Below are 56504 nucleotides of genomic sequence, written 5' to 3' on the forward strand. Positions count from 1 at the left end.
ACGGTGATGGTCCTCGAATCCATGAAAATGGAAACCGAGGTCCACTCTCCGTATTCCGGAACCATCAACAGCATCCTGGTTCAGGAAGGGGCTAACGTACAAACCGGCGACGAACTCATTCTGATATCTTAAATGGACTTCACATTTCAGGACGCTATAAACCGGATTCTCCATTCCACCGGGTTCGCCGCGATCGAAGGAGGCCAGATCATTATGATCCTGGTCTCTCTCGTCCTGTTGTACCTGGCGATCTGGAAAAAATTTGAACCCCTGCTTCTGCTTCCCATCGGCTTCGGTTGCCTGCTGGCCAACCTGCCGCTCAGCAACATGGCCAACACCAACGACGGCGGCCTGCTGAACATTTTTTACTCCGGGGTCAAGCACGAGGTACTGCCGCCGTTGATCTTTCTCGGCGTCGGCGCACTGACGGACTTCGGTCCCCTGCTCGCCTATCCCGCGACCCTTATGCTGGGCGCGGCGGCGCAGGTGGGCGTGTACACCACGCTGATCGGCGCGGTCGCTCTCGGGTTCAACCTGCAGGAAGCCAGCGCCATCGGCATCATCGGCGGAGCGGACGGACCGACATCCATTTTCCTGGCGGCCAAGCTGGCTCCCCATTTATTGGGACCGATCGCCGTCGCCGCGTATTCTTACATGTCGCTCGTCCCGCTCATTCAACCGCCCATCATGCGCGCGCTGACCACGGAAAAAGAACGCAAGGTGAAAATGGAGCAGTTGAAACCGATCTCGCAGACGGTGAAGATTCTGTTCCCCATCATCTCCACCCTGGTCTGCATATTGATGCTTCCCGGCGTGGCGCCGCTCCTTGGTATGTTCATGCTGGGCAACCTGTTCCGCGAGTCCGGCGTCACCGGACGCCTGCATGACACGGCGCAGACGCACCTCATCAACTTCGTCACCATCCTGCTGGCCCTGGCCGTGGGATCGTCCATGACCGCAGAATCGTTCCTCACGCTGGACACGATCAAGATCATCGTGCTGGGCCTGCTGGCGTTTGCATTCGCAACGGCGGGAGGTGTGCTGTTTGGAAAGCTGATGTACATTTTGTCGGGAGGACGGGTTAATCCGCTGATCGGCTCGGCGGGCGTGTCGGCCGTGCCCATGGCAGCGCGCGTGTCCCAGAAGGTGGGTCAGGAGGAGGACAAATCCAACTTCCTGCTCATGCACGCGATGGGACCCAACGTCGCCGGGGTCATCGGCAGTGCCGTGGCGGCAGGTGTGTTTCTATCTCTGTTCGGCGACATCGGACCCGCCAGCGAAGGCGCGTCTCATGCGGCAGTGCAGACCATCGAACTGTTCGCCGCCAATACGGGAGCCGGAAACTGATATGAGCCCACTTATTCTTACTTCCATCAAGGTTTCGTTTCTGGCGCTGGGCGTCATCTTTCTCGTACTGGGGATTCTGATCGCGGCCATCAAGGTCATGACTTCGCTCATACCCTACCGGGCGCCCGCACCGGTTCCGGCCAAAACCAAACCCACCGCCGCCGCTCCTGCGCCGGCCGCTTCGCAGGAAGATGAACACATCGCCGCCATTCAGGCGGTGATGGCACACCGCTTAAGCGGACAGCAGAATCTGCAAATCACCCAGATCTCTTCCAAGTAACCGGGTTTCCTTTTACACCGCATCAAGTGGCGGAACCTTTGTGCTCGTGAATTTTCCTCAGATTGGCCTGGGCCGAAACATGGCCGGGCCGGAGGTGCAGGGCCTTTTTTAATTGCTGCTCCGCCTTGTCCAGGTACCCCGCCGCCATGAGTGCCTCCGCGAAAGCGTTGTGCATATCCGCATTGTCCGGGCTTAAAAAAACGGAGATCGAAAATTCCACAATGGCGGCGTCAAACTGCTTCCGTTTTTTATAAAGGTTCCCCAGGTTGGCGTGCGCCTCGGACAGATCGAAATTGGTTTCGATGGCCTTTTTATAGAATCGCTCGGCCTCTTCGGGCTGCTTCATCTTCTCGAACAGCAAACCGAGATTGTTATACGGTTGGGCGAAGTCGGGGTTGGTGGCCACCGCCTTGCGAAACCAGGTTTCCGCTCGTTCATGATCCCCTTTTTGCATGTACAACAATCCCAGGTTGTTCTCGACCATCGCGTCCTGTTTCACCGCCAGCGCATCGTGAAACATTTTTTCCGCCTGTTCCCATTGCCCCCGGTTCTGGTAGGCCAACGCCAGCAGGTTGTACGGGGGTTCATAATCTTCCTTGATGCGGATGGCTTGCCGAAACATGTCCATCGCGCCGTCTTCATTGCCCTGTTTATTGTAATAGATGCCCAGGTTGGTGTGCGCCCGGGCCAACTTGTCGGGAAAATGCGCGATCACCCACTCCCAGAACACACCGGTATTCTTCCACACGGGAATCTGCTTGATGGTCCACACGCTGGTCACTCCGATAACCACAATGGCGAAATACCCGATGATCACGCTGGCCAGCACCTCGCGCCGCCGCTCGGCGAAAAATCTCCACAAACGGATGACCCCAAGGGCCAGCAGCACATAAAATCCGAGTGTGGGAATGTAGGTGAACCGGTCGGCGGCAGCCTGACCGCCGACTTGAATGATTCCGATCACCGGCGACAGCGTCACCAGGTATATCAGCCAAACTGCCATCCAGTAGCGGCGGCCTTCATTCCACTTGACGATACAGAACCAGCAGATAACAAAAAACGTCGCCACCTCCAGCCACATTCTCACATCCCAGTCGGGAAAGGGATACAACGGCACCAGGGGTTGCGGCCACAGGGTTTTTTCAATGTAAAAAACCGTACTTCTCAGTGCGTTCACGATACGGACGGTGAAACTCAACTCGTCGATCGCGACCACCGCACCCTGGATTTTCTGCGCGATGAACGTAATGACCGCCGTGGCGAAACTCATCACAAAATGCGGGATCTTTTCAGTAAAACACTTCCAGGCATCGGTCCGGCTGGATATCCGGTTCAAGGGGTACAGGTCCAATATCAGAACGACAACGGGAAACGTGACAGCCATGGGTTTGGACATCAAAGCCAGCAGGAACAGGAACAGTACCCACTTGTACCATCTTTGGCGTTCCGCCTTTTCGGTGGCATCCGCATACCACAGGTAAACCAGAAGCGCACTGAACATGAACAGCGCGCACAGCAGGTCCTTTCTTTCCGCCGCCCAGACCACCGACTCCACACGAAGAGGGTGCACGGCAAACACGAGCGCCGCCCAGGCGCAGGCCAGAAGCACCCCGCTCCGTCCCCTCAGCCCAGGGTACGCCCGGTTGGCAAAATGAAAAATCAAAAGGAAAACCAGAAATGCATTGATACCGTGCAGGACGATGCTCACAAAATGATGGCCCGCAGGCTCCAGCCCAAACAGACGATAATCGATGGCATGGGACAACCACGTCATCGGCTGCCAGTAAAACGGCTGCAGACTGATCAGCATATGCAGGATGTTTTCCGGAGCCAGGGACCGGATCATCGTGTTGCCCAGGATGTAACCGTTGTCATCCCAGTCCACAAAACCATTGTCCAATGCGGCCCAGAAAACAATCAGAACGAAAAAAACAGGGCAAGAAAAACCAGCGGCAATGCCGATTTGGATGAATCTGGGAATTTGAGTCGGATCATGTAGCAGGTGCGGGATCGGGTTGTTAATTCTGTCCTGTTTGTTCCTTGTCTCCGGAAAGGATGTACTGCGGCGTTCTCAGTATGGCGCCGAACATGCCCACCACTTTTTTACCCACAGAGGTAATGGGTACCGTTTTGACCTCAGGATTTTCAAACGGTCCCCGAACCTGGTAATAACTTTTAAATACGCTTTCCTCTTCTCCAGCGGTGATGATTTTACCGACCAGTGGGATCTTTTTGAAGAACGAATCCACCGCACGCCACGGTGCCACCCCAACCGTAGTATCCATGTTGCGCTCGTTCAAATCAAATGAACCGACGAGGGTCATCAGTTGTTTTGGGTTTTCAAAAATGAAATTTTCGGTGACCGCCACTCCATCCTTGAGAGAAAAGTCCCCCTTGATCACCTTGTAATCTGTGAAAGGACCGCTTCTGCGCTTGGCAGCTTTATCCGGGTCCAGCGAGTACCCGAACAATTGAATGGTACCGTTCAGCAGGCGCCCGGTCTGGATCCTCCCGTTTCGGACACGAAGCACCAGCGTGCCGTTCAGCGCGCGGGTGAGTTCTGGTAAACTCTTGCCGCGCGCAGACACGCGGGCCTCCAGCCGCTCCAGCGTTCCGGTCAGGCAGTTTTCAAACAGACCTCCAAACACATTAAAAAACCCTTCCGCCCGTGTTCCGGTCGAAACGATATGTGCCGAGAGCTCCGGGGGCTGCTCCGGCATCAACTTCAGAACCGCCCGGACGTCAAATCGATCGCGTCCCTTTCGACCCCATCTCAGGGTGTCCGTGGACACGGTTCCTCTTTCAAATTGGAACGTTCCCTGAAAATCGTGAAAGTGCGCGCGAGGGACCATCAACTTGGCCAGGTTGATTTTCAAGGACCCCGATCCATGCTGGAACCAGGGCTCCGCCGTCCATCCTGCGGCCATCACCCCGGCGGGTTCGGAGGAATCCGGTTCGCCTTCTTTTTTGAACTGGGTCGTGTCCAGCACCTTTCCACTGACACTCAAATCCCATTCAGGCTGTTCCTTGGCAACGAGTTTGCCTTCGATGGTCAAGGGCATTTTGCCGAGAGTCACCCTGCCCTTCGTCACCTTCACCACACGGTTGGCGAAGAACAGTTCCCCATTCACCCACACCGGCATGGGCACCTGCTCGGGAGCAAGCCGGACCTCGCTCAATTCGATCCGGCCCTGGTAATTTGCCGATTCCGGCTGGTCCAGCAACCCCTTTCCTGAAATGTCGAAGTTCAGCACTCCGGCGCGGGCACCGCGCAGGGGTTTGATGTAGGGAGAAAGAGAGGCTACCTGGAAACCGCTGGCTCCCAGCTTGAACTCAAACCGGGTGGGGTCTTCCAGAACCAGGGTGGCGGTGCCGGAAAACCGGTTTCCGTTCAACCCGACCGCCAGTGTTTTGAAGTCGATTCCTTCCTTGTCGGTAAACACCATCACCGTTTCGATGGTGTTGGGCACCGCTTCCGGTTTGGCAAGCAGGTCCCGGTATGAATACGAAGCTCCCGTGAGATCGATGGAGCTCTTCAATGTGACCGAGCGCTTCGTCCAGTGCAGAACGGACTCCACCTGAACCACCCCTTCGTACGAAAGTGTTTCCAGGAAGGGAACGTCGATGAAATCCTGTCTTTGAAAATCGGAAGCCGTCGCCTTGAGAACCAGTTCCGCCTTGGGTTTTCCGGGATTAAAGAACGTTCCCTGCAACCGGATACTGGAATCCCCGTAACGCGCTTCGCTGGTCTCAAACGAAACTTTTTTCCCGTCAAAGGCAAGCGATCCGGTCACCTTCTGTAAAGGCCGAAACAGGTCACGGTAGAGAATCGATACGTTGTCGAAACGCACTGTGCCGGTCATTTTGGTTTGTTTTTTCGGGTCGGCAAACCGCTCCTCGCTATACTCGATGTTCAATGTTCCGTCCGATACTTCCATTTTGCTGAGGAAGCGGCCGAAACTTCCGGAAACCGCCGTCGCAGGAATGAACTGTTTCGACTGCAACGCCCCGAGGTCCACCTGCGCCGTGATCTCGGTCTTCACTTCACCACCGGAAAGATGCGTGATCCCGGAAACATCATGAAAACGGTGATTGCGGCATTCCGCCGAAAATTCCGCAAACCGCAATGTCCACCGGGTTGCCTGGCTTTCAGGGCCCAATGCATTCTGGAATGCGACCGTTCCCTCAATTTTCTGAAAGGGAGACATCATGCTTCCGGCCTGGAACGAAGCTTCCCGCACCCGGGTCTCACCCTGGACCGCCCATTGAGCCGGTGACAACAGGGGACCCGACAGGGTCAACTGCGTTTCGCTTTCCCCGCTGGCCTGCTGGATCGACTGCAACGCTTTTTCCACGCTCCCTGCCCCCTCCAGTGTACGGGCCAACGCAGCCAGGTCGTCGATTTTCACATGCGCTTCCAATTGGGTTTTCATTTGCGGTTCGGTGGTGAGGTCGCGGATCGTGCTGTCGATGTTGGCAAGTGTCACCTTTTTCCACCGGGCCCGCTCCAATTTCGCCGTGACACGGCCTTCATGGTATTCCAACCTCCCCGTCACCGCCTTGAAAGGGGCAAGTTCGCCATCGCCATTCACGTTGTCCAGGTTCACGACCACCGATAGTTTACCGGAAAGGGTACCGGCCAGGATTTCCTGCAACTCGTTCCATCCCCCACGAAACGCCGCCGATTCCACTTCAATCTGCCCGGATTTCCAGTAACGAAGCGCAGACGAACGCACCTCCTGCGGGATGAGGTGAAACGGAAACGTTTCGTCCAGTTGAGCCGGAGACAAGGCGGAAGCGCGCATCCGAAAGGCCATCCCGGGATCCGGCGCGGGAAACGGGGTGAGGGCTCCCTGCACCTGAAACCGGAAATCACCCATGGTGTAGCCGGCCTGGCGTACTTCCAGCGCTCCCGGCGTCCACACCACGTCGAATTCAAACCCTCCGGCAGGGGGTGTGTCCGCCGTTGTCAGTGAGGGCGTTTCATTCCCCGGGTCGAACTGATGTTCCAGCGTGCCCGATGCTTCCAGAATCGTTCCCCAGGTGCCCGAAAAGTTGGATCGCAGGCGCAGAATGGCGGGGCGCATTTCGAATTTCAGAACCTTCTCCCAATAGTGCCGCAGCCGCTCACTTCGCAACCGGTCGGTTTGCAAACGGCCGGAATAATGCAATGCCCCCAGGTTATCGAAACCCCCGGCGAAATCGACTTCCCCTTCCAGCGCGAGATCCGGTTCATTCAATTTGCGCGGGGCCCAGGCCGCTTCCATTTTCAACTTCACCTTCGCCGCCAAAAGAGGCCGGGATAAAGCCAGGTTTACAGAATGCAAAGTGATTTTGGACGGCGATCCCTCGCTGTCCGGAACCGAATGATCGATCCAGCGCAGTGTGCTCTGTTCCATTTCGATGCTGCGGATCGTACTCATCCACAACATGGATGTGGCTGCGTTCTGTCCCTGGGTGGAGGCGGAGGAAACCGGTTTCGAAAACGGCAGGCGCCCTCTCCGGTCACGCACCAGTTGAATGTCCGCACCCTCGACCTCGACGCTGTGAATGGACACCTGCTGCTTGGAAAGGAAAGGAAGGATACGGAAACCGATCCATACTGACCGGGCGGAAAAATCTATCTGCGGTTGCCCCCCGCTTTCGGGAGCGTCGGTGTGAAGCAGGCTCAACCGGTTGAGGCGCAGGCCCAGGCCTTCCTCTTCGAAATCCACTTCCACCGATTCCAGCGTCACCGGCTGGCCCACCAGGTGCTCCAGTTCGGAGATGAACATGCCCTTCACCGTCTCTTCATCGCTGAGGCGGAGATAAAGCAATGCCCCCACTCCAACGCACAGAAGCAGCACCGCAACCAGCAATCGAAGAAAGAGTTTCTTTTTGGAAAAGGGCATGGTAAGAATACGTGGATGACCGCTTGTTTTTAAACGACTATCCAGTCAGGTGGAGACCGGTCCCCGAACCTCAGTGTAACGCATTCGGAGACGGTGCGCCTCCAAGATTGCAACCCTGCGCATCCCCGGGGTAGGGAAGACGCCGCGCCGCCTGCCAACGCTCCCATGTCCGATCAAACCAGTCAGGAATGCGTGTACGGCGTGCATCCGGTGCGCCAGGCGCTGGAAACGGGTGCCCGGCACTGCTATAAAATCGTCCTTGAAAAGGACAAAAACCCGGCCCGCCTGCGCGACATACAATCTCTCGCCAAAAGCCGTAAAATCCGAATCGAATCTCTGCCGCGAGACGCCTTCCGCAAACGCTTTGGGGAGCAGGGACAGCAGGGGGTGGTGGGATTTTTCGCACCGGTGCCAACTCTGGGGTTGCGCGAATTGATGGAACGCGCGCTCAAGGCGACAGAGCGACCGGTGGTGGTTCTGCTCGACGGCATTCAGGACCCACAAAATTTGGGTGCGCTGATCCGCTCGGCCTACGTGCTCGGCATGCAGGGAATAGTGGTGCCACGACACCGTGCGGTGCCGTTGAATGAAACCGTGGCCCGGTGCTCCGCCGGTGCCATTGAACACCTCCCGGTGAGCGTGGTGACCAACCTGAACAACGGCATCGCGGCGCTCAAGGATGCGGGGTTCTGGATCGTCGGGGTGGACATGGAGGGCAACCGCACCTGCGACCGGTTCGAGTTCGACATGCCCGTTGCACTGGTGATCGGCGGCGAGGGCAAGGGCCTGCGCCTGTCCACGCGCAAGGCCTGCGATTTCATCGTCGCCATTCCCATGGACGGCCAGCTGGGATCGTTGAACGCTTCGGCGGCGGGAGCCATCCTGTTTTACGAAATCCTGCGGCAACGACGTGCCGCACCCCCTTCCAAACAGAAAAAGGACTGATACCGGAAGTATCAGCCCTTTTTAAATCTATCGTAACCCCGATCGAAGGATCAGGAATAACCTCTTCGTTGTGCGGATTTGCGCTTTTTCTTTGCTTCTTTCTGTTTGCGCTTTTTCTTGACTGAGGGTTTTTCGTAAAACCGGCGCCTCTTCAGTTCTTTCAGCAAACCTTCCTTGGTCATTTGGCGCTTCAAGGCTTTTAATGCTTTATCGACCTGATTCTGATGGACAACGACTTCCAGCAAAAAAACCGACCTCCCAGAATAAGTGGAATTTATACGTAGGGGTATTTATTTTGAAAGATGTAATTATCAAAAAATGCCGTAGGGAAGTCAAGTGCTATTGGTTGAAATCTTCCGTTTTCAAGACCTTTTGGACTTGTTTTTGAGGCGCCGGGTCTGGTAATTCTGGAAGCGGGAAAACCACCAACAAGGCAGGAGAGGCTCATGTCGACCCATTCACGCACGCTCATAATCGCTTTGTTTTTTTTGATATTAGGGCTCCCCGGCCGGGGGCTCGCCGTGGAGTTCGCCGTTCCAAACAACGGGTCCCCCTACCGCAACCTGGGCGAGCTGGAAACCGGCCAGATCCTGCATCTGCCCACCGGGGTCGTGGTCACCCCGGACCAGATGATGCACACCATTTCGAACTCACGTGTCATCTACGTCGGCGAAACCCACGACAACCTGGAAGCCCACCGCGTGCAGTTGGAAGTCATCCGTGACCTGCACCGGCGTTATCCCGGAAAAGTGGTCGTCGGCATGGAAATGTTTCGCCGCTCGGCACAAGGTCAACTCGACCTATGGCATGAGGGAAAACTCACCCCACGCCAGTTCCGCAAACTGTTTCGTGAAAACTGGGGAATGGGAATTCAACTCTACAAGCCGATCTTCGACTTTCTGGAAGCCAACCGTATCCCCCTGATCGGTTTGAAATCAAGCGAGGTTACGGAACAACGCCTGCGTGAAGGCGGCCTGCACAAACCCGGCCTGCCGGACATCGATGAGAGCGATCCCTACCACCGAGCCTATTCCATGGCGCTGTTCGGCGGTCACGATTCGCATTCCACCGAGGGGTTCCATCCCTACCAGATGCTCTTGCTGTGGGAAGAAAGCATGGCAGAGACGGTGGCCGAGTTTCTGGGCGACGACCGCTACCCGGACCACAAGATGGTGGTGCTGGCCGGGGGCTTTCATGTGCAGTACGGTTACGGCATCCCCAAGCGGGCCTTTCGCCGTGTCCCGCACTCCTACTCCATCGTGTTGCCCACGGTGACGGACATTCCGGACAACCTCAAGAACCGCGAAATGAAGTTTGAATCGGTGGGAATTCCGCTCTACAGCGGCGACTTTGCGTGGAAGCTGGATTACGTGGTGCCACCGCCCATGCGTATTCGCCTCGGGGTGTACCTGGAAGACCGCGACGATGGCCTGCATGTGATCCGCGTCATGCCCAACTCCAACGCCGAGCGCATGGGCATCCGGAAGGACGACCTCATCCAGAAACTGAACGGATCACGTGTGGTGGATACGGAGGAACTGTCATCACGCCTGCAGAAACACGACTTCGGTGAAACCGTGCGCGTTCACCTGATGCGCAACCAACGGGAGGTTGAGGTGGAAGGGGTCCTGCAAAAACCGCCGGAATCGCCGCACGAATGATCACGCCGCCGGGTGTTCCATGGAAACACCGAGCCGCTCCAAATTGGTATCCCCGGTGAGTTCCAGAAAAATGTCTTCCAGCTCCAGGTGTTCCTGATCCTTCTTCGCCATGCGGCGGAGTTCTTCCATCGACCCGAGGGCGATGACCTCCCCTTTTTGAATGATGCCGATGCGGTGGCACATGGCCTGCGCGATGCCAAGCGAGTGCGTGGACATGAACACCGCCGCCCCCCGTCGGCACAGGTCGGTGAACAACTGCTTCACCTGGCGGGCGCCCTTGGGATCGAGGCCCACCATCGGTTCGTCCACGATGAGCACCTTGGGCTCGTGCAACAACGCTGCGGAGATGATGAGCTTCTGTTTCATCCCGTGAGAATAACCCTCGATGAGCGCGTTCTCCGCATCCATGAGATCGAAGAACGATAAAAACTCGTCGGCACGTTCCTCAGCGACCTTCATGTCCACACCGTACAGCTTGGCTATGAACATCAGGTACTCGCGGCCGGTGAGTTTTTCGTAGATGAACGGTCGGTCCGGAATGTAGCCGAAAATGGACTTGGCGCGGAGGGGTTCTTTGGATACATCGTAGCCGCCGATGACCACCGAACCGCTGGTGGGTTTCAACAGGCCGACCAGCATTTTAATGGTGGTGGTTTTGCCCGCACCGTTGGGGCCAAGGAAACCGAAGAACTCGCCCGGAGGCACCTTCAGGTTGATCCCTTTCACGGCATGGACGTCGCGGTAGGTTTTGACGAGGTCTTTGAGTTCGATCACGGCAGGATTCAGCGGATGGTGAACGATGTCATGCCTTCGGCGGAAACCCACTCCACGTCAACATGCTTGACGTCCGCCATGGCAGGGCCCTTGCGGCACCAGTCGAGCAGGCTTTCGAGGCGGTCGCGGCCGCCTTCGGCATGTATTTCAACCGAGCCGTCGTCGAGGTTGCGAACCCACCCGGTGACGCCCAGTTCCTTCGCCACCTTCTCCGTGGTGGCGCGGAAAAACACGCCCTGCACGCGACCCTCGACTTTCAAATGAACGGCGGCGTCCTCCATGGTTCGCTCAGCTTCCGCGGTTCCCCTGATCATAAAGATGCTGGATTTCCCGGTAAATGCCGAACTTGGAGCCGTCGCCGATTTTCTCGCCGAATTTGCCGAGATCGCGCATGATGCGCTGAAACTCGGACAAACCGCCGGTGAAATTTTCGATCAATGGGCTGAAATAGGCCTGCTCATCAGGATCCAGCCGGCCATTGATTTCCCGCAATCGTTCTTTAAGGGGTTCGAAATTCTTTTCCATGATTCATATGGTAGCGTTCCGAATTTGCCATTGCAACGGTTTTAAAAGTTTCTTCCAACAGGCTTCACCGTCTCCTCCCACCCCGCGAACAAGAGCAAAGCACCGGTTGACACTACGATATGTTTTATGATACATAACGAACCGGGCCACACGGAAATTTCTTCAACAACTCGAAAGGGACGGCTCGCATGTCGAAGTGGACAACTGTGTTGGGCGTGATGGCGGTGTTCGGGTTCCCCGCCCTGTCTTGCGCGGAAACGGTGACCGTTGCGGTGGCATCCAATTTTCTGGGCCCGCTCAAACAGATTGCCCGTCAATTCGAGGCCGAGACGGGGCACGCGGCGCGCATCGTGTCGGGAAGCACTGGCAAGCTGTATGCGCAAATCAAAAACGGGGCACCGTTTCACGTATTTCTGGCGGCGGACTCCAAACGCCCTCGCCTGCTGGAGGAAGAACAGCTCGCCTCACCGGGATGGCGCTTCACGTATGCGCGGGGAAAACTTGTGTTGTGGAGCGCAGATCCGGAATCCATCAACGAAGATGGCGCCGGGGTACTGAAAACCGGAAAGTTCCGCCACCTGGCTGTTGCCAACCCGAAGACCGCACCCTACGGCCGGGCGACGCAATCCACCCTGCAGAAACTCGGCCTGTGGGAAGCGTTGCAGCAACGCATCGTGCGCGGTGAGAACGTGGTGCAGACGTTTCAGTTTGCAGCGAGCGGCAACGCGGAATTTGGTTTCGTCGCCCTGTCACAGGTGCTGGCACTCCCCCCCGGAAAACAGGGAAGCCGCTGGGACGTACCGCAGTCCTTTCACCCTCCCATCGACCAGGACGCGGTTCTTTTGGCAAAAGGAATCCACAACGCCGCCGCGAAAGCGTTGCTCGAGTTTTTGAAATCCCCGGCCACGAAAAGACAGATCGGGGCCTTCGGTTACGATACGGATTGAATTGAAAGGAATTCAAATAATGGAAAGCGCCCTCGACTGGCAACCCATTATTCTCACCCTCCAGCTGGCCGGCATGACCGTACTGTTGCTGTTACTCGCAGGCACGCCCGTGGCCTGGTGGTTGTCGCAAACCAAGTCGCGCTGGAAGGTGTGGATTGAGGCGGTGGTCGCCCTTCCACTCGTGTTGCCGCCGACGGTGCTGGGTTTTTACCTGTTGATCGCGCTGGGCGCAAACGGAATCATTGGCGGCCCCCTCCAGGAGTGGACCGGCGCCTCCCTGGCCTTCACCTTTCCGGGTCTGGTCCTCGCGTCCACCCTGTACTCCCTGCCCTTTGTCGTGCAACCATTGCAGGGCGCGTTTGAATCGATTGGCAGACCCTATCTCGAAGCGGCGTGGGCGCTTCGCGCCTCCAGGTGGGACGCGTTTTTCACCGTGGCTTCGCCTCTGGCCCTTCGGGGTTACATCACCGCCATCGTGCTGGGGTTCGCGCACACCCTAGGCGAGTTCGGCGTGGTGCTGATGGTGGGAGGCAACATTCCGGGCAAAACGAAAGTCCTTTCGATCGCCATTTACGATCACGTGGAAGTGCTCGAATACACCCAGGCTCACCTGCTGTCGGGCGGTCTCCTAGTATTTTCCTTTGCGGTGCTGTTGATCGTCTACACCTTCAACCGCCGCCTTCCTTTGCACGTTTCATGACCCGCCTCACCGCACACTTTCAGGTTCCGTACCCCGGGTTCACCCTCGATGCCGAATTGGACGTGCCGGCACGCGGTGTGACCGTGATCTTCGGCCGGTCGGGAAGCGGCAAGACCACGCTTCTCCGTTGCATGGCGGGACTCACAAGGTCGCCTTCCGGTTTTTTTTCGGTGGGCGATGATGTGTGGCAGGACGAATCCCAGGGTCTCTTCCGCCCGGTGCATCAGCGTGCCATCGGCCTGGTTTTTCAGGACGCGCGGCTGTTTCCGCACCTGAGCGTTCAATCCAACCTGCAATACGGTTACCGACGAATAGCGGAAAAGGAACGTAAGGTCGACTTCGACCATATAGTTTCCCTGTTGGAGATCGGGCCCCTGCTGGACCGCCGGCCCGCGAACCTTTCCGGTGGTGAACAGCAACGCGTCGCCATTGGCCGCGCCCTGCTGACCAGTCCGCAGCTCCTGCTCATGGATGAACCGCTGGCCAACCTGGACACCGCGCGCAAAATGGAAATCCTCCCCTATCTTTTGAAACTGCGCGCGGAACTAGGCCTGCCCATTGTGTACGTCAGCCATTCGCTGGAAGAAATTATGCAGTTGGTGGATACCCTGGTGTTGTTGAAAGAGGGACGGGTGGTCGCCTGCGATGCGGCGAACCGGGTGCTGCAGACCCTGCCTGCGGAAGAACGCATCGATCCCGGTCTGGCGGGAACGCTGCTGGACACAACGGTTGTGGACCATGACGATGCCTTCGTATTGACGCGCGTCCGTTACGGGGACCAGCACCTGTACCTCCCACGACAGAACGTGACCCCGGGACGCCCCCTCCGCCTGCACGTGCTGGCCCGCGACATCAGCATCGTGGTCAGCCCGGCGACTATCCAGACCAGCGTGCTCAATATCCTGGAAGCGACGGTGCTGGAAATCCTGGAAGGCGGGGGTGCGGCACATGCGGTGGATATCCGGCTGGATGTCGGTCAACCCGTGCTCGCCACCATCACGAAAAAATCCCTGGCGCGTCTGAACCTGAAACCCGGACAAAAGGTGTACGCGCACATCAAGGCCGTGCAGATGGTGCACGAGATTCCGGAATTTTGAAGGGAGGGGAAAGATGAAATGGGAGACAGGATCGAGGAATCAGATCATGCCCATTTTGTTTTCGATGTCGGGATCGAGTTTGATGGCTTTCTGGTAGTGGCGTTGCGCCACGTCTTCGTTGCCGACCAGCTCGTTGAGCGTGCACAGGAAGAAATGCGCTTCCGCGTATTTCGGGTTGGCACGCACCGCCTTGTTGAAAGCGTCGAGCGCTTCCTGGTAATGGTCCAGCCGGTATTGCGTGTTGCCCAACTGGTAACAGATCTGTGCATCGCGCGGGTTCAGCCGAACCGCTTGCGTGAGCGGCTCCACCGCTTCCTGATACCGTTTGCGATCTGAATATAGTTTGCCCAATTGAGCGTGCAGTTTTGGATCGCGGGGTTTCTGCTTGATCATCTGTTTTAAACGTTCGATCTCGCGCTCATCCTGCCCCCCGCCGGATGCGGCCGCAGCGGGGCGTCCCGGAGGCGGACTCGCAGGGCGCGCCGGAGCCGACTGTTTTTGCGGCGGAGGCGCAGCGGCGGGTTCCGAAGATACCGCCGCGGCGGCGCTGATCTGCGACTGGATCGCCCGCACCTCCGCTTCCGCCTTGGCCCGGGCTTCGGACTCCATCTGTATTCCCGCCCGCAGGTGTTGCAGGTCGTCCTGATACTTGCGCAACTGGCCTTCCAGGTTTTCGGTCTGCTTCTTGTGCAACTCCTCGCTCTTTTTGGCCTGCTCGAGTTCTTTTTTGAGCGCTTCCAGTTCTTTCGTGTCGGTCGCCTTTTGCTCCACTTCCTTGATCTTCGCCTTGGCGGCGTTGAGCAGTTTTTCCAGTTCCGCCTTTTCCTGCCGTAACTGTTCCTTGCCCTCGCGCAGTTGCGCCAGTTCCTGCTCCAGCGATTCCGATTTGCCGGAGCCCGCCGCCGCCTGCTTCAACGCCTGATCGACCTTCGCATACGCATCCTTCAACTGTTGTTCGAGGGAAGTTTTTTCGGCAGTGAGTGCCTGCTCCGTCTCCTTGAGTGCGGCGACTTCCTGTTTCAAGGCATCGCTTTCCCCGCTGGACTGGTTGGCCTGTTCCAGGCTGGCCTGCAATTCCTTCAGCTGCCCGGCCAGGTAATCCTTTTCCGTTTTGAGAAGCTCTTCGGCTTTTTTGGTGAGCTCGATTTCTTTTTGCAGGGATTCCACCTCTTCCGAGCCCTGGGTGGACTGACGCTTTGCGTTCTCCAGTTGGGATTCGAGATCGCTGATCTGAGTTTGAAGATTGATCGACTCGTTCTGGAGGGCGAGCTTTTCATCCTGCAGAGCCTGTTCGCTGTCACGGAGCGCCTGTTCGGATTCGCGGAGAGATTCCAGTTCTGACTTGGCGGCCTGGAGTTCCTGCTTGAGTATATCGGATTCGCCGGTATCCGCAGGACGCTGAAGTGCTTCCTGAAGTTTGGCCTCGGTCTGTTGGAGTTTGGTCTCGAGGTTGGCTTTTTCCATTTTTGCCAATTCCTCGGACTTCTTCACAAGATCCAGTTCGCGTTGCAGCGCATCTGAGCTTGGGGCGGAAGAGGCGGCCTTCTGCGCCTCCTCGAGACGGGTTTGAAGATCCTTGACCTGCGCTTCCAGGCCTTCGCGTTTTTGCACTTCCAGTTGGTACTGCGATTCCGGAATCCCGCCTGAGGAAGCGGCGGGGGCATTCTGCAAGGCGGTCTCGGCTTTCTGACGCAGGGCCTGCTCATCCAGGACCTTCTGTTTCAAGTCGAGCACTTCCTGTGTTTTGCTCAGCAGTTCCTGTTCGGCCCGGGTGCGCTTTTCGATTTCCTGGTTGAGTTCGGCTCCGCTGGAAATCCCGGCTGCGGCGCCTTCAGACACTTTTTTCTCAAGCTCGACGGCCTTCTGGTTGGCATCCTCCAGGGCTTTTTCCAGTTTGAGGCGTTTGTCTTTTTCCGCTTCCAAGAGAGGAGTGAGGTCCTCTGTCGCCCCACCTTTTTGGAGTTCGGCGATCTTCTTTTTCGCCGCGTTCAGTTGGGCGGTTTTTTCCTTCAATTGAGTCTGAAGGTTGTTCAGTACTTCCTGGAGCGTTTGGGCAACGCCTTTACTGGCCATTCACAGTTCCTTTCCTGTATCTGATCCCAAGGAAGGCCGGGGGATCCCGTCCTGAGGCTCCCTTGCTTGAAGACAGTCCCTGCAGGCAAAGATTCCCCGTCAGGTGGAATCACGTCATGGAAAGCATTCCAACCAAGAGATTCATACGGAGTCGATTCAATTTAGATTTTATTAAAAATAATAGGACTGTCAACAATCAAACCTATAAAAAAAAGAGTTTACACTCTCACCGTCCAATCCATCCCACCTTTGACCAAGCCTACTGGAAAAATACCTTCCCCTTCAGGGAAACAACGGCTCCCCGTCATTCAAAATCTGAATTTCAATTTGGAATTCTTTTTTGGTTTTTGGGTGCCGATTTTATGGCAAACCAGGGCTGTGGTGATCATATTGAATAGTGTGGACCATATTGATTTTAAATGCGAAATCAATCTAATCGTGGAGCCGGTTCCGGCCCGCTCACTCCGTAAACCACTTGGAGGTTCGAAACCTGTAAGACATCGACTCCGGGCACCTCTCACCCCATACAGGGTGCAACTAAAAATGAAATGCCCGCCCCGCGTTCAACCACTCCAACGGAAAGGGGTCCTGTATGAGCACTCAATACGTGGACAATTTCGCCGACGACATCGGTCCCATTAAAATCCTTCACATTTATAAACCCAAGTCCCAACTCCGCGGCATCGTGGTGGTCGACAACCTGGCCATGGGGCCGGCCGCCATTGGGGGATGCCGCATGGCACCCGACGTCTCCACCCGCGAGGTGTTCCGTCTGGCGCGGGCCATGACGTTGAAGAACGCCGTCAACGGCCTGCCGTACGGCGGAGGCAAGTCCGCGATCGTCGGCGACCCAAAAAGTGACCTGAAAGAAACCTGGATGCGTGAATTCGCACGCGCCATCCGTGACCTGAAAGAATACATTCCCGGCCCGGACATGGGCACCGACGAGCAATGCATGGCCTGGGTTCACGAGGAAGCCGGGCGCGCCGTGGGCCTGCCTTATTCGAAAGGCGGCCTGCCGCTGGATGAATTGGGCGCGACGGGCTTTGGTGTGGCCGTGGCGTCGGATGCGGCCAGCGAATGGATGCAGTTGCCACTGGAAAACGCGCGCGTGGTCATTCAGGGGTTTGGCAATGTCGGCCGGGCGGCGGCGACCTGCCTGCTGGAACGCGGGGTGCACGTCATCGCGGTCAACGATTCGGATGGCGGGTTGCACAATCCGGATGGTTTGAACATTCCGGAATTGTTTCGCTGGGTACAGACCCGGAACCTGAACCGCGCCACGCATCTGGGCGAGCCCATGGAACGCGACCGGGTGCTGGAAATCGAAAGCGACATCTTCGTTCCCGCGGCGCGGCCGGACGTGTTCACCGAAGCCAACCAGCACCTGCTGAAAACCCGGCTGGTGCTGGAGGGCGCGAACATTCCCATCACGCACGAGGCGGCGCGCGTGCTGCATGACCGCGGCATCATGGTGATCCCGGACATCATTGCCAACAGCGGCGGAGTCATTTGCGCCGCGGCGGAATACGAGGGTAAAACCGAGGACCAGGCGTTCGACGCGATCCGCAAATCCGTTTACCGCAACACCACGGCGCTGCTCAAACGTGTGCGCGAACGCAAACAGTACCCGCACGACGCGGCCCTGCAAATGGCGCGGGAGGTGTTGTCCAAAAAAATGGGGCTTTACGCCAGCACATGAAAGAAAGGGGAGATCAACGGAATTCCGGGTTCAGGCGGGCGGCTTCCTGTTTGTGATGCTGGGACGCTTCCTTCTGGCCCTGAATGGCCAACACCACGCTCAACACGCGGTGCGCTTCGGCATAATCCGACTGGATCTCGACGGCTTTCATGAACGCCTCGCCCGCCTCGTCGTATTCGCCGACCACCATGTGCGCAAGGCCCAGGTTGTACTGCGCCTCCGCCCATTCGGGGTCCAGGTACGCGGCTTCCCGGAAGGCGTCTATCATTTCCTCGCAGCGGTTGAGGGCGTCAAACGCCTTGGCCAGCCAGAAGTGCACCCGGGGGTTTTCGGGATCGAGTTGCGCCGCCTTGCGGAACACCTTCAATGCCTCCTCGCCGTTGAGGTCCTTCATCCAGGCCTGGCCGAGCTTGATCAGGAGGGCCGGGTCATCGGGATGGGCCTCAACCTGTTGCTTGAGGGCTTCGATTTCCGGGTTGACCGCAGGCGGTTCGTTGGTGGGGGCTTCTTCGTTCATAGGCTCCGATTATCCTGGTAGAGGGTGCATTGTAACAAATTGGGTGAAGCCATCAACACCTGTAGCCGGGTGATTGCCTCCGCAGGGAGGAGTGCGTATCAGGAATACTGGCGCGTGGGGGAGAAACGGTTCATCCGGATGCCGCCCATGCGGAGACCGGTGAGCACATCGATCGACGGCACGAAAAACCGGGCACCTGACACCGGACGCAGGCGGTCCGCCCAGTGCACCCCGTCCTGTCCGGGCGAAATCTCGAGCGATTTTTCAAGTACCGTGTCCACCGCATCCGGGTCGCTGTGAAACAGCATGGTCAGCGTTCCCGCTTCATCTTCCGCGCGGTACGGCAGAGAATGAATGAGCAGATGCTCCTCCCGCCCCAGTTGCCGGGCGGTTTCCTTGAGAGGCGTGGCCACCTCCACGGTCTCGTCCGGAGCGTGACGGAAATTCTGCACCAGCACAAAGCTGCCACGAAAAAAGTCCGCCTCGTGTGTGTCGATGAAGACCGACTCCGGCACTCCATCCGGAGCGGCGGTTTCCTGTTCCGCAAAGGTGATGGCGGGGGATTGGCCCCAGAACCGGTCGATGGGCTGGACCAGCCCCTTGAGGTTTTCATCAATGTACCCCACCATGTCACGCAGGCATTCGATCTGGTTGGCGTGAAGATAAAAAAGCAGGTCCCCCTCGGTGGCGGGAAACTCGCGGCCCTCCGCTTCCAGCGTTTCAAACGGACGCAGGCGGCGCGGTTTCTTGCCGTGCCAGGCCAGCAGCCAGAACATCGGGCCGAAACCGACCACGCAGGCGATCCGTTCACCCGGATACTTTTTCAATACGTCCGACACGAACCCCGGCACCATCACCGAGAACTGGCCGACGCTCATCGCGTTCATCGGCAGGTCCACCACTTCGTAAATCAAAACGCACGAGTGGCGGGCGGGGGTGGATACGATTCCTGTCTGCGATCGGGACATGGGCTTTCCGGTTTCAAAGTGAAAGCGTTTACTCTAACACTGAATCGGCGGTAGGAAATACAAAAATGAAAAGCAATGGAAGAGAAGAATAACCGAGGGCAAAAAGAAACCCGGGCCGGAAATCATTCCAGCCCGGGTTTCCTTTCAGGTAAACCACGCCGGCGGGGACCGGCGACCCTTTCCCTGGCCGGCACACCGGCCTTCCCTGACTAAGGTATGGAAGGGAAAAGAACCCTGGAATCTACGGGACCTGTCCTTGGCAACCCGCACGAAGCCTGCCGCTTCGCTTTTTTCGTTTTTCAGCTTCCGGAATTGACGGGATCCGGATAGTTCAGATCGAGGCGTTGTTTCACCCAGGAAGGGACCTGGGCTTTAGGCGCCGTCACCAGCCCGATGTTATCCTCATTCTTGTAGAACGTGTCCCAGTACATCTTTTCGAGCCGCTCTGAAGAAATGACCTCTTTCAAACTTCCATCCGGTTTGATGATTTTCACTTCGTAAATCATGGTTACCTCCTTCACCCCCCTATTCCGGGTTCGTTGTTACCTGAACCAGGCCCGACTGCGGGTCCTGCCCCCTGTGTGTAATCACTTTACTGACTGCAAACTGTACAAGCAACAGTCGTGCCATTTCCGTTACGATATACTTAACGGCTTTTTTTTCAATATTTTAATAAAAAATTGAAGGGTTCTTCCGGATTGGATTTCCCGATTTCCGAATACAAAAACTTGTCACCAGTGACAAAATTGAGCTCCAAAATCTAAAATCTATTTATTTTTTAAGCATTTACAACTTATTCCAATTTTCGGGCTGATCATTTCTTTTTGCACATGGTTTGTCCAATTTCCGTAATTCCGCTGATTTATTGACGTCAAATTTTGGAATTCGGAATAAAAGTACTTGTTTTTTCCTCCGTTAAAAGGATTCCCCCGTAAGAACACCACCTACACGGTCCGCCTGCTTTTACTCCTGCCCCGGTATTTCGCTCTGGAAAAGACGGGCTGCAGGGTCCATTTTGACAATATATTGTCAACGGGTTATCAATGGGTGTTTTGCAGTCTGTGCTTTAAACGGGATACTTGAAATGGAAGAGGAATACTTTTTTGAATGCCCCTGGTGCGGGGAGGAGATTTCCATGCTGGTGGACCTTTCGGTTCCGGCCCAGGCCTACATCGAGGACTGTGAGGTCTGTTGCCGCCCGATAGAAATCCAATACCAGAGCAGCGGATTCGGGGTGGAAGGCTTTTCTGCCGCCCGGGGATGACGCCATTGCGGCATTTTAACGATGTGCGTCAGCCGATTTCGGTCAGGGACGCAAAGTCGTCGCGGTAACCCTGCATGCGCTGGCGGGCGTGCTGTCTCTGGACGGGGGCCATCTCCGCATCCACGCGCACGATCAAATCCATCCAGTAACGGTGACGATCCCTCAGCCCGGCCTCGAACCCGGCAACCCAGTGGGATTCCGGATGACGGAGCCACTGCAACAGACGGGCATGGTAAAACTCCGCCGACCCTCCCTGCCGGACGAGATTCAGAAAATCCCGCTGGAACCGGTTGCGGTTTTCAAGTCGCAGCTGCACCCAGTCATGGTTGGCACGCAACCAATACGAAATACGGGCGACCTGCTCTTCCGTCAACCCGCCGTACCAGTCGTCGAATACATCCAGCACCCACTCGCGATGGTCGCTCTTCAATTCATCTGCAGTCAACGCCGCCTGCTTCACCAGCCAGCCCCCATCATTTTGAAAACGCCCTTCCAGGTGGCGGATCTGCTCCTCATGGAGCGTGGCGAGGAAACGTGAAAAGTCCGGCAGGCCGCGGGCGATCAGCCGGTCCCAGAAGTTCCCCTGCTGATGCCAGATCCAATCGGCGTCCTCCGCGCTCAAACCGTCGGTGTAACGCCGGTCGAGTTCGTCGAGCGCGGCGACGAGACGCGGCAGTTCATGCCTGCGGTGCCACACCTGCAGGGCGGCGACACGGTGATCAAGAAACCGCTCCTGCTCACGGGTGAGATCGAAGTAGTGATCGATGCGGTGAACGAGAAACCAGTCGGAGAAGTTGTAGGCGATCCGGGTGCGGCTGCATCCGGCCGCAATCACCAGGCAAAGTACGAGCAGGATAAGCCGCCGCCGACCCGGCCTTGCCGGACGGGGGAGTAGAGGACGTCTGGCCATCGAGTCGTCTCCCGCGGGAAGGTTCCCCTGGCGCAACCCACACACACGCTTGCAACAAAGTTACGGTCAGCGCAGGGAAAAGGGTGAAGGCGGGGTCTCGGAATCCGTTTGCGTTTCCCCGATCACGCGTCCGCCGAAATCAGAAAACACTTTTTGGCCGTTCTTCATGCGTTTCAGGTGGTGATGGGAACGGCGTTTCCTGCTGCTTGATTGCGGGCCTTCATCCGCCGCAAAGTCATCCGCCCCCAGAGCATTCCACACAGTCTGATCGCGGAGCCGGGTTTTGAATCCGATTCCCTGCGTCCGGTCCAGGATGCGCTCGGCAAAATCGCTGCGCCCGGGAAACGCGGTGATGTTGGTGGTGGGACCCAGCGGAAACCGAAGAACGCCGAAACCCGGAGAAAACACGAACGGCTGGAAGGGTCCGACAAATGGAAACGGTCCCGCAAATCCGTTCCGCTGGAACGGCCGAAGGGAAAACGGCGGTTGTCCGGGATGCCGACGACGAAATCCCGGCCCACGAACCTTTTTTTGCCTAACCGCCGGGTGTCGCCCGGTTTGATTTTGAAACCGGGATGGCGCGGAAGAAAATCCTGCCGACCCCGGATCACGTCGTTTTGAATTTTCCGGGAGTTTTCGTCCAGACGGTTACGCAGTTCATTGGGGCCGAACAGAAAATTCCGGCGAAGCGGAGACACGCCCTGCCTGCGGGAACCGCGAAAGGATGAGGCACGCCCGTCGCGAAATCCCTGCTGGATGCGGGTGCGGCGTTGAAAACTGGACTGGAATTTGGAATCAATGCGGCTCTTGAAACCGGATCCCCGATTGAACGAGGAATGAAATCCCGCACTCCCGCCGCCGGCGGAGGTGACCTCCGGCAAGATGCCGGAGAAAACAAAAAGGCCCATCAATAAAATGGAAGGAAAGACCAACGGTTTCATGAGCTCGCCTGAAAGAGAAACACCACACCGTGGCGCTCAGCCGGTTAGCAACCATCAATAAAAGTATATCAATCCCGCGAAAACCGCCACAAGCCCAAACCATCCTTATTGGCTTTCCCCCGAACCCGAAAATGGAAGCCCCTTGCAATATTGGAACTTTTCAGGTTAACCCGGCTGATTCCGGGCAATTGCGGGTTCGGCCCCCACCGGCTGTTGCATTAAATATTTGCAACAGTATGGGCAACGCGTTACCATCCCTTGAACTGGGATCCCCTTTTTTCAACGGAAGATAAGAACCGTCATGAACACGCGTCCGGCAGACAACATCGAATCCATCATCAATCTCCTCAAGGAAGCGGTTTTCGTGTACGACGAGAACCTGGAGATCCGTTATTTCAACGAAGCGGCGGAACGCATCACGGGATACCGCCGTGAGGAGGTGCTGGGCCGCAAGTGCATCACCATCCTCGACCAGAGCGTGTGCCTGAATAACTGCGAGTTGTGCCTGACCGTGAAAAAGGGCATCAACTACGAAGCCCACTTCACGTCCTCCTTTTTGCGCAAAGACGGGGCCAAACGGATGGGCGAATTTCAGGCAGGCCTCCTGCAACGCAACGAAGAAGGCACGCGGGTGGTGGTCGCCCTCAACGACGTCACTGAAATCTCCCAGTTGCGGCAGGAATTAAAAGAGGTCCACTCCTTCGGCAACATGATCGGCAAAAGCCGTGTGATGAAGGAGTTGTTCGAGACCATCCAGAACGTGGCGTTTTACGATTCCACGGTTTTCATTCAAGGAGAAAGCGGCACCGGCAAGGAGCTGGTGGCGAGGGCCCTGCACTACGCCAGCCCGCGCGCGGGCAAGAACCTGATCAAGGTGAACTGCACTGCGTTCGCCGATACCCTGCTGGAAAGCGAACTGTTCGGCCACGCCAAGGGCGCGTTCACAGGGGCGCTTCGCGACCGCATCGGGCGCTTCGAGGAAGCACACGGCGGGACCATTTTCCTGGACGAGATCGGCGACCTCACACCGACCATCCAGGTTAAGTTGCTGCGCGTTCTGCAGGAGAAAGAAGTCGAGCGCGTGGGCGAGAACGTGACCAGGCAGGTGGACATCCGCATCATCGCCGCCACCAACAAGGATATCCTGGAGGAGGTGAAAACGGGGCGGTTCCGCGAGGATTTGTATTACCGGCTGAACGTCATCCCCCTGCACCTGCCGCCGCTCCGCGAGCGCAGGGAAGACATTCCCTACCTCGTCCAGCACTTCATCAAACGCTGGAACGCCCAGCACGTGAAACCCATCGAAGACATTGCCGACGACGCGCTGGGTCTCCTGCTCGACCACAACTGGCCGGGCAACATCCGGGAACTGGAAAACGTGGTCGAGCACGCCTGCGTGAAGTGCTCAGGTTCCCGCATCCACAGTGTGGACCTGCCTGCGTTCTTGCAATCGGAATCCGCTCTTCCCGGGCGCAAAAAGGGGAACCCGGTTCGCCGCCGCAACTGGTTGAACCGCGAACTGGTTACCGAGGCCCTGGCCCGGGCCGAGGGCAATCAGTCCCGTGCCGCACGGGAACTGGGTGTGCACCGCATCACCCTGTGGCGAAAAATGAAGGAATTCGGCATCCCCGCTTAAGCAAGAATCCAACTGTCATTGAATAGAGTTTGTTTCCGGCAGGCAACGCCTGTCCCTTCCCCGCTTGCGCGGGGAAGGACCAGGAGTTGAGAGGATGGGGCGAGTTGAAAGCCGGAGTGGGGGGGGTCACTTCCCGGCTCGAAAGACGGAAGGGTTCTCTTCCCCTTCCACCTCCAGGTGGCCGATCGCTCCTTTCGCCACCCGGAAAATGCTGTGATCCACCAGGGCATAGGTTCCCGGCGCATCCACCTTGAACTCGACAATGGTCGCACCTGCGGAAGGAATCATGGTGGTCTGCACGTTGGTATTGACCAATCCGCCGATGGCGCCTTCCATGTACACCTTGTCAAAGATTTCGCCGATGATGTGGAACGAAGACACCCGGTTGGGACCGATATTGCCGTAATAAATGCGCACGGTCTCGCCGACCTTCGCCTTCAGCGCGTTGTCAAACATCACGCCGCCTTCCTTGCCGTTGAACACGACGTAGGTCGGGTTCTCATCGAGGCCGCGCTGGATGTCGAACTCCACCAGCCCTTCTTTCTTCTGGGTGGTGAAGAACTCGCTCCGCATGACGTAGTATTCGCGGTCCACCGGCGGCAGGCCGCCTTCCGGCTCAACCAGGATCAGTCCATACATGCCGTTGGCGATGTGGTCCACAATCTGCCCCGCGGCACAGTGGTAAATGAACAGGCCGGGAGCCATTGCCTTGTAGGAGAAGACACGGGTCTCACCCGGAGCGACGGTGATCACCGCCGCACCGCCACCCGGTCCGTTCACCGCATGCATGTCGATGTTGTGATCCTGCGAGTTGGTCTTCGGGTTGGTAAGATGAAACTGCACCGTGTCACCCACCCGCACCCGCACCATGGGGCCCGGAACCGTGCCGTTGTAACTCCAGAATTTATACTTGATGCCTTTACCCAATCCATCCGCCAGGTCGCCGACGAATTCCTTCGCCTCAAAATGAACCTCCACCGTTTTCGACTCGGAACGCTTGGTGGGGGACGGCACATTCGGCGCCGTGGCCATGACGGAGTCGCCATGCGACCACCCCGGCGTGGCAACGGACAGGATGAACAGGAACAAAATCAGCTGAACGGGTTTAAAGCGCAATTGGGAAAGGGATTCGATCATGTAACTCATACTCCTAAAGGTTAAAAAAATTCCAGGAAACAACCTACCGTCTTGCTAATACAAGGCCCGTGCCAAATTCCAAAACACCGTTTTTAAACTGATTTTGCAGGGTAGGGCCCTTTCCCTTGTTGCGTTAAATGACCAACGCAACATTGCAGACAGTTGCGTGTCCTCGGGCAACTCCTCCTTTTTCCGAATGCTGCCTGTTCCACCCGGTCCGCCGCCATAAATGATGGAAACTTATTGACAGACCGCACGTTATCGCCAATAATAGCTAAATCTCAATAATTGAATAACTTATACCCCACCCCCTTGGCGAAACCCTCTGTTTTGGAAAGCTTAGTGGGAGGTTGATCAAGAAAACCGCATGGACCGCTACTGGGAACGCTTCAAGACCCCTTTCCTTTGCTTCGCCGGGTTTTCCGGTGTGGGCAAAACCACCCTGCTCGTGGAATTGATCAAGCGGTTCCGCCGCGATAACATCCGCGCCGGGTACTACAAGCACGACGCGCACCGCTTCCAGATGGACAAGGAAGGCAAGGACACCTGGCGCGCCCAGCAGGCGGGGGCGGGCATCCTCACCATCAACGATCCCGAGCACTTCGCCATCATCGCCGAGAACCCGTTCAAGAAACGCTCCATCACCCACGCCCTGGAACAGTGTGACTGCATCCTCATTGAAGGTTACAAGAAATCGCCGTTCAACAAGATCGTGTTCCTCGACGCCGAGGGCCGTCTGCCCATCTCCCGCGACGACACCGGTATCAAAGCCGTGGTGCACCAGGGCGTGATTCACGATACGGGGCTGACCGATCTCGGCATTCCGCTGTTTCACCGCGACGAGGTGGACCGTATCTACGAATTCGTGCGCAGTCACTTTCTTCAGTGCACCAGTGCCATTTACGGCGGCGTGTTCATCGGCGGCCAGAGCAAGCGCATGGGCAAGGCCAAATTCTCGCTCGCCTACAACGGAAAGACGGAAGCCGAACGGATGGTGGACTTGTTGTCGCGGTTCTGCGATAAAGTGGTGTTGTCGGCGCGGCCGGACCAGGACCTGGCTGACCTCGGAGACCTCGGCGATTGCGAGCGGTTGAACGACGAACACAGTGGACTGGGTCCGGTGGGCGGTCTCGCCACCCTCATGGCCAACCATCCGGACAAGGCATGGCTGGTGGTTGCCTGTGACATGCCGTTTCTGAAGGAACGCAACGTCCGGCACATCATCGAGCAACGCGACCCTCTCCGCTATGGCACCTGTTATATGAAGAAAGGACGCCTCGGTGTGGAACCCATGTGCGGCATTTATGAACCGAAGTTCATCGTGCCCCTGTTCGAAGCCATGTCGCGGCGCGAACTTTCGTTGTCGCGCATCATCAATGAACTGCCGTTCCATTGCATCGGCGTGCCGGAAGACAACCGCTCAGATTTCATGAACGTCAACACGCCCGAGGAATACGAAGTGGCCCGGGTGAAGCGGGAACAGGAGGAAGACTGAAATGGGCATGATCACCGTCGACGAGGCGCTCGCCAGCATCCTCGCCAAAATCCAACCCAAAGGACTGGAAAAGGTCTCCATTACCGAAGCGCTGGGACGCGTGCTGGCGGAGGACATCACCGCCCGCCGCGACAACCCGCCGCTCGACAACTCGGCGATGGACGGCTACGCGGTGATCGCGAACGACATCCAGTCGGCGACCCCGGACAGCCCGGTGAAGCTGGAACTGGTCGACGAAGTCGCCGCCGGGTCCATCGGCACGATCACATTGAAATCCAACCAGGCGATCCGCATCATGACCGGCGCCCCCATTCCTCCCGGCGCTGACGCGGTGCTGATGCAGGAAGACACGGACAAGAACGGCAGCTTCGTATTCGCCAAGGACAAGGCAACGGTCGGCGAGAACATCCGTCTCGCAGGCGAGGACGTGAAAACCGGCGACGTGGTGGTGCCGAAAGGCGGCGTCATCACCCCGGCGCACGTGGGCATGATGGCGGTGTGCGGCCGATCCAGCGTCACCGTCGGCCAGCGACCCACGGTGGCCATCCTCTCCACCGGCGACGAGATCGTCGATCTCGACCAGGTGCCGGAAGGGTCGCAGATTTACAACAGCAACGGTTACATGCTGATGGCGCAGGTGGCCTCGGCGGGCGGCGTGCCGCGTTACATGGGCATCGCCAAGGACGACGAAAAGGACCTGCTCGAAAAATTCGAGTGGGCGCTGGAGAGCGACATCGTGCTTTCCTCCGGCGGCGTGTCGGTGGGCGATTACGACCTGGTGAAGGCGAGCCTTCAAAAGATGGGCAACGAGATGGTGTTCTGGAAAGTCGCCATGAAACCGGGCAAACCGCTCGCCTTCGGCAACATCGGCGGCAAGCCGGTGTTCGGTCTGCCGGGCAACCCGGTGTCCTCGTTCGTGTCGTTCGAGCAGTTCGTTCGTCCATCGATCAAGAAGATGATGGGCGCGCGCGACCTGAGCCCGCAGACGGTGCAGGCGACGCTTACGGAAACCATCAAGAAAAAACCGACCGGGTGCATTTCATGAGCGCCGTGGTCTCCTGGGACGGCGGCGACTACACCGTGACCCCCGCGGAACAGCAGGGGTCCGGCGTGCTCAAGTCCACCGTCGCCGCCAACGGCCTGCTCGTGTTCCCGCTGGAGAAAAGCGAACTCCGGAAGGGCGATCGGGTCACCGTCCAACTCCTGAACACCTGAGGCCGATGCCGAACTTTCTCCCCCACTCCCGCACTTCAAACATTTTTTTCTCCATATTACTCCTGATGTCCGTTTGGGCGTCGCCCTTGTCGGCCGCCACGGGTTTCGACCGCATGGCGGAACAGATCGAGGCCCAGTTCCCGGACATCCAGGGCATCGTGCTGTCGGTGGAAAACGGCGAGGTGCTGATCGACCTCAAAAAGGGCCAGCCCATCCACTCCGGAGACCGGCTGAAAGTCATCCGTTACGGCGAACAGATCGTGCACCCGGTGACAGGCGAGGTCATCGGCCGTAAGGAAACCGACATCGGCCTCATCGAGGTGACCGAGGTGCGCACCAACTACTCCGTCGCACGCACATTGAATACCAACGAACCCATTCAGAACGGCGACGGCGTCGAGAGCCGCTTCCGCAAGATGGTCATCCTGTCTGCGCCGGTTCTGCAGGCGGAGGACCTGTCGCTGGACACGCAGGCGGTCGGCCTGGCCATCGAGCGTTCGCTCAAAAAGCGTCCGCGCATGGAAGTGCCTGCCTTCGGCGTGCAGGCGTGGATGCTGGACCAGGGCCTGCAAGCCGCCGACCTCATGAACCCGCAGGTGCTGGCCAGACTGAATAAGGAAATCACCTTCGACCTGCTTCTTCTGTCCAGGGTGGAGACCGTGCAGGGCCAGACGGTGCTCCGTTACCGCGTGGTGGCTGTGGAGGATGGCGCCGTTTTGCAGGAAGCGCGCGTCGTATTCGATGAAATGACCGCACTGGCCACGCCCGAGAGCGGCACCCAGTCGCAAGCCGCCAAGGAACTGGGGCTGGTGAAGTTCATCGGCAAACAGGATTTCGATTTCGTGCTGGCGGACATGGATGTGGGCGACCTCGACGGTGACGGCGAGCCGGAGTTCGTGTTCATCGACCGCAACCGGGTGATGATCTACCGCTTCGTCAAAGGACAGTACGAGAAAATCGGCACCATCCGCGTGTCGGCGGAGTTCAACCGGTTCCTCACCGTGGACGTGGCGGACATCAACGGCAACGGCCGCGCCGAAATCTTTGTCACCAACCAGGTGGGGCAACAGCTGGAGAGCTTCATCCTCGAACAGGTGCCGGGCCAGACCCGATTCGAGAAAATCGCCACCGGCCTCAACCGCTATTTCCGGGTGATCCGTTCCTACAAGGGAGTCCCGCGCCTCCTCACCCAGCGGCCCGGAGTCGAGGAACCATTCGGGTCGGAAGTCCACACAATGGTTTATAGGAATAATACCTACAAGGAAGGTGCAAAGCTGGGCTTTGAGCGGTTTTTGAACCAGCAAACGACCCTCTACGGAGTGACTTTGGAGGACACGAATTTCGACAAATCCATTGAAATAATTGTCCTTGACAACAATTACAATTTAAGGGTATATTCGACCGATGGAAAACTGCTAGTAAAATCAGAGGATTACTACGGACACGACCCGCGGCAGATCGAAGTGGGGCTGAAAGACCAACCTTATGTTGACTTTACAGATCCTTACGTTCCCAGGCCCGTCCGATACAAAGGCAGGCTGGTCCCGGTCCAAAAAAGGAACCAGCGCTTCCTGTTGGTACCGAAAAACCATCGGTTCGGCGGCAACTGGCTGTCAGAACTCGTCGTAATCAACAGCAGCAGTCTGGCTTTCATCGCCGTCAACAAGGAGGGGTTGGAGACGGTGTTTGAAACAAATAAACAGAAGGGATACCTGGCCGCATTTCAGGTGGTGGGTACGAAGGACTCCCGCAGACAACAAGTCCACGTAGCCACCGTGGCCGACAAGGGCGGCCTCTTCCGGGACGAAAAAATGACGACGTTGTTCGTCTATGACTGGAAGTGATCCCACAGACCAACCATTCAAAAGAGGAGGACCCCACCCCGCAATACCCGAGAAAAGTTCGCTCAAGGTCAAGGAGCTTCCCATATAAGCGTTGATACCTAGAGTCAAATAAGTTCCATTTTCCTTACTTGGAGGAGGTAAGCATGAAAAGGAAACTTTTAGCCGCAGGCGCGGCGGCGGTGGCCGTTTTACTGGCCGGCGTCATGGTCGCCCAGGCGGCAAGTGTCAAGTTCGGCGGTCAAATGCGACCCCGATACGAGATTTTTGAGCAAAACGATTTCGACAAGAAAACCGATCCCACCCATTTTTTCCTGACACGCATTCGACTGAACGCCGACGTCAACATCGATGACAAAATCGGGGCGTTCATCCAGTTCCAGGCCCGTGGCGTTTACGGTGCCGGCACCGGCGGTCTCATCCCCGGTCCCGCTCCCGGACCCCGCAATGCCGCAGTTCCTGCCGACGGACTCGTTGATGTCGGTCTCCACCAGGCATATTTCACCGTACAGGACTTTTTCGGCATGCCCGCTGACCTGAAAATCGGTCGGCAGGAAGTCGTTCTGGACGGACACCGCCTGTTCGGCAACACCGGCTGGACCACGGGCGCTCAGTCCGCGGATGCGATTCGCCTGGATCACCACCATGGCGACAACATGTTTTCGTATATTTTCATCAAGGCCATTGAAGCGAATGGTTCCGTACCGTTTGCTGTAGGTGGCAACAGCGCCGGCGCACCGATCAACCTCGGTGGTGCCGGCCCAGGCGGCCTGCTGGGTCAGGGTACTTGTGGCCGTGGCACCGGATTCGGCGCTGGCGACCTGAGTGACAACTGTGACCGGGAAGACCACGTGTTCTGGGGCAACATCAAGACCATGGTTCCGAACGCGGTGATTTCTCCGTACCTGGTCATCACGGTGGACAACTCCTGGAACGGTTCCGGCACGTCTGCCGGCAACCCGGACAACGAGATGATCACCGTGGGTGGTCGCATCGCCGGCAACGCCGGTGGTTTCGACTACCGGTTTGAAGGTTACTTCCAGGGTGGCCGCGCGGAAGGCATCGCGACGACCATGCCGGCTACGGGAAAAGTGGTTTCCGCCGCAAACCTGGCCGCCTACACAAAGGGCGGTGGCTCCGGTGTTGACCGCCGCGCGTATATGATCGGCGCCCGTCTCGGCAAGACCTTCAAGAACGTCATGTGGACCCCTTCCGTCACCCTGTGGTACGACCGGCTCTCCGGTACGGACTCCGAGGACATTCAGGACGGCATCTGGGGTACCTTTGACACCCTGTACGACACCGGTCACAAGTTCTACGGGTACATGGACACGTACCTGAACGCGACCGGTGGTGACACGTCGTACCTCGGCCTCGAGGACATCGCCATCAAAACGTCGATGAAGCCCGCGGCCAACTGGACCGTGAAAGCGGACTTTCACTACTTTAAAACCCCGGCTGAAAACATCGATCTGGGACGCGAGCTGGACATCACCTTCGTCCACAAGTACAGCTCGAACCTGACCATGACGGCTGGGTATTCCAACTACTGGGCGGACCCGGGTTTCATCCTGGTCAACCCGCGTGTATCCCGGTCTGCAGGACAGGGCGGAATTGTTGACGGTTCCGCCAACTGGGGTTACGTTCAGCTGGACCTGAAGTTCTGATCGTTCTTCAACCTCGCATCATCATCCCCCGGGCGGTTTCGCCCGGGGGATTTTTTTTGCCCGGTCGGGGCACCGTTTTACAGAAGCGTCCAAACGGCCTATAATGGAGTCCATGCTCTTTCAAGCCACCCCGAGTGGCAGCCGAAAACCCGTTGCGCCGGATCCTGCACGCAGGTAAACCCGCGCAACCTCGGAACGGGCGATCCGCCCTGCCCGTCCCTTCACGATTTTCAACACAGAATCGGTCGTGCCGCCGGGACCGGGCCAAGCCGCGGCCTGAATGCCGCCGAGGCCCGTTTCGCACATTGTTCATTCATCAACCTCCAAGGAATTGACATGCACTTCAAGACCCCTTCCAGACTTCTGCTCCCTCTTCTGCTTGCGGCTCTGCTTTTGTGGCCCCACGTGTCCATCGCTCAGGTGGCGGACAGCCATGCGCCTGAAGAGGCGCGCATGGAAATCAACGGGCGCCTCGTGCCGCCCATCGTGGCCACCGTCAACGGCAAGGAAATCCCCGGCACCATGCTGGTCAGCCAGGTGCAGATGTACAAGATGTTTCACCAGCAGCAGGGCCACCGCGTGAGCCCAAAGCAGGAAGCCGAGTACTCCAAAGAAGCCCTCGACAACCTGATCGGACAGGAACTGCTGTTCCAGAAAGCGAAGGCGTGGGGGATCACCGTCGATGAAAAGACCGTGCAGGGTGAGATTCAAAAAATCCAAAGCCAGTTTCCGTCGGAAGAATTATTCAAACGCGCGCTCCACGTGCAGGGGCTGAACGAGGGCCTCCTGCAGACCAGTATCGAACGTCAGTTGGTGGAAGAACAGGTCACGCGTACCCGGCTCGCGCCCAAAGCCAATGTCTCGGATGCGGCCGTGAAAACATTTTACGAGGAAAACCGGGAACAGTTCCTGCAACCGCCGCGCTGGGAGTTTTCACACATTTTCACCGCCGCCCTGAAGAAAAATGAACCGGAAGACCCGAAACTCCAGGAGCGTTTTCACAAACTCCAGGGCATGGTGGAAACCGACGCGCGCAATAAAATTGAAAACGCGTTGAATGAAATCAAATCCGGCAAGCAGTTTGAAGACGTCGCCAAAGAATATTCCGAGCATGAAGAAACGCGCCAGAACGGCGGCAAATGGGGTACCATGGCCCAGCACGAGATGCCGGAAGAAATTTACGAGGTCGTCTCCAAATTAAAACCGGGGCAGACGTCCGGGATCGTGCGCAGTGAGTACGGATTCCACATCCTGCGCCTGGATGCGGCGCTCCCGGAGGAAGTGGTGCCGCTCGACCAGGTGAAGACGGATCTGCTGAACCACCTGCTGAAAGAAGAAGTAAAAAAGAAAAGGACAAGCTGGTTTCCAAGTTGCGCGATGAGGCGGATGTCGAGGTGTTCTTTTAAAAAGAGGCATTGCAGAACCACCCCCTGCCCTTTCATGAGAGGAAGGGGAACCTCCATAATCTGCGTGACCACTTCAAATCCAAAATGAAAACACTGGTAACAGGAACTACAGGGTTTCTCGGCTCGGCGATCGCGCGCGAGTTGATCCTGTCCGGCCGCACGGTGAAGGTGCTGGTGCGGCAGGGCTCGGACCTGCGCAACCTTTCCGGACTCGACGTGGAAGTCGTGCACGGCGACCTGCGCGATCCGGATTCCCTGGCACGCGCGCTCGACAAGTGCGACACGCTCTATCACGCAGCCGCCTATTACAGCCTGTGGAGCCGCGACCGCAAGATGGTGTACGACATCAACGTCACCGGCACGCGCAACATCCTGGATGCCGCCCGGCAGGCGGACCTCCAACGCATCGTGTACACCAGCACCGTCGGCTGCATCGGCCTCACCGGCAACGGAACACCCGGCGACGAAACCACTCCGTTCAACGAAGCCACCCTCTGCAACGATTACAAGCGGTCGAAGTGGGAAGCGGAACAGGTGGCGCTGGAGTTTGCACAGAACGGTCTGCCGGTGGTCATCGTCAACCCCAGTGCACCGGTGGGACCGCGCGACATCAAACCCACGCCGACGGGCAAGGTGATCCAGGATTTCCTGAACGGGAACATGCCGGCCTACCTCGATACCGGACTGAACCTGATCGACGTGCGCGACTGCGCGCGCGGCCACCTGCTGGCGGAAGAACGCGGCAAGGTGGGCGAACGTTATATCCTGGGCAACCGCAACATGTCGCTCAAGGAAATTCTCGACACGCTGTCGAAGATCACCGGCATTCCCGCACCGAAAGTGCAGATGCCTTACTGGGTGGCGTACACGGCGGGGTGGGTGTGCGACGCGGTGTCGAACGTCATCACGCACAAGCCGCCGGCCGTGCCGCTGGGCGGCGTCAAGATGGCGAAATATCACATGTACTTTGATGCTTCGAAGGCGGTCCGGGAACTGGGGCTGCCGCAGAACCCGGTGAAACAGGCGTTGAGCGACGCCGTTCACTGGATGCGCGAACACGGGCTCGCCCGCTGAATCTGCACCCACACGACCTGATATGGAAACTTTCAACCTGCTGATCGGGACGGTCCTGCTCCGGCCCTACGTGTTTGTCTTCCTCGCGATCTACCTGACGCTCGCGGTCTGGCACTTCGGCGCCAAACGCGCGGCGTTGTTCACGGTCATTGCCTATTGCATCGCCTTTCTCAGTGAATATTCTTCGACGCGCAACGGTTTCCCCTACGGTTACTACAGTTACATCGACACCACCCGCGACCAGGAATTGTGGATTGCCAACGTGCCGTTCATGGATTCGCTGTCGTATTCGTTCCTGACCTACGTCGCTTACACCATGGCGTTGTTCCTTTTTGCACCGCTCAAGCGAAACGGCTGGGACATCCGTTTCGGCGACACATCAAAGGTACATCATTCGTTGAAGGTGGTGTTTTCCGGAGCGGTGCTGTTCATGCTGATGGACGTGGTGATCGATCCCGTCGCGTTTCGCGGCGACCGCTGGTTTCTTGGCAAGATCTACACGTACCAGGAGGAGGGGGAGTACTTCAACATTCCGCTGACCAACTTCGGTGGCTGGGTGATCACCGGGGCGGCGATCCTCTTCACGTTCACACGCGTGAACCGCTGGCTGGAAAGCCGGCCGGGATTCCGCGACGCGGGCCAGCGCGAGGTACCGTACCAGGCGCTGCTGGGACCGGCACTCTACTTCGGGGTGTTGCTGTTCAACCTGGCGGTGACGTTTTACATCGGCGAGGGGGTGCTGGGATTGTGCGGTACGGTGTTGACGCTGGCAATCCTGGGGGTGTTGGTGATGCGGCTCCGGCGTCCCGACCTGCTTCCGGTCAAAACCTCACCGGTAATTGGTGAATGACATGGCGATGTCGAAATCCTTCGCCTTGAGCTCTGCGATCACTTCCTGCAGGTCGTCGCGGCTCTTGCCCGTCACGCGCACCTGATCGTCCATCACCTGTCCCTGCACCTTCACCTTGAGACCTTTGATGAACTTGACGATCTCCTTACCCTTGTCCTGCGGGATGCCCTGTTGCAGGACAACGTACTGGCGCACGGTGTCGCCTGCCGCCGCTTCCACCTTGCCGTAGTCGAGCGCCTTGATCGGCACCTTGCGCTTGATCAGCTTGCCCTGCAGGATGTCGACGACGGACTTCAGCTTGATCTCATCGTCGGAGACCAACACCAGCCGATTTTCTTTTTCTTCCAGCTCTACGTTGCTCTTGCTGTTTTTGAAATCGAACCGCTGGCGGATTTCCATCATCGCCTGGTTGACGGCGTTGCGCACTTCACTCAGGTCCACTTCGGACACAATATCAAACGAACAGGATTTGGCCATGTTGCTTGCTCCGTGATTTTGAATTGGGTTGAACAGGTTGCAGGCCGCAGGCAAGGAATGCGGCGGGGACGGGGTCAATGGATCTTCGTGTTCATGTAAAAACCGTAAACGAACATCGCGATGGTGACGAGCACAATGGAATCATCAATCAAAATCTGTTTCCAGGACGGGGAGTCATCGTGCAACAACCAGGGAACGATGACGAACATCACCGCCAGGAACCCCAGCGCCAGCATACCAATGATCGAGTACAAAAGGATCTTGGTGTTGGCATCGCTCATGCCCGTTTCTTCCTTTTCAGATTCCTTGCGAGAATCATTCATGATAAGGTATTTCCTCTTTTTTCATTGCGGTTGACCGGGTGCGTCCGGTTGCTGGAGTTCGTGGATGTCCAAGAACCATTATAGCGTAGGAGACCCCAAAGCCGAGGAGTTGATTGCCCAACTGCAGGAATTCTGCACCGATCCTTCCCTGCGCGACCTGTTCCGCGAAATGCTGACGACAGTGATCAAGGTCGGGATGGAACACCAGGACCGGGGCGATTACAAACTCATGAATACCACATTAAAGGAGTTGCGTCACGCCTTTCGCGTTTTCGAGGATTACCGCGATTCCCGCAAGGCGGTCATCTTCGGTTCCGCACGCACTTCCCACACAGACCCCAACTACCTGATGGCACGGGACTTCGCCGAACAACTGGCCGACCGGGGGATGATGATCATCACCGGAGCGGGCGGCGGCATCATGGAGGCGGCCAACGCCGGGGCCGGACCCGATCGCAGTTTCGGCATCAACATCGACCTGCCCTTCGAACAGCGCGCCAATCGCCACATCCACGGCGACCCGAAACTGATGTCGTTCAAATACTTCTTCACCCGCAAGCTGTTTTTCATCAAGGAATCCGACGCCACCGTGTTGTTTCCCGGCGGATTCGGCACCCTCGATGAAGGTTTCGAAAACCTCACCCTGTTCCAGACCGGAAAAACCGAACCCCGGCCCATCGTGCTGGCCGACGCGGAGGACGACACCTACTGGCAACGCTGGGAAGCCTATGTGCAGAACGAGCTGCTCGACAACGGCTATATCTCGGAAGCCGACCTGAGCCTGTTCAAAATTGTCAAAACCGTCGAGGAAGGGGTCGACTACATCCTCGACTACTACACGGTGTACCATTCCTTTCGCTACGTTCACGATATCACCGTCCTGCGCTTCATCAAACCCATCCCCGACTCGCTGGTCAAGGACCTCAACGTCGAGTACAAGGACATCCTCCTGCGCGGCGAGATCCAGAAATCCGAGGCCCTGCCGGAAGAGGTGAGTGCCGGGGAAGCGCCCAACCTGCCCCGCCTGACCCTGAACTTCAATAAACACTTTTTCGGGCGCCTCAACGAGATGATCCTGCAAATCAACCGGGAGCTGAAAGACTGAATCCCCTTCCCCCCTCCCAGCCCATCGATTTCCTCCATTCAAATCAGCACCTCCCATCCATGCATGAGCCATTAAAAATTTAACTATTTTTATAAATTTTTTATAATATTTATCTTAAATCATACATATAGGGGGCCTGAATATGCACTTTCGTGGCCAGCCGCCTGCTTTTAAGTGGCCATTTATCAACATGTCTTCATTTTTGGTCTTTCTAAGTCTCCGGTTGGCAAGGTAATTGCTGTTTTACTGGTACAACCTGACTATTTGGTATGGAGACTCAAACCATGAAAACCCGGCAATATCTAAGAGAAGGCCAGATTCTTTTCCGCGAAGGCAGTCAAAGCGACTTCATCTTCGTGGTCGAGAAAGGCGAGTTTGAAGTGTCCCGTTACAACCGGGACGGCCGCGTGGAGGTCATTGACGTTCTGCGACCCGACGACATTTTCGGCGAACTGGGCGTCATCGAAAGCCGCCCGCGCAACGCCACGGTCCGCGCCCTGAAAGACGGCGTGGTGGCCATCGTTTCCAAGGAAGAGATGCTCCGCACCGTGCGGCAGAATCCGCAGGCTCTGATGTTGATCCTGAAAACGATGGCGCAGCGCGTGCGCCAGGCCTCGCAGGGCCGGAAGAAAGCCCTGCGCGCCCGGTCGAAACACGAATTGGCCCCTCAGGCAGTGTAATCTCCCTTTCCAAGTTTCCCTAAACTGGAGATGAGAGGCCACCTGGGGCCGTTGACCCGGTTCACCCTGTCCCCGCCGGGTCTTCGGCCCCTTCCTTTTTTTTCGCCCGTTTACAGCCCCCGCCCCCTGCGGTAGAATGCCGGCAGTGCACATCCTTGCTTTCAACCCTCCTCTCCCGGTTGAACTTTGAGAATTCTGAGAACCCTGCAAACCTTCCTCCCGGAAGCGGACGACGCCTCCCGTCAGGCTTGGGAGTTGTCGCGTCACCTGGAAAAGCAGGGCGTGCCCTCGCCGATCCTCACCACCTATCTGCACACCGATCCGCATCTGCCGGAAAAGGAAATCGTCGATGGCGTGGCCATCCGCCGCCTTCCCGTGCAGGCAGGCATGATGGGTTACGGATTCAGCCTGGGCGCCATCGGTTACCTGCGCCGCTTCGACCTGCTCCACGCGCACGGGTTCCGCAGCTTCCTCACCGACACCGCTTTTTTTTTGCCCTTTTAAAGAGAAAAAATGCGTCATCAGCACCCACGGCACGCTCCTGCCTGGGTCGGGGCACAAGGACGGCTTTCCGCCGCGCCTGCATGATCTGTTGACGTTGAAGACGGCGATCCGCCGCGCCGACGCGGTGGTGGTGGGATCGAAAGGGGAATACGATGAAGCACGGCAGATCGGGGTGGATGCAGAACGGCTTCACATCATTCCACCGGGAATCGACGTGATCCACCCGCCGCCGCCCGCACCGGCTACGCGGAACGCGCTCCGCCTGCTATACGTCGGAGAGTTTCACCCGAACCGGCGGCTGGAACTCATCCTGCGCGCGGCGAGGAACCTCACCGTGCCGTTTGCCATCGACCTCGCGGAATGGGGTGATCCCACTCCCGGGGCCGACGCCTACGTCGAGTCGATCAAAAAACTGGGCAAGGTGCTGGGCGTGGAGGATCGTTTGCACATCCACCGTGCCAACGAAAGGGAAGATCTAGATCAGCTCTACCGCGCCGCCGACGTGTTCGTGTATCCCGTCGGCCACGAAACACTGGGCCTGCCCCTGCTGGAGGCGGCGGCGTACGGACTGCCCATCGTCTCCACTCCCGCCGGACTCACGCAGGACCTGGTTGTTTCGGGGGAGACCGGATTCGTCGTGCCTGCCGACCCGGACACCATCGGCGACCGCATCATGAAACTGTCGAACGCCGAGACCCGGCAGGCGTTCCGCGACCGCATCCGCGCGCAGGTGCGTGACCACTTTGGCTGGAACCACATCACCCAGCGAACCCTCCACCTGTACCAGTCCCTGCTTCGTTGATTCAAAACAAAAAGGAAGGATGACCGGGGAACGGTCACTGACCCAGAAACGCGTCCTGCGCTTCCTTCTGGAGTTGCTCGACGGCGTCGGTGTGGCGCGGTGAGAAATGGAAGGTACGCAACTCCCTCACTCCTCCCGCGCGGGCGAGGAGCCCCGCCTGCCTGGACGTCAGGTGACAGCGCTCACGCGCGCGCTCTTCTTCTTCCGCGATGAACGGCGACTCGCAGTAAAACACGTCGGCATCTTTGATGAGTTCGACGATGCGCTCCGCATTTTCCGGGTTGTACACGGTATCAACGACGTAGGCGATCTTCTGTCCTTCCGTAACCGTCACCAGCTCACGCTGGAGTTCGCCCAGCGTGCGCTTCTCCGGCGTGGCGTGGCCACGGGGTCCGGTGGGCACCTCGATCGGCGTGTCCTCCGGCCGGCCTTCGAGAACGGCCTGTTTGAGCTGGTTCAACCACTTGCCGGGGGTGAAGCCCATCTGCTCCAGCCGGTCCTTGTTGATGTTGAGGTGTTTCGATTCTTTCAGCGCAAAACCGAGGCACGGCACGCGGTGTTCCAGGATCGACGCCTGCACGGTGAACCCGGGTTCCTGCCAGATGACGCGGTTTTCATACGGGCGCGTTGTTTCATTACTGCGCCGGAAGCGGTCGATGGCGCGGAAGGTTGCGACCTTCAATTGATCGGGGTGCACTTCGGTGACTTCGATGTCGATCGACTCCTCGTAGCGGTCCACCAGGTTCCAGGTGAAGCCCGCCAGCTTGCCCTCGACGTTGGCGATGAAGTGTTCCGGCCCGAACAGGCGGAGCGTGTGGCCGCGGCCGAAGGCGATGCGGAGCAGCCGATCGAAGCCGATGAAGTGGTCGATGTGCGTGTGGCTGACGAACACGTGGCTCACTTTCAGCAGATCGACATTGGCGATGCGGTGAATTTCGCCCAGATCGAACAGCAGCGCGCGCTTTTCATACAAAAAGCGAACGAACAGGCCCGGGTCGCCCAGCGGATCGTTCACCAGCGATGGATGCAATATGGGTTTCATATTTTCACTCCCCCTTTTCCCTGAAGGGGGTATCGGTCACGCCGACGCCTTTTCGTTCATGAGGAAGGCTTCGATGAAGCGATTGAGGTCGCCGTCGAGCACCGATTCCACATCCCCCATCTCCACCTGCGTGCGCAGGTCCTTGACCAGCTGGTACGGATGCAGGACGTAGGAACGGATCTGGCTTCCCCACTCGATCTTCTTCTTGCCTTTTTCGAGATTGCGTTTTTCCTCTTCCTGTTTTTCAAGCTCGATTTCGTACAGCCTGGACTTCAGCACCTTCATCGCCGACGCCTTGTTCTTGTGCTGCGAGCGTTCGTTCTGGCACTGCACCACGATGCCCGTGGGCATGTGCGTGATGCGAACCGCGGAGTCGGTGGTGTTGACGCCCTGCCCGCCCGGACCCGACGCGCGGTACACGTCGATCTTGAGATCGTCGTCTTTCACTTCCACGTCGATGTCCTCCGCCACTTCCGGGAAAACGAACACCGACGCAAACGAGGTGTGCCGCCGCTTGTTGGCGTCGTAAGGGGAAATACGCACGAGGCGGTGCACGCCGATCTCGGCTTTGAGGTATCCGTAAGCGTAATCGCCGACGAAGTTCACCGTGGCGCTTTTGATGCCCGCTTCCTCGCCGTACTGCATGTCGAGCACTTCGGATTTGTAGCCGTTGCGGTCGCCCCAGCGCAGGTACATGCGCAGCAACATCTGCGCCCAGTCCTGCGACTCGGTGCCGCCGGCGCCGGAGTTGATGTTGAGGAGGGCGTTGTTGCCGTCGTTGTCGCCGGAGAGCATCGCCTTGAGTTCGGCTTCGGTGAGCGCCTGCTCGAGGTCGTTCACCAGGGTCTGCCCCTCGCCTTCCATGGACGGATCTTTCTCCTCTTCCATCAGGTCGAGCATGGCGTCGAGGTCTTCGCTTTGCTTGATGAGGTCCTGGTACACCTTGACGGTGCGCTGGAGGGAGGCGCGGCGTTGCAGGATTTTCTGCGCGGCTTCGTTGTCGTTCCAGAAATCGGGCGCGCCGGTTTTGGCGTCGAGGTCTTCGATTTCTTTCAGTTTGTCATCGACGTCAAAGAAACCCCCTGATCCGCTCGATCCGTTTCACCTGTTCGCGATGCTGCTTTTTCAACTCGTCGATCATAGCGACGCCACCTCCTGATAGGAATGTTTAACGATTGATGATGAGTTCCCGTATTGTCGCCGAGAACCGCACCCAGCGCAACGGTCCGGAGCGGGTCAATGCAAGTTGACCAGCGTGTAGGGAACCTTGCCCACGGGGTCGAGCCGGTTGTTGTTGTCGATGATGCGTTTGAGGTCGCTTCCCTGGATGGCATCCACGAACACCCGTGCCGATGGCGATGTGAAGTCGGGTTCCACCCACCGTTCGGCCAGGTGGACCAGGTCCAGGTTCATGCCCGGAGGCCGGGGATACGCCGCCGCGCGTTTTTTCAGGACGTCGGCGGTCATCCGGGATTTATCACGGGTGCCCACCGCCACCGTGGCGCGGCCTTCTTCGTCCTCGAAAAAATACAGGTGTTCGAACACGGCGGTCAAGGTTTTCCAGTCGGAAGGTTTGTGCTCGTTGCTCGGCCCGTACAGATTCGTCGCCACCACCCCGTCCGGTGACAGCACACCGCGGATACGTTCATAAAACTCCACTGTCTTCAGGTGAAACGGGATCGACCCGCTTTTGAACGCGTCGAGGATCACCAGATCGTAAAGAAGCTTCCCCTGCGTGCGCTCCAGAAAACTGCGCCCATCCTCGGTGTGCACCGTCACGCCTTTCTGGTCGAGCGGAAAAAAGAATCGCTGGCACAGGGCCGTGACCTTGGCGTCGATCTCCACAACGTCGATAATCAAACCCGGGAACCAGCGCGCCAGCGCCGCAGGCAGCACGCCGCCGCCCTGCCCGATAACGAGCACCCGCTTGAGGGGCGGCCGGAACAGCAGGGCCGCCATGGTCAACCGCGAATACACCAGCACCAGGTCCTGGGGCCGGGCGGGGTCGATGCGGCTTTGCAGGAAAAAGTCGCCGTTGCCCCGGAACCACATTTCCCGGTGCGTCCCGCTCTGGATGACGAAGATGTCGTTGTACCGGCTGCGGGCGTGGGCCAGCACCTTCAAATCCTCGCCCGATCCCTGATTTTTCGTCGGTTGGGAACTCATAGCCCGGACAGAATAGAGAGGCGTTACAGGGGAATTTTTTTCCAAAATTTGCCCGATTGGATCATTTTTTACAAAAATTTTTCTTTGATCCGCCTCTATGATACCATGAGAAGAATTTAAAAATTCCCAATTTTCCCTATGAAATCCGTCCGTTCCAGCACTTCCGAACGGTGAATTTCCTCAAACCCAACCTTTACTCACTTACAACAAGGGAGTGAACCATAATGGCGCAGAAAATATTGAAACATAAAGTCGGATTGGAGCACCACGGAATCCGCAACGTGAAACAGAGCTTCTGGAACCTGAGCACGCCGGAGCTGTACGAGCACATCATCCGGAACCAGGAAGGGCACCTGTCTCACCTCGGACCCGTGGTGGTGACCACCGGCGAGCACACCGGCCGTTCGCCCAATGACCGGTTCATCGTGCAGGAGCCGTCCAGCCAGGAAAACGTCTGGTGGGGCAAGGTCAACGAACCGTTTGCCATGGACAAGTTCGACTCCCTTTACGAGCGCGTCCTCGCCTACCTGCAGGGCAAAAACGTTTACGTGCAGGACTGCATGGCCGGGTCGGACCCAAAATACCAGCTCCACATCCGGGTCATCACCGAATACGCGTGGCAGAGCCTGTTCGCGCGCAACATGTTCATCCAGATCAAGGACCGCCTGAAACTGGAGAACCACAGCCCGGCGTTCACCATCATCGGCGTGCCCAATTTCAAGGCCGTGCCGAAGATCGACGGCACCAACTCGGAAACGTTCATCATCATCGACTTCAGCAAGCAGTTGATCCTGATCGGCGGAACGCACTACGCGGGCGAGATCAAGAAGTCCATCTTTTCCGTACTGAACTACCTGCTTCCGCACCGTCACAAGGTGCTGTCGATGCACTGCTCCGCGAACATGGGCGAAGACAACGACACCGCCATTTTCTTCGGCCTGTCGGGAACCGGCAAAACCACGCTGTCCACCGATCCGCACCGCAAGCTGATCGGCGACGACGAGCACGGCTGGAGCCAGGAAGGGGTGTTCAACTTCGAGGGCGGCTGTTACGCCAAGGCCATCCGCCTGAACCCGAAAGCGGAGCCGGATATTCACGAATGCACGCGGCGCTTCGGCACCATTCTGGAAAACGTGGTGATGGACCCGACCACGCGGCGGCTGGATCTGGACGACGCCAGCCTGACGGAGAACACCCGCGCGGCGTACCCGCTGACCCACATCGCGCACACGGTGGAAGACCGACGCGGCGGCCATCCGAAAAACGTCATCATGCTGACCTGCGACGCCTACGGCATCATGCCGCCTGTCGCCAAACTCACGCCGGAGCAGGCGATGTACCACTTCATCTCCGGTTACACGGCGAAAGTTGCGGGCACCGAGCGCGGCATGAGCCGAGAGCCCACCGCCGTGTTCAGCACCTGTTTCGGCGCGCCGTTCATGGTCCTGCACCCGTCGGTGTACGCCAACCTGCTCGGCCAGCGCATCGCCGACCATCACGTCCACTGCTGGCTGGTGAACACCGGCTGGACCGGGGGACCTTACGGCGTCGGCGAGCGCATGTCCATCGCGCACACGCGCGCGATGATCAACGCCATCCTCGACGGCAAGCTGAGCAGTGTGGAGACGCGGCCGGACCCGATCTTCGGTATCCACGTGCCCACATCCTGTCCGGATGTTCCGGCGGAGGTGTTGAATCCGCGCAACACTTGGAAGAACCCGAAGGCGTACGATGAGAAGGCGCGCGAACTTGCCGCCCAGTTCGTCGAAAACTTCAAGGAGTATGAAAGCGCGGTGAGCCGCGAAATTCTGGAAGGCGGACCGCGTCTGCCGAACGGGAAGAAAGCGTCGATCAAGAAGATCAAGTAATACAAAAAGCCGCGGCCCGGGCCCCCGGGCCGTGTTTGCTTTATTCCCACTCCTCTTATTTAAAGCACACCGTCCTGGAAGGATTCATTGACTTGGAAACACGCCCTCTCATTGCCGTCACGCTGGGCGATCCCGCCGGGATCGGTCCCGAAATCATCGCCAAGGCCCTGCCGGGCCGCGTGCTCGATTTCTGCCGTCCGTTGGTGATCGGCGACGCGGCGTCCGTCGAACGTCACCTCCAACAATACAACCCGGCGGTCACCGTTCATAAAGTCACCTGTCCGAAAGACGCACGCTTTGAAGCAAATCAACTCGACGTGCTCGACTGCGCCCACGTACCCGCCGATCTGCCGATGGCCCGACCGTCGGCACAAAGCGGCCGGGCGGCGGTGGAGGCCATCCGCAAGGCCGTCGATCTCGCGGTCGCGAATGAAGTCCACGCCATCACCACCGCACCTATCAATAAAGAAGCCATTCACCTCGCCGGGCATCTTTACCCCGGTCACACGGAAATGCTCGCCGACTTCACCCGCACCGAGCACGTGGGGCTGATGCTGGCGGGCGGCAACCTGCGCGTGGTGCTCGCCACCACGCACGTGCCCTTGGAGCAGGTGAAAGCGCTCATCACGAAAGAACGCGTCGAGACCATCCTGCGCGTCACGCACAAATGGCTGACGCAGATCGGTATCGAACGTCCGCGCATCGCGGTGACCGGACTCAACCCGCACTGTGGCGACGGCGGTGTGTTCGGCGACGAGGAAGCGACGGCCATTGTGCCCGCGCTCGATACTCTGCGTGCCGAGGGCATGGATGTCACCGGACCCCACTCCGCCGACGCGTTGTTCGGGCGCATTCACAAAACGCCGTGCGACGCGGTGGTCACCATGTACCACGACCAGGGCATGATCCCGATCAAGATGGCGTCGATGGGTTCCGCCGTGAACATCACGCTCGGCCTGCCCATCCTGCGCACCTCGGTCGATCACGGCACGGCGTACGACATCGCGGGACAGGGCATCGCCTCCGCCGACAGCCTGGTGGAAGCGTTGCGCATGGCGGCGGTACTCTCCCCCACCGCGCACGCCGCCTCATGAGAAAAAAACGCTCGCTCGGACAGAATTTCCTCACCGATCCCGCCATCGCGGAGGAGATCGTGGCACACGCGCAGATCGAGGACGGCGGTACGGTGATCGAGATCGGCCCCGGCCCCGGCATCCTCACCGGTCTCCTGCTCGAACGGTGCGGCAAACTGATTGCGCTTGAGATCGACCCCAAGCTCTGCCACCTGCTCAACAAACGGTTCAAGTCGAATCCCAAATTCGATCTGCACCAGCGGGACGCGCTGGTGTACGATTACAGCCAGGCGGGCGGGCGCTTCCAGGTGGTGTCGAACCTGCCGTACTACGCGGCGATGCCGATCCTGAAACGCCTCATCCACTACGGCAGTCACATCGCCAACATGACGCTCATGCTGCAACGCGAGGTGGTGGACCGGCTGGTGGCGCAACCGGGAAGCCGCGACTACGGTTCGCTCACCGTGTTCACGCAGTTTCACTGCGAGGTCGAACGCATCATGGAAGTCGGCAAAAAGAATTTCGATCCCCCGCCGAAGGTGGACTCGTCGGTGATCCGCCTCGTCCCCCGCTCGGCACCGCCGGTGGAGGTGGACAACCTCAAAACGTTTTTCCACGTCGTGCACGCGGCGTTCTTCCACAAACGCAAGATGCTCAAGAACAATCTCAAAAGCCTGGCAAAGCATTTCGATTTCACCTGGCAGGGCATCGAGGACGCCGGGATCGATCCGGCGCGCCGCGGCGAGACGCTGTCGCTGGAAGAGTTCGCCACGCTGTCCAACCTGATGGAAAGCAAAACACAATGAGTGCAGAACGCAATCAAGGCAAGGTGATCCTCGTCGGCGCCGGACCCGGCGACGTCGGCCTGTTCACGCTGAAAGGCAAGGCGTGGCTGGAACGCGCCGATGTCGTCATCTACGACTACCTCGCCAACGCGCGCCTGCTCTCCTTTGCGCCGAAACACGCCGAGATCATCTACGCCGGAAAAAAAGAAGGCCAGGTGACGTTCTCGCAGGACGCCATGAACGCCATGTTGATCGAGAAGGCAAAGGCGGGCAACATCGTCATCAGGCTCAAGGGTGGCGACCCGTTTATTTTCGGGCGCGGCGGCGAGGAATGCGTCGCCCTCCAAAAAGCAGGCGTCCCGTTTGAAGTGGTGCCGGGGGTGACGGCCTCCACCGGCGTCAGTGCCTACGCCGGCATCCCGCTCACCCACCGCGATTTCTCCTCCACCATCTCCGTCGTCACCGGTTCCAACGAAAAAGGCAAGGAAGACCTCCACATCGACTGGGAAAAGATCGCCAGCCGCGCGGGCACGCTGGTGTTTTTGATGGGCGCGCGCAAACTGCAACGCATCAGCGAAAATTTAATGAAGTACGGCAAGGACCCGAAGACGCCGATCGCCGTCATCCAGTGGGGCACCACGCCGCGGCAGAAAACCTGGACGGGCACGCTCGACACCATCGTCGCCATTGCGCAGAAAGAAGAGATCAAACCGCCGGCGCTGACCATCGTCGGCGAGGTGGTGAACCTGAAACCGCACATGGACTGGTTCGAGACCCTGCCGCTGTTCGGCAAGACGGTGGTCATCACCCGCGCCGAAGAACAGGCCGACGATTTCTCGCAGGCGTTGCTCGAACGCGGCGCCGAGCCGTACCTGTTTCCAGTGATCGAGACCCTCGAGCCGGAAAGCTGGGAGCCGCTCGACCGTGCGCTGGGCGAACTGGAAAACTACGACGGGCTCATTTTCACCAGCACCAACGGCGTGCGCTGTTTCATGCAGAGGTTGCGGGATACCGGACGCGACATCCGCGACCTCAAGGGACTGCGCCTGTTCGCCATCGGGCCGAAAACCGAACAGGCGGTGACGGACCTGGGCATCCCCGTCGAGGCGGTGCCGGAGAAATTCGTCGCCGAGTCGCTGATCGAAACGCTGGGAAAAGCAGACTTGAAGGGAAAACGATTGTTGTTGCCGCGCGCCGCGGTGGCGCGGGAGACGTTGCCGGACACACTGCGCGGGATGGGGATCGAGGTCGATGTCTGCCCGGCGTACCGCACGGTATTGCCGGACACCGATGCCGCCGATCTCATTGCGCGTTTGCAGGAAGGATCGATCCACGTCCTCACCTTCACCGCTTCGTCCACGGTGAAGCACTTCATGCAGTTGGTCGGCGATAAGGTGAAGGATCATCTGAAGGGCGTCACTGTCGCCTGCATCGGCCCCATCACCGCCAAGACCGCACGGGACCACGGCCTGCCCGTCCACCTCACCGCCAGCGACTATACCGTCGCGGGGTTGATCGAAGCGATGGAAGCGTATTTTTCATAGTCCCTCCCTTTTAAAAAGAGGCCAGGGGGATTCTTGCTTTCAGCCAGCCTTTACAAGTGTACGCTTTTGGCGTACACTCAATAAATGCAGATCAGGTCGATTCGGCATCGGGGTCTAAAACGATTCCTGGAACGTAATGAAGCCAAGGGCCTTCCCGCAGATCGGGTGGAGAAAATCCGCGACATCCTGACCGCATTGATGCTGGTGGACACCCTGCACGATTTGCCCCGGTTGCCGGGGTGGCGTCTGCATAAATTGACGGGCGGCCGCAAAGGCGAGTGGAGCCTGTGGGTGACCGGAAACTGGCGAATGACATTCCGGGTCGAAAACGACGAAATACACGATTTGAATCTGGAGGATTACCACTGATGGCACGCATTGCAATGATGCCTTCGCATCCCGGCGAGTTTGTCCGGCGGCAGGTGCTGGACCCACTGGAGCTTTCCATCAGCCGCGCGGCGGAAGTCCTCGGTGTGCGCCGCGCCACGCTCTCCGACCTCGTCAACGGCAAAACCGGGCTGTCGCCGGAGATGGCCCTGCGGCTGGAAAAGGCATTCGACGTGAAAATGGATTTTCTTCTACGCATGCAGGCGCTCCACGACGCCGCACGCATGCGCCGGCACGAAGCGGAAATCGAAGTCGAGCGGTTTTCCAACCATTGAGGACAATGAAGTTTTGCAACCAACAACCTTCAAATCGATCAAAACCTCGCTTTTTGCCCTTATCGTTTCGTTTACCTTCTCTTGTCTGTTCACCAACCCTTCTTTTGCAGACAACCCGATATATCCCGACTTTGTAGATCGCAAAATAACAGGAATCGAATTGGGAACAAGCTATTTAAAAGAACTAAAATCTGTTTATGGAGAGGGACTTTCAGTACTTAGCGATGAGGGGGTTTGTTATTTCAGCGAAAAAGAAAATACCTTCATAATTTTTAGTTTATGCGAGGACAATTTGGTTTGCAGTTATGATTTGTCTAAAGATAAAGATTTATGGGGCGAGTGTAGTAATTACAAGACCATACATTCCCTTAAAACAGGCAAAGGGATTTCCCTAGGAGACAGCATAGAAAAAGTTATTGGCATCTACGGATGGCCAGAAAGCTCCAAGCCCATCAACAATTTAAATGAAGTAAAAAGTTTGGATTACCATACTGACTACACAAGAGATCGTAGAGTGACTCTTTTTATGATGCAAGCTTATACTTTGAAAACGGCAAGCTAAAAAGACTTTTCATTCATGATGGAAATTGAACTTGATTAAAAACCGTTTTTCTCACATCGCCATCACCAACCGCGTGCCGATGGCGAGGGTGACGGCGGCGGTGGCGTAACGGATTTTCCCCAAATGGCGGGCGACGTGTTCGAACGCGGTGACGCGGTTCACCATCGCGGCGTACACGGACATCGTCACAATCATCCCCAGGCAGAACAGCGCGATGTAACCGATCACTCCCGCCGGGAACTGGAACAACGCCACCGGCACAAGGATCAGAACCCCGGCCCAGCCCGCGGTTCCGTGCAACACCCCCATGCCGAACAGCACCCAGCCGGACCGCTGCGGCACACCTCCTGCGTCCACGTGCGCATCCCGTTTGTGCCGGACTTCACGCAGGGCCAGCCACACGGCAAGATAAATCATCGACAGCCCGACGACGCGTTCCATCACGCCCAGGTTCACCTGCGCAAACACTTCGCGGAGCGGGGTGATGAGTCCGGCGAGCATGAGGAGCGTCAGGCTGTGGCCCAGCGCCCAACGCAGGGCAAGGAGCACCGTCTGCTTCAACGAGCGGCGGTCGAGGAGAAGCGACGACACGGTGGCGACGTGGTCGGCGTCCAGTGCGTGCAGGCAACCGAGGAGGAATCCCCCGGCCAGCAAAAATCCGTATTCCATAAAAGCAGGCCCCCAGGCAGTTGATCCGCTTTGGATTATAGGTTTTCGGCCTGCCACCCGCAACGGCTTTTCCGAAGGGAATCGGGCAATTCCGGCCTCATTTCGATAGTTCAGAATCGGGCTCGGCCCGGCCATCCCATTCCCTCTTGTGAATTCCGTCAAAAGGGGTACAATTTCGGTTAATCTCCCACTGCCGTCCGTGATGCGCCCGGCGGCATTTGTGAAGGAAGAATAGACATGCGATCCATTCGTGTCAGCCACATACTGTTGAGTACTGAAGATCTGGCCAACACCCTGCTCGAAGGGTTGAAGGACATCGACGACCCCAAACTGCTGAACAAGATGTTCGCCAAGATGGCGAAGAAGTACAGCGCCTGCGGCACCCGCGACAAGGGCGGCGACCTGGGATTTCTCGAATATAATTCCAACGCCAAGGAGCTGGAAGACGCCGCCATGGCCACGCCCGTCGGCAAGCTGGGCGGGCCGATACAGAGCAAGTTCGGCTACCACATCTTTCTCGTCACCGAAGAAGAACGCATGGACGACCTCGGCATCGACGGCCTGCACGCCGTCTCGCTCAAATAACACCCTGTACACTGTGAACGCAAACACCACCGCATCCGATTCCCAAGCCGAAGCGATCCTGCAAAAAGCGCTGGACGGCCACCGCCTGTCCCGTGACGAAGGCGTCGCCCTGTTCGAGGCGAACGACCTGACCCTGCTGGGCAACGTCGCCACGCGCCTCGCGCGCCAGCGCCGAAAGAACGCCGACAACGCCGTCACCTACATCATCGACCGCAACATCAACTACACCAACGTGTGCGTCACCGACTGCTCGTTCTGCGCGTTCTACCGCAAGGAAGATGCGGAAGACTCCTACGTTCTGCCGTTCGAGACCATCGCGCAGAAGATCGACGAAATCCTGCAACACGGCGGGCGGCAGATCCTCATGCAGGGCGGGCACCACAAGGACCTCAGGATCGAATACTTCGAGGACCTGCTGTCGCGCATCAAGGAGCGGTTCGACATCCACATCCACGCGCTGTCGCCGCCGGAGATCGTGCACACCAGCAAGATTTCGAAAATCTCTTTAAAGGAAACGATCGAGCGCCTGAAGAAGGCGGGGCTGGACTCCATTCCCGGCGGCGGGGCGGAGATCCTGGTGGACCGCGTGCGGCGCATCATCAGTCCGAAAAAATGCAGTACCGACCAGTGGCTGGAAGTGATGGACATCGCCCACCGCCTTGGCCTGCCGACCACCGCGACGATGATGTTCGGTCACGTCGAGACCCTCGCGGAACGCATCGAGCATCTCGACCGCCTGCGCGAACAGCAGGACAAATCCGGCGGCTTCACCGCGTTCATCCCGTGGCCGTTCCAGGCGGGTAACACGGACCTGCGGAAAGAAATCGGTCCGAAGAAAACCAGCGGCTGGGAATACCTCAAGACCCTGGCTGTCTCACGCATCTACCTCGACAACATTCCGAACATCCAGTCGTCGTGGGTGACGCAGGGGCCGAAGGTGGGGCAGATGGCGCTTTATTTCGGCGCCAACGACATGGGGAGCACCATGTTCGAGGAAAACGTCGTCTCCGCCGCGGGCACGGTGTACCACCTCGACGAAGAAGCCATCCGCAGGCTCATCACCGACAGCGGCTACACGCCGCAGAGACGCACCATGCGTTACGAATACGTGTGAAGACGGTCAGGTGAACGCGGCCGATTCGCGATACACCTTCACGCCGCGCCGGATGAGGACGTTCAGGATCGCCGCCACCGGCACCGCCAGCAGGATTCCCAACAGGCCGAACAGTTCCGCGCCGATCAGCACCGCCACCATGATCGCCACCGGGTGCAGGCCGACCTTGTCGCCCACGATGTAAGGCGTGATGAGGAAGCCCTCGATCGCCTGCACCACGCCGAACACCGCCACCACGCCGATCAGCGGCACCCAGTCCTGCGTCTGCAGAAACGTCAACAGCACCGCCGGGATGAATCCCACCACGATGCCGAGGTAGGGCACCAGGTTGGCGTAGCCCGCCATGATACCGATCAAAAGACTCAACGGCGTACCGCAGAAATAGAGGCCGACGCTGTAAAGGATGGCCATGAACGTCGCCACCATCATTTGCCCGCGCACGAACTGCGACAGCACGTCGTCGATCTCCGTCACCACCTGCGCCGTCTGTTTGTAGAAGCGCGGCGGGATGAGCTTGCCGAGTTTCTCAACGATGACGTCGAAATCGCGAAGCAGGTAAAACATGGCGACGGGGATGATGACGAGGTTGACCACGAACAGGAGCGTGTTGACGAAACCGGTGATCGATCCCCACACCCAGCCGCCCGCCGTACCCAGCAGTTCCAGCGGCACGCGGCCGAGTTTCTGCATGCTGTCGTGCAGGACCTCGCCGATGCGTTCGCGGTCGATGCCTGCCAAATCCTGCAGATACGGTTGAATCCAGTTCTTGATGACAGTCAGGTAGTCCGGCAGGTTTTCTGCAAGATTCTGGATCTGCACCTGCAGAATGGGAATGAGCACGATCCCTGCCACCAGCACGACGATGAAAAATGAAACGATCAGCACCACCACCGCGGGCGTGCGCTGGAGTTTCCAGGATTCCAGCCGGTCCACCAGTGGGTCGAGCAGGTAAGCGATGGCGAAGGCGAGGAAGAACGGCGTCACCACGCGCCGCACGAAGTAGAGAAACACCAGCGCGACGACGGTGCTCACCAGCAGGGTTATGAGGAGTTTCTTGTCCTTTTCATCCATGCGATCACAGGTCGCCCATCATGGGCGGCAAGTTGGAAGGGATCTGTTGGGTCGGCGGCGGCTCTACAGGAGGCGGCTCTTCGTCTCCGCCCAATTCATCGCCTGGAGGCAAATCGTTGTCCTCCTGCTGCTGAACCACTTTCTTTTTGTCCGGTCCCCAGTACCGGCTCAGCGCGTCCGCCAGAAACCGCACCATGTTTTCGCTGACTTTCTCGAACGCTTTCAGCTCGCCGTCGAAATCCTTTTCCACCTTGACGGTGGCAATCTCACTTTTGGCGGCGATCAGCACACCCTGCGTTGCGGAGACGGCGCGCACGTTGAGGTTTGCCTGAATGGTTTTGGTGCCGGTGCCCGCGTCTTCGTTCACCAGAGTGGACCGCGCCGTACCCAGCACCACCACGTCGGCGGCGGCTTTCAGCCCGACCTCCACCGAAGCCTGCAGGTCGCCGTTCACCGCACGCAGGACCAGCGTTTCCGGAATCTTGTCGCGCACGCTCTCACGCTTGATGGCCTGGATGTCCCTCGCCACAAGGTGTTTATACATGGAAACCTCGGCGATGGGCATCGCCTCCCAGAAGCTGTAAACCGTATCGGCGGTGAGGCTCTTTTCTTTAAGCAGGACCAGTACCGTGCGCGGTTTCACCAGCGCCGCCAGCACACCGCGGGTGTTCAGTTCCTTGTTGAGCGCTTCCTTGAAAAACATCACCTCCAGCTTCACGCGGCTGACTTTCTCGATGAGATCGTCAGTGGCCTCCAGGTAGCGGTAACTTTGAATGTACGCTTCCGGATTGGAGTACATGCTTTTGAGGGCGCTTTTATTCTGGTTGTATACCGTCGCGCCGAGCATGTCCCGCAAAGCTTCATCGAGCGAATTGCGGAAAGCTTCCCTCACCGCACGGTCGCGACCGGCCACGTAATTCTCGTTATGAACCGCCGCGTCGCCGAACGCCTCGTAACCCATCGATGGAATGTCCACCACGTCCTGCGCGTGGGCCGGGGAGCAAGCCCAGGCAAAAACACACGTCATCAATATCAAAATCCATGCGTGTTTGAATGCGCCAAACGGGTTCACGATGTCTTTCCTCTTCGCCTCCCGGTGGGGGCGGGTTTTGTGCGTTTCGTCGATTTCACCGCAGGCGGACCGGTTCTCCGGTTTGCGCTCCTGGCGGATTTCGTCCGCGGCGTCTTCGTTCGCGAAGCGGGCCGCGCCGGCGTTTCCGGTTTCGATTCCGATTTCTTTTTCGCCACCAGCCGGCGAAGCGCCTTCACTTCGGCAATGGTCAGCGGGCGGAACGTGCCGGGCGGCAGTTGGTCGTTGGTCAACGGCCCGAACTCAATGCGCGTGATCTTGATCACCGCGTGCCCCACCAGCTCGCAGATACGCCGGATGTGGTGCTTCTTGCCCTCGATCAATTGTAATTCAAGAAAGCTGTTTTTGCCCGTGATGCGGTGCAGACTTGCCTTCAGGGGAAGCGTGGGACGGCCGTCCAGCGTCACCCCTCTTTCCAGTTTACGCAGCGTTTTTTCAGTGGGAATGCCGCTGACTTTCACGTGGTACGTGCGCGGAATTTTATTTTTCGGATCGAGCAGTTGATCCGCCATCTCGCCGTCGTTGGTGACCAGCAGAACGCCCTCGGTGTTGTAGTCGAGGCGGCCGACGGGAAACACGCGCACGCGGATTTTCTTGAGCAGGTCCATCACCGTCGGACGGTCCTTCTCGTCTTTCGTGGTGGTGACGCAGCCGCGCGGCTTGTTGACGAGAATGTAGGTCTTTTCCTTCGGTGGGGGAATGAGGCGGCCGTTGACGTGAATGAGGTCGGCGCCCGGATCAGCCAGCGTGCCCTGCTTGGTGACGACCATGCCGTTGACGGAGACTTTACCTTCTTCGATGTAGCGCTCCGCCTCGCGGCGTGAAGCCACACCGGACTGGGCAATGATTTTCTGCAAACGCATGGCCATGACGGGGCATCCTTATAGAGGGTTGCGCTCAGGCCTGGGGGTCGTTGTCGACCGGCGGTTCTGCCGGATCCGCCGACGCACTGTCAACCGTCGCGGCGGATTCGGTATCGGCGTCACTGTCTCCGGATGGAGTGGAGCCATTTTCTCCACCGCCGGAACCAAAGGACAACTCACCCTGCTGCGGCGTGTCCTCGCCTTCGATCTCTTCGCTGAAATCTTCCAGCGTCGGCAGTTCGCTCAGGTCGCGCAGGCCGAAGTATTCGAGAAATTTTTTCGTGGTCTTGTACATGATCGGCTTGCCCGGCACGTCCTTGCGTCCGCCGGGGGCGATGATCTTTTTCTCCAGCAGGGTTTTGACCACGCCGCTGGAATCGACGCCGCGGATTTCCTCCACCTCGGCGCGGGTGAGCGGCTGTTTGTAGGCGATGATCGACAGCGTGTCGAGCGCCGGTTGCGACAGGCGGAACGTTTTGTCGAGCTTCAGCATGCGACGGATCCACTCGAAGTAATCCGGCCGCGTGCCGATCTGGTACCCTTCCGCCACCTCAACGATCTGCAGACTGCGGTCCTCGTAGTCGGCGCGCAACTCTTCCAGGATGTCGCGCACGGCGTCGGCGGTGGTTCCGTCGGCCAGCACCTGCTGAAGCGTCTCCGGCGACAAAGGCGCGTCGGAGGCCAGAAGCAGGTTCTCTATGATGGCTTTGATTTTTTCGCGTTCCACGTTATCCGCTTCCAGTCAATTCTTGAAATACTTGCTCAACGAAAGTTCCTGCGTGTGATAGTGCGACTGCAACTGCTTGCCGTACAGTCGCGTGGGTTCGGAAATGATCCTCTCGAACTTCATCCGGCAGAACGTCTGGCCGTCTTCGATCATGAACGGCACGTCGTGCGGCCGCACTTCCATGACGGCGCGGGTGCCCTGGCTTTTCGCGCCCTTGCCCGGGTGCCAGCCGAAACCGGGATCGAAGAAGCCCGCGTAATGCGTGCGCAATTCGCCGCTGTTGGGCTCGTACGCCACCATCTCGGAGACGAGGTCCGGCCAGATGCAGATCTTCTCCTTCGACATCATGATGTAAAAGCTCTCCGGCTCCAGAATGAGCCGGTGCTTTTTAGAGTAATACACCGGCTCCCAAAAATCATCCGCCTGGTAGTGATTGGTCTTGCTGAGATCGACCACCTGACTGTTGGCCTTGGCCTTGTAAGCGACGATGGAGTTCTTGCGGTTCGCGCCCTGCAGGTCGACGCTGATGAACAGGCCGTCGTCGGCCTTCACCTTGTCCCAGTCCACCGCCCCTCCGTTTTTATGATAGAGAATCGGTTTCTTCTTATACAGTGTCTGCAGCTGGCGGTCGGTGATCTCCGCGTTGCCCTGCTTGAGCCGCAACTGGTTGAGGGAGATGCCCTCCTGCACGCGCACCGGAAACGAGCGCGACAATACCTCCAGGTACAGCTTGCCCTTGTAGCCCGGCGCAATCTCGTCGAAACGGTGGCCGCGGTCGATGATGACGCGGGTGAACATGTCGAGCCGCCCCGTCGAGCTTTTCGGGTTGGTACACCCGAACAGGGTGGCGGGCAGGTCCAGTTCCTCCAGCAGGGGGATCAGGTAGATCGCCCCCTTTTCCAGGATGCCCCCGTCGCGCAGGTCCACCTCGTACAACTTCAGGTCCTTGAGCTTTTTCTCGACGGTTTCGTTTTCCGGCAGGAAACTGCTCTGGATGCGGTACGCCTTCTGCCCCAGGCGCAGGTCCAGGCTGACAGGCTGGATCTGGCTGTCGTACAGCGTGCGCGGGGTGTGGATGATGCCCTGATGGTACGCCAGCTCGATCTCGCGGTCGGTCAGGTAGCCGGACTTCCCCTTCAGACTTTGTTGCAGGGATGTTTTAACCAGAGACTTGGCGGTCAGCTTTTTCATTCAACCAAACGTGGGATTCGGGATTGCGCGGATCGGGGTGCCGACGGCCCGGGATCAGGCTTGGACGGACGCCAACAGGCTGGAAAATCCGATTGACAGGCCATTTGCCGCTATGATTAAATCCTAATATTCATCACTTTGCAACCATTGTTTTCGAGTCCAAGTTTCAACGAATTATGCCTCTTTACGAGTACTTCTGCGAAACCTGTGAACAGGAATTCACTCTTTTGCAATCCGCCTCCGCGAACAAGGAGGAAACGGTGTGCGACCTGTGCGGCTCCGGTAACGTGAGGTACAAATTTTCCTCTTTCGCGTCCAAGGTGGTGGGAGGCACTCCCAAAACCTCCAAGCCCGTGACGATGGACGATTATCCCAACAAGGATGTGTTCAAGCTTCCCATCCCGAGATTGCGTTCGGAACTTTAGCGGCACGTGACGAATTCTGAATAAAACACCCCGGACCCGAAAGGTCCGGGAAGGCGGGACCGGGTCTTCGCCGGGCGACGGCCCTTCTCTATTATTTTTACATTCCTGCAAGGTGGGTGCTTTTCATGGGTTCTTCTTCAAAACAATCGCATAAGAAATCGTGGACCGGTCCGGTGCTGGGTGTGGTCGCCGCGGGCCTCGTCGTCTGGACGTTCACGGAGTTGTCCACCCCCGCGGCCAACCTCGAACCTTACAACCAGTTCCAGGCCATCCCCGCCAGCACCACGGAGCCCGAACCGCCCGCTCCCGTTGA

Annotated in this window: 58 protein-coding genes and 1 pseudogene (1 of these 59 cut by a window edge); 35 read left to right on the top strand and 24 right to left on the bottom strand. The window is 58.1% G+C overall.

The genetic code is table 11. The annotated features are described in order from the left end of the window. The 3 genes from TX82_RS17110 to TX82_RS01105 all read left to right on the top strand — a co-directional run. Positions 1-132 (top strand): biotin/lipoyl-containing protein (locus TX82_RS17110; protein WP_144079200.1); only part of this gene is annotated, 132 nt, incomplete at its 5' end. Beyond that, positions 133-1347, top strand: coding sequence for a sodium ion-translocating decarboxylase subunit beta (locus TX82_RS01100; protein WP_005005354.1), 1215 nt, complete (start codon positions 133-135; stop codon positions 1345-1347). A 1-nt stretch (position 1348) separates the two neighbouring features. Then, on the top strand, positions 1349-1627 hold the full coding sequence (locus TX82_RS01105; RefSeq protein ID WP_005005355.1) for an OadG family protein: 279 nt from the start codon (positions 1349-1351) through the stop codon (positions 1625-1627). 22 nt (positions 1628-1649) lie between these two features. Here TX82_RS01105 and TX82_RS01110 read toward each other — a convergent pair whose 3' ends face one another. Together TX82_RS01110 and TX82_RS01115 are read right to left on the bottom strand one after the other, a co-directional pair. Next, positions 1650-3512 carry a tetratricopeptide repeat protein gene (locus tag TX82_RS01110; RefSeq protein WP_005005356.1) on the bottom strand — a complete coding sequence of 621 codons (1863 nt, stop codon included), beginning with the start codon at positions 3510-3512 and terminating at the stop codon, positions 1650-1652. Between the two features lie 133 nt (positions 3513-3645). Then, positions 3646-7518, bottom strand: a complete 3873-nt coding sequence (locus tag TX82_RS01115) for a YhdP family protein (protein WP_005005357.1) — start codon at positions 7516-7518, stop codon at positions 3646-3648. A gap of 165 nt (positions 7519-7683) precedes the next feature. Between TX82_RS01115 and rlmB the strand changes: the two genes are divergently transcribed. Further along, a complete protein-coding gene (gene rlmB / locus TX82_RS01120; RefSeq protein WP_005005358.1) occupies positions 7684-8463 on the top strand; it encodes a 23S rRNA (guanosine(2251)-2'-O)-methyltransferase RlmB in 780 nt (259 codons plus the stop codon). A 50-nt stretch (positions 8464-8513) separates the two neighbouring features. Here the strand turns inward: rlmB and rpsU are convergent, their stop codons facing one another. After that, entirely contained in the window at positions 8514-8705 is a 192-nt protein-coding gene (rpsU, locus tag TX82_RS01125) for a 30S ribosomal protein S21 (protein WP_042251552.1), read from the bottom strand. A gap of 204 nt (positions 8706-8909) precedes the next feature. On the opposite strand from rpsU, the gene TX82_RS01130 reads away from it, so the two are divergent. Beyond that, positions 8910-10124, top strand: a complete 1215-nt coding sequence (locus TX82_RS01130; RefSeq protein ID WP_005005361.1) for a ChaN family lipoprotein — start codon at positions 8910-8912, stop codon at positions 10122-10124. On the opposite strand, the gene TX82_RS01135 is transcribed toward TX82_RS01130, so the two are convergent. The 3 genes from TX82_RS01135 to TX82_RS01145 are packed head-to-tail and all read right to left on the bottom strand — an operon-like array spanning position 10125 to position 11423. Continuing rightward, positions 10125-10898, bottom strand: coding sequence for an ABC transporter ATP-binding protein (locus TX82_RS01135; RefSeq protein ID WP_005005362.1), 774 nt, complete (start codon positions 10896-10898; stop codon positions 10125-10127). It abuts the gene before it with no gap. Positions 10899-10906: 8 nt separating this feature from the next. Further along, positions 10907-11179: an acylphosphatase gene (locus TX82_RS01140; RefSeq protein ID WP_005005364.1), complete on the bottom strand. Its 273-nt coding sequence runs from the start codon at positions 11177-11179 to the stop codon at positions 10907-10909. Positions 11180-11186: 7 nt separating this feature from the next. Then, complete coding sequence (locus tag TX82_RS01145; RefSeq protein WP_005005365.1) at positions 11187-11423, bottom strand: hypothetical protein; 237 nt, start codon at positions 11421-11423, stop codon at positions 11187-11189. 188 nt (positions 11424-11611) lie between these two features. Between TX82_RS01145 and modA the strand changes: the two genes are divergently transcribed. Genes modA through modC form a run of 3 tightly spaced genes read left to right on the top strand, consistent with a single transcriptional unit; the run spans position 11612 to position 14167 of the window. Then, positions 11612-12370, top strand: a complete 759-nt coding sequence (modA, locus tag TX82_RS01150) for a molybdate ABC transporter substrate-binding protein (protein ID WP_005005366.1) — start codon at positions 11612-11614, stop codon at positions 12368-12370. Positions 12371-12389: 19 nt separating this feature from the next. Beyond that, a complete protein-coding gene (gene modB, locus TX82_RS01155) occupies positions 12390-13070 on the top strand; it encodes a molybdate ABC transporter permease subunit (protein ID WP_005005367.1) in 681 nt (226 codons plus the stop codon). Then, entirely contained in the window at positions 13067-14167 is a 1101-nt protein-coding gene (modC, locus tag TX82_RS01160) for a molybdenum ABC transporter ATP-binding protein (protein ID WP_005005368.1), read from the top strand. The genes modB and modC overlap by 4 nt, the downstream gene beginning before the upstream one ends. Before the next feature lie 39 nt (positions 14168-14206). Here modC and TX82_RS01165 read toward each other — a convergent pair whose 3' ends face one another. Beyond that, entirely contained in the window at positions 14207-16240 is a 2034-nt protein-coding gene (locus TX82_RS01165; RefSeq protein ID WP_005005369.1) for a tetratricopeptide repeat protein, read from the bottom strand. Positions 16241-16356: 116 nt separating this feature from the next. On the opposite strand from TX82_RS01165, the gene TX82_RS15890 reads away from it, so the two are divergent. Further along, the gene (locus TX82_RS15890; RefSeq protein ID WP_144079047.1) at positions 16357-16638 is read left to right on the top strand and encodes a hypothetical protein; all 282 of its coding nucleotides are present in this window, start codon (positions 16357-16359) and stop codon (positions 16636-16638) included. A 194-nt stretch (positions 16639-16832) separates the two neighbouring features. Then, positions 16833-17942 (top strand): Glu/Leu/Phe/Val family dehydrogenase, encoded by a 1110-nt coding sequence (locus TX82_RS01170; RefSeq protein ID WP_005005374.1) that lies wholly within the window; start codon positions 16833-16835, stop codon positions 17940-17942. Between the two features lie 13 nt (positions 17943-17955). Here the strand turns inward: TX82_RS01170 and TX82_RS01175 are convergent, their stop codons facing one another. The 3 genes from TX82_RS01175 to TX82_RS01185 form a co-directional block, all read right to left on the bottom strand. Next, a complete protein-coding gene (locus tag TX82_RS01175; protein WP_005005375.1) occupies positions 17956-18459 on the bottom strand; it encodes a tetratricopeptide repeat protein in 504 nt (167 codons plus the stop codon). A gap of 98 nt (positions 18460-18557) precedes the next feature. Then, positions 18558-19427 (bottom strand): Dyp-type peroxidase domain-containing protein, encoded by an 870-nt coding sequence (locus TX82_RS01180; RefSeq protein WP_005005376.1) that lies wholly within the window; start codon positions 19425-19427, stop codon positions 18558-18560. Positions 19428-19726: 299 nt separating this feature from the next. After that, positions 19727-19933 (bottom strand): hypothetical protein, encoded by a 207-nt coding sequence (locus TX82_RS01185; protein ID WP_005005377.1) that lies wholly within the window; start codon positions 19931-19933, stop codon positions 19727-19729. Positions 19934-20511: 578 nt separating this feature from the next. On the opposite strand from TX82_RS01185, the gene TX82_RS01190 reads away from it, so the two are divergent. Then, positions 20512-20691, top strand: coding sequence for a CPXCG motif-containing cysteine-rich protein (locus TX82_RS01190; RefSeq protein ID WP_005005380.1), 180 nt, complete (start codon positions 20512-20514; stop codon positions 20689-20691). Positions 20692-20719: 28 nt separating this feature from the next. Here the strand turns inward: TX82_RS01190 and TX82_RS01195 are convergent, their stop codons facing one another. Together TX82_RS01195 and TX82_RS15895 are read right to left on the bottom strand one after the other, a co-directional pair. After that, positions 20720-21601, bottom strand: a complete 882-nt coding sequence (locus TX82_RS01195) for a DUF6279 family lipoprotein (protein WP_005005381.1) — start codon at positions 21599-21601, stop codon at positions 20720-20722. Between the two features lie 66 nt (positions 21602-21667). Beyond that, entirely contained in the window at positions 21668-22009 is a 342-nt protein-coding gene (locus TX82_RS15895) for a hypothetical protein (protein ID WP_144079048.1), read from the bottom strand. An 834-nt stretch (positions 22010-22843) separates the two neighbouring features. Here TX82_RS15895 and TX82_RS01205 point away from each other — a divergent pair. Beyond that, positions 22844-24178, top strand: a complete 1335-nt coding sequence (locus TX82_RS01205) for a sigma-54 interaction domain-containing protein (RefSeq protein ID WP_005005385.1) — start codon at positions 22844-22846, stop codon at positions 24176-24178. 126 nt (positions 24179-24304) lie between these two features. Here TX82_RS01205 and nirK read toward each other — a convergent pair whose 3' ends face one another. Beyond that, the gene (gene nirK / locus TX82_RS01210; RefSeq protein WP_144079049.1) at positions 24305-25324 is read right to left on the bottom strand and encodes a copper-containing nitrite reductase; all 1020 of its coding nucleotides are present in this window, start codon (positions 25322-25324) and stop codon (positions 24305-24307) included. 358 nt (positions 25325-25682) lie between these two features. On the opposite strand from nirK, the gene mobB reads away from it, so the two are divergent. From mobB to TX82_RS01250, 8 genes are all read left to right on the top strand, one after another. Continuing rightward, entirely contained in the window at positions 25683-26810 is a 1128-nt protein-coding gene (gene mobB / locus TX82_RS01215) for a molybdopterin-guanine dinucleotide biosynthesis protein B (RefSeq protein WP_005005390.1), read from the top strand. Between the two features lies 1 nt (position 26811). Then, positions 26812-27855, top strand: a complete 1044-nt coding sequence (locus TX82_RS01220) for a molybdopterin molybdotransferase MoeA (RefSeq protein ID WP_052338156.1) — start codon at positions 26812-26814, stop codon at positions 27853-27855. Next, on the top strand, positions 27852-28025 hold the full coding sequence (locus tag TX82_RS15565; protein WP_084603901.1) for a hypothetical protein: 174 nt from the start codon (positions 27852-27854) through the stop codon (positions 28023-28025). The genes TX82_RS01220 and TX82_RS15565 overlap by 4 nt, the downstream gene beginning before the upstream one ends. 86 nt (positions 28026-28111) lie before the next feature. Continuing rightward, on the top strand, positions 28112-29869 hold the full coding sequence (locus tag TX82_RS01225; RefSeq protein ID WP_187291886.1) for an FG-GAP repeat domain-containing protein: 1758 nt from the start codon (positions 28112-28114) through the stop codon (positions 29867-29869). Positions 29870-30012: 143 nt separating this feature from the next. After that, positions 30013-31533: an alginate export family protein gene (locus tag TX82_RS01230; protein WP_005005394.1), complete on the top strand. Its 1521-nt coding sequence runs from the start codon at positions 30013-30015 to the stop codon at positions 31531-31533. A 336-nt stretch (positions 31534-31869) separates the two neighbouring features. After that, positions 31870-33027 carry a peptidylprolyl isomerase gene (locus tag TX82_RS01240; RefSeq protein WP_005005396.1) on the top strand — a complete coding sequence of 386 codons (1158 nt, stop codon included), beginning with the start codon at positions 31870-31872 and terminating at the stop codon, positions 33025-33027. Then, positions 33024-34013 carry a hopanoid-associated sugar epimerase gene (gene hpnA / locus TX82_RS01245; RefSeq protein ID WP_042250249.1) on the top strand — a complete coding sequence of 330 codons (990 nt, stop codon included), beginning with the start codon at positions 33024-33026 and terminating at the stop codon, positions 34011-34013. Before TX82_RS01240 ends, hpnA begins: the two co-directional genes overlap by 4 nt. Before the next feature lie 22 nt (positions 34014-34035). After that, positions 34036-34863 carry a carotenoid biosynthesis protein gene (locus tag TX82_RS01250; protein ID WP_005005401.1) on the top strand — a complete coding sequence of 276 codons (828 nt, stop codon included), beginning with the start codon at positions 34036-34038 and terminating at the stop codon, positions 34861-34863. Here the strand turns inward: TX82_RS01250 and TX82_RS01255 are convergent. Both TX82_RS01255 and TX82_RS01260 read right to left on the bottom strand, forming a co-directional pair. Beyond that, positions 34843-35340, bottom strand: coding sequence for a YajQ family cyclic di-GMP-binding protein (locus tag TX82_RS01255; protein WP_005005403.1), 498 nt, complete (start codon positions 35338-35340; stop codon positions 34843-34845). The genes TX82_RS01250 and TX82_RS01255 overlap by 21 nt on opposite strands. 74 nt (positions 35341-35414) lie before the next feature. Continuing rightward, positions 35415-35663 carry a hypothetical protein gene (locus TX82_RS01260; protein ID WP_005005406.1) on the bottom strand — a complete coding sequence of 83 codons (249 nt, stop codon included), beginning with the start codon at positions 35661-35663 and terminating at the stop codon, positions 35415-35417. A 64-nt stretch (positions 35664-35727) separates the two neighbouring features. Here TX82_RS01260 and TX82_RS01265 point away from each other — a divergent pair, with 64 nt between their 5' ends. The 4 genes and pseudogenes from TX82_RS01265 to TX82_RS14885 all read left to right on the top strand — a co-directional run. After that, positions 35728-36768 carry an LOG family protein gene (locus tag TX82_RS01265; RefSeq protein ID WP_005005408.1) on the top strand — a complete coding sequence of 347 codons (1041 nt, stop codon included), beginning with the start codon at positions 35728-35730 and terminating at the stop codon, positions 36766-36768. Positions 36769-37052: 284 nt separating this feature from the next. Next, entirely contained in the window at positions 37053-37448 is a 396-nt protein-coding gene (locus TX82_RS01270; RefSeq protein WP_005005411.1) for a cyclic nucleotide-binding domain-containing protein, read from the top strand. 186 nt (positions 37449-37634) lie between these two features. After that, positions 37635-37952, top strand: a complete 318-nt coding sequence (locus tag TX82_RS01275) for a glycosyltransferase family protein (protein WP_005005412.1) — start codon at positions 37635-37637, stop codon at positions 37950-37952. Between the two features lie 10 nt (positions 37953-37962). After that, positions 37963-38754, top strand: a pseudogene (locus tag TX82_RS14885) (glycosyltransferase family 4 protein); the annotation flags it as partial. Between the two features lie 34 nt (positions 38755-38788). On the opposite strand, the gene TX82_RS01285 reads toward TX82_RS14885, so the two are convergent. From TX82_RS01285 to TX82_RS14890, 3 genes are all read right to left on the bottom strand, one after another. Continuing rightward, on the bottom strand, positions 38789-39796 hold the full coding sequence (locus TX82_RS01285; protein ID WP_005005414.1) for a ribonuclease Z: 1008 nt from the start codon (positions 39794-39796) through the stop codon (positions 38789-38791). Between the two features lie 36 nt (positions 39797-39832). After that, positions 39833-40937 (bottom strand): peptide chain release factor 2 gene (gene prfB / locus TX82_RS01290; RefSeq protein WP_144079050.1). Its coding sequence is split into 2 segments (ribosomal slippage): positions 39833-40876 and positions 40878-40937, totalling 1104 coding nucleotides; the frame shifts between segments, so codons are not numbered across the junction. A 95-nt stretch (positions 40938-41032) separates the two neighbouring features. Continuing rightward, entirely contained in the window at positions 41033-41962 is a 930-nt protein-coding gene (locus TX82_RS14890) for a spermidine synthase (protein WP_005005419.1), read from the bottom strand. A gap of 224 nt (positions 41963-42186) precedes the next feature. Between TX82_RS14890 and pckA the strand changes: the two genes are divergently transcribed. The 7 genes from pckA (at position 42187) to TX82_RS01330 (ending at position 48456) form a co-directional block, all read left to right on the top strand. Then, positions 42187-43830 carry a phosphoenolpyruvate carboxykinase (ATP) gene (gene pckA, locus TX82_RS01300; protein WP_005005430.1) on the top strand — a complete coding sequence of 548 codons (1644 nt, stop codon included), beginning with the start codon at positions 42187-42189 and terminating at the stop codon, positions 43828-43830. Positions 43831-43922: 92 nt separating this feature from the next. Next, positions 43923-44924, top strand: coding sequence for a 4-hydroxythreonine-4-phosphate dehydrogenase PdxA (gene pdxA, locus TX82_RS01305; protein WP_042250255.1), 1002 nt, complete (start codon positions 43923-43925; stop codon positions 44922-44924). Then, entirely contained in the window at positions 44921-45709 is a 789-nt protein-coding gene (gene rsmA, locus TX82_RS01310; protein ID WP_005005436.1) for a 16S rRNA (adenine(1518)-N(6)/adenine(1519)-N(6))-dimethyltransferase RsmA, read from the top strand. The genes pdxA and rsmA overlap by 4 nt, the downstream gene beginning before the upstream one ends. After that, positions 45706-47232 (top strand): uroporphyrinogen-III C-methyltransferase, encoded by a 1527-nt coding sequence (gene cobA / locus TX82_RS01315; RefSeq protein WP_005005439.1) that lies wholly within the window; start codon positions 45706-45708, stop codon positions 47230-47232. The genes rsmA and cobA overlap by 4 nt, the downstream gene beginning before the upstream one ends. Positions 47233-47316: 84 nt before the next feature. Next, positions 47317-47601 (top strand): type II toxin-antitoxin system RelE/ParE family toxin, encoded by a 285-nt coding sequence (locus TX82_RS01320; RefSeq protein WP_005005441.1) that lies wholly within the window; start codon positions 47317-47319, stop codon positions 47599-47601. Further along, the gene (locus TX82_RS01325) at positions 47601-47894 is read left to right on the top strand and encodes a HigA family addiction module antitoxin (RefSeq protein WP_005005443.1); all 294 of its coding nucleotides are present in this window, start codon (positions 47601-47603) and stop codon (positions 47892-47894) included. The genes TX82_RS01320 and TX82_RS01325 overlap by 1 nt, the downstream gene beginning before the upstream one ends. 13 nt (positions 47895-47907) lie before the next feature. Beyond that, positions 47908-48456: a hypothetical protein gene (locus tag TX82_RS01330; protein ID WP_005005446.1), complete on the top strand. Its 549-nt coding sequence runs from the start codon at positions 47908-47910 to the stop codon at positions 48454-48456. A gap of 51 nt (positions 48457-48507) precedes the next feature. Here TX82_RS01330 and TX82_RS01335 read toward each other — a convergent pair whose 3' ends face one another. Further along, positions 48508-49125 carry a HoxN/HupN/NixA family nickel/cobalt transporter gene (locus tag TX82_RS01335; protein ID WP_005005448.1) on the bottom strand — a complete coding sequence of 206 codons (618 nt, stop codon included), beginning with the start codon at positions 49123-49125 and terminating at the stop codon, positions 48508-48510. A 237-nt stretch (positions 49126-49362) separates the two neighbouring features. Between TX82_RS01335 and TX82_RS01340 the strand changes: the two genes are divergently transcribed. Continuing rightward, positions 49363-49710 (top strand): peptidylprolyl isomerase, encoded by a 348-nt coding sequence (locus TX82_RS01340; RefSeq protein WP_005005450.1) that lies wholly within the window; start codon positions 49363-49365, stop codon positions 49708-49710. A gap of 13 nt (positions 49711-49723) precedes the next feature. After that, positions 49724-50824, top strand: coding sequence for a cyclic dehypoxanthinyl futalosine synthase (mqnC, locus tag TX82_RS01345; protein ID WP_005005452.1), 1101 nt, complete (start codon positions 49724-49726; stop codon positions 50822-50824). Between the two features lie 6 nt (positions 50825-50830). Here the strand turns inward: mqnC and TX82_RS01350 are convergent, their stop codons facing one another. The 5 genes from TX82_RS01350 to TX82_RS01370 are packed head-to-tail and all read right to left on the bottom strand — an operon-like array spanning position 50831 to position 55766. Then, positions 50831-51895 (bottom strand): AI-2E family transporter, encoded by a 1065-nt coding sequence (locus tag TX82_RS01350; protein WP_005005453.1) that lies wholly within the window; start codon positions 51893-51895, stop codon positions 50831-50833. Between the two features lie 4 nt (positions 51896-51899). Then, entirely contained in the window at positions 51900-52967 is a 1068-nt protein-coding gene (locus TX82_RS01355; RefSeq protein WP_005005454.1) for a hypothetical protein, read from the bottom strand. Next, positions 52964-53854, bottom strand: a complete 891-nt coding sequence (locus TX82_RS01360) for a pseudouridine synthase (RefSeq protein ID WP_005005457.1) — start codon at positions 53852-53854, stop codon at positions 52964-52966. The genes TX82_RS01355 and TX82_RS01360 overlap by 4 nt, the downstream gene beginning before the upstream one ends. A gap of 28 nt (positions 53855-53882) precedes the next feature. Next, the gene (scpB, locus tag TX82_RS01365) at positions 53883-54575 is read right to left on the bottom strand and encodes an SMC-Scp complex subunit ScpB (RefSeq protein WP_005005460.1); all 693 of its coding nucleotides are present in this window, start codon (positions 54573-54575) and stop codon (positions 53883-53885) included. Positions 54576-54590: 15 nt separating this feature from the next. Next, positions 54591-55766: a 2'-deoxycytidine 5'-triphosphate deaminase gene (locus TX82_RS01370; protein ID WP_005005463.1), complete on the bottom strand. Its 1176-nt coding sequence runs from the start codon at positions 55764-55766 to the stop codon at positions 54591-54593. Positions 55767-55942: 176 nt separating this feature from the next. Between TX82_RS01370 and TX82_RS01375 the strand changes: the two genes are divergently transcribed. Together TX82_RS01375 and TX82_RS14895 are read left to right on the top strand one after the other, a co-directional pair. Next, positions 55943-56191: an FmdB family zinc ribbon protein gene (locus TX82_RS01375; protein ID WP_005005465.1), complete on the top strand. Its 249-nt coding sequence runs from the start codon at positions 55943-55945 to the stop codon at positions 56189-56191. Positions 56192-56316: 125 nt separating this feature from the next. Next, positions 56317-56504: the 5' end (the start) of a tetratricopeptide repeat protein gene (locus tag TX82_RS14895; RefSeq protein WP_005005467.1), read on the top strand. The gene runs 1873 nt beyond the window's last position; 188 of the gene's 2061 nt are visible here — the first part of the coding sequence; it begins with the start codon at positions 56317-56319; its stop codon lies off the right edge, out of view.

The sequence above is a fragment of the Nitrospina gracilis 3/211 genome (assembly GCF_000341545.2).
Taxonomy (GTDB): domain Bacteria; phylum Nitrospinota; class Nitrospinia; order Nitrospinales; family Nitrospinaceae; genus Nitrospina; species Nitrospina gracilis.

Bases quoted from the DNA above. Each gene is read 5' to 3' on its own strand.
- TX82_RS01100 (WP_005005354.1), top strand. From the start codon at position 133: ATGGACTTCACATTTCAGGACGCTATAAACCGGATTCTCCATTCCACC.
- TX82_RS01105 (WP_005005355.1), top strand. From the start codon at position 1,349: ATGAGCCCACTTATTCTTACTTCCATCAAGGTTTCGTTTCTGGCGCTG.
- TX82_RS01115 (WP_005005357.1), bottom strand. From the start codon at position 7,518: ATGCCCTTTTCCAAAAAGAAACTCTTTCTTCGATTGCTGGTTGCGGTG.
- rlmB (WP_005005358.1), top strand. From the start codon at position 7,684: ATGTCCGATCAAACCAGTCAGGAATGCGTGTACGGCGTGCATCCGGTG.
- TX82_RS01130 (WP_005005361.1), top strand. From the start codon at position 8,910: ATGTCGACCCATTCACGCACGCTCATAATCGCTTTGTTTTTTTTGATA.
- TX82_RS01140 (WP_005005364.1), bottom strand. From the start codon at position 11,179: ATGGAGGACGCCGCCGTTCATTTGAAAGTCGAGGGTCGCGTGCAGGGC.
- TX82_RS01145 (WP_005005365.1), bottom strand. From the start codon at position 11,423: ATGGAAAAGAATTTCGAACCCCTTAAAGAACGATTGCGGGAAATCAAT.
- modA (WP_005005366.1), top strand. From the start codon at position 11,612: ATGTCGAAGTGGACAACTGTGTTGGGCGTGATGGCGGTGTTCGGGTTC.
- modB (WP_005005367.1), top strand. From the start codon at position 12,390: ATGGAAAGCGCCCTCGACTGGCAACCCATTATTCTCACCCTCCAGCTG.
- modC (WP_005005368.1), top strand. From the start codon at position 13,067: ATGACCCGCCTCACCGCACACTTTCAGGTTCCGTACCCCGGGTTCACC.
- TX82_RS01165 (WP_005005369.1), bottom strand. From the start codon at position 16,240: ATGGCCAGTAAAGGCGTTGCCCAAACGCTCCAGGAAGTACTGAACAAC.
- TX82_RS15890 (WP_144079047.1), top strand. From the start codon at position 16,357: ATGGAAAGCATTCCAACCAAGAGATTCATACGGAGTCGATTCAATTTA.
- TX82_RS01170 (WP_005005374.1), top strand. From the start codon at position 16,833: ATGAGCACTCAATACGTGGACAATTTCGCCGACGACATCGGTCCCATT.
- TX82_RS01175 (WP_005005375.1), bottom strand. From the start codon at position 18,459: ATGAACGAAGAAGCCCCCACCAACGAACCGCCTGCGGTCAACCCGGAA.
- TX82_RS01180 (WP_005005376.1), bottom strand. From the start codon at position 19,427: ATGTCCCGATCGCAGACAGGAATCGTATCCACCCCCGCCCGCCACTCG.
- TX82_RS01185 (WP_005005377.1), bottom strand. From the start codon at position 19,933: ATGATTTACGAAGTGAAAATCATCAAACCGGATGGAAGTTTGAAAGAG.
- TX82_RS01190 (WP_005005380.1), top strand. From the start codon at position 20,512: ATGGAAGAGGAATACTTTTTTGAATGCCCCTGGTGCGGGGAGGAGATT.
- TX82_RS01195 (WP_005005381.1), bottom strand. From the start codon at position 21,601: ATGGCCAGACGTCCTCTACTCCCCCGTCCGGCAAGGCCGGGTCGGCGG.
- TX82_RS01205 (WP_005005385.1), top strand. From the start codon at position 22,844: ATGAACACGCGTCCGGCAGACAACATCGAATCCATCATCAATCTCCTC.
- nirK (WP_144079049.1), bottom strand. From the start codon at position 25,324: ATGAGTTACATGATCGAATCCCTTTCCCAATTGCGCTTTAAACCCGTT.
- mobB (WP_005005390.1), top strand. From the start codon at position 25,683: ATGGACCGCTACTGGGAACGCTTCAAGACCCCTTTCCTTTGCTTCGCC.
- TX82_RS01220 (WP_052338156.1), top strand. From the start codon at position 26,812: ATGGGCATGATCACCGTCGACGAGGCGCTCGCCAGCATCCTCGCCAAA.
- TX82_RS15565 (WP_084603901.1), top strand. From the start codon at position 27,852: ATGAGCGCCGTGGTCTCCTGGGACGGCGGCGACTACACCGTGACCCCC.
- TX82_RS01230 (WP_005005394.1), top strand. From the start codon at position 30,013: ATGAAAAGGAAACTTTTAGCCGCAGGCGCGGCGGCGGTGGCCGTTTTA.
- TX82_RS01240 (WP_005005396.1), top strand. From the start codon at position 31,870: ATGCACTTCAAGACCCCTTCCAGACTTCTGCTCCCTCTTCTGCTTGCG.
- hpnA (WP_042250249.1), top strand. From the start codon at position 33,024: ATGAAAACACTGGTAACAGGAACTACAGGGTTTCTCGGCTCGGCGATC.
- TX82_RS01250 (WP_005005401.1), top strand. From the start codon at position 34,036: ATGGAAACTTTCAACCTGCTGATCGGGACGGTCCTGCTCCGGCCCTAC.
- TX82_RS01255 (WP_005005403.1), bottom strand. From the start codon at position 35,340: ATGGCCAAATCCTGTTCGTTTGATATTGTGTCCGAAGTGGACCTGAGT.
- TX82_RS01260 (WP_005005406.1), bottom strand. From the start codon at position 35,663: ATGAATGATTCTCGCAAGGAATCTGAAAAGGAAGAAACGGGCATGAGC.
- TX82_RS01265 (WP_005005408.1), top strand. From the start codon at position 35,728: ATGTCCAAGAACCATTATAGCGTAGGAGACCCCAAAGCCGAGGAGTTG.
- TX82_RS01270 (WP_005005411.1), top strand. From the start codon at position 37,053: ATGAAAACCCGGCAATATCTAAGAGAAGGCCAGATTCTTTTCCGCGAA.
- TX82_RS01285 (WP_005005414.1), bottom strand. From the start codon at position 39,796: ATGAAACCCATATTGCATCCATCGCTGGTGAACGATCCGCTGGGCGAC.
- TX82_RS14890 (WP_005005419.1), bottom strand. From the start codon at position 41,962: ATGAGTTCCCAACCGACGAAAAATCAGGGATCGGGCGAGGATTTGAAG.
- pckA (WP_005005430.1), top strand. From the start codon at position 42,187: ATGGCGCAGAAAATATTGAAACATAAAGTCGGATTGGAGCACCACGGA.
- rsmA (WP_005005436.1), top strand. From the start codon at position 44,921: ATGAGAAAAAAACGCTCGCTCGGACAGAATTTCCTCACCGATCCCGCC.
- cobA (WP_005005439.1), top strand. From the start codon at position 45,706: ATGAGTGCAGAACGCAATCAAGGCAAGGTGATCCTCGTCGGCGCCGGA.
- TX82_RS01320 (WP_005005441.1), top strand. From the start codon at position 47,317: ATGCAGATCAGGTCGATTCGGCATCGGGGTCTAAAACGATTCCTGGAA.
- TX82_RS01325 (WP_005005443.1), top strand. From the start codon at position 47,601: ATGGCACGCATTGCAATGATGCCTTCGCATCCCGGCGAGTTTGTCCGG.
- TX82_RS01335 (WP_005005448.1), bottom strand. From the start codon at position 49,125: ATGGAATACGGATTTTTGCTGGCCGGGGGATTCCTCCTCGGTTGCCTG.
- TX82_RS01340 (WP_005005450.1), top strand. From the start codon at position 49,363: ATGCGATCCATTCGTGTCAGCCACATACTGTTGAGTACTGAAGATCTG.
- TX82_RS01350 (WP_005005453.1), bottom strand. From the start codon at position 51,895: ATGGATGAAAAGGACAAGAAACTCCTCATAACCCTGCTGGTGAGCACC.
- TX82_RS01360 (WP_005005457.1), bottom strand. From the start codon at position 53,854: ATGGCCATGCGTTTGCAGAAAATCATTGCCCAGTCCGGTGTGGCTTCA.
- TX82_RS01370 (WP_005005463.1), bottom strand. From the start codon at position 55,766: ATGAAAAAGCTGACCGCCAAGTCTCTGGTTAAAACATCCCTGCAACAA.
- TX82_RS01375 (WP_005005465.1), top strand. From the start codon at position 55,943: ATGCCTCTTTACGAGTACTTCTGCGAAACCTGTGAACAGGAATTCACT.